Source organism: Pseudomonas sp. 1L-B-1-E-C1 (assembly GCF_057291835.1).
Window position 1 is genome coordinate 1 of sequence record NZ_JBXAWN010000018.1, and the last position, 56,426, is coordinate 56,426.

Sequence of the window (56,426 nt, forward strand, 5' to 3'; positions counted from 1 at the left end):
ACCACCTCGGCACCCCACAGGAACTCACCGACTACAGCGGCGAAATCGTCTGGTCCGCGCAATACGACGCCTACGGCAAAGTCGCCGCCGTCACCCTCGCCGGCGAAGACTACCTCGACCAACCGCTGCGTTTTCAGGGGCAGTACTTCGATGTTGAAAGCGGCCTGCACTACAACCGCCATCGGTACTACGACCCGAGATTGGGGCGGTATCTGACCCCGGATCCGGTGAAGCTGGCGGGCGGGTTGAATCAGTACCAGTACGTGCCGAATCCGACGGGGTGGGTGGATCCGTTGGGGTTGAGTAATTGTCCGGACGACAAATGCAACAAACCAGTATTCCAACCGATCGATCCCACGAAAGGAATACAGGGAGGTGAAGATCATCCATCTCAGTCACTACCACAACAAGCCTACTTATATCGGGGGGCAGCGACAGATCCGTCTGAAGTTTTCGAGAATGGATTCAAAAGTAAGGGAGATAGCAACGATCTATTCCTGCATTCGATCGATAGTGACTTTCCTCCTAGTAATTTCATCAGCACCTCTTTATCTCGTGATATGGGTAAAACATTCGCTACCAGCTATTTTACGAGGCCGGGATTTCTCTACACCCTCAAGATGATTCCTGGTCGAGACCTCAAAAAAGAGTTGGGTGCAGCATATAATTTTAGTCAAGAGCAGGAAATTGCTATTCCCGGTGAAATTAAGCGAGAGGATATTCTTGGCGCTACGCTGATAATCGATGATGGTAGAGAGTTTGGCTATTCTATTCCTAATCCGTACAGGAGGGTTGGTAAGTGAAGAAACTGTATTCGGTTGTCGTCGTAGAGGATGGCGAAAAGCGGAAGGTCAATCTGGTCTGTGATGACGAAGAGATATCTATTGCGATTGCGGATATTTGTGGTCAGGACAAAACCTATGTAGAGCGTGATTTTTATAAGTGTTTTGCGTTGTTAAGAAAAGATAATCCTCAGCTGGATTTTTACTGTAAGGGAGCGAAGTTGAATGTTCATCCGTCAAGCATGTCGTCTCAGATGTCTATGGGTCTTAAAGCTTACGAGTTGGAGGTTGGTAGGGAACCGACTATAAAAGATCTGGTATTTATATTTGACTATGAGGAACAAGGTCTAACAAGAAATCCAGACGAGCAACGATTGTTCTATCTGGCTTGGATGGGAGCGTGAGCGCGTAGAGGAGGTTGTATTGATGTGCTCACATGGGTATAGGTTTGTATAGGTGAATAATGCGCCTGCACATCTTGGGGAGAGTCTCTATCGGCTTTCTTGTATTGGTTATTTAATATTTAATTAAGGGTAAGTGATGCGCGCAAAGAATAAGGATGAGATGTTGACGGTATCTCCAGATTCCCATGGTGAATCTCCTGCAAAAGGAAATAGTTTTAGGGGTGTTTACAGTTCTCGATTTTTAACGCACCGAGCACAGTTGAACGCTTATAACGAATCGCTGACAAGGGAGGTTAGGAATATGTCGCGATTTACAGGCGAAGATGCTATGGGGAACTTGGTTGTTCGTATGCCGGCAGAAAACGTTGGAGAAGGATACGAGCCTAACCCATCGAATCCTTCAGAGCCCCGATTCATCTCAAAGATGAGCGGGTTCGAAATGAAATTTGACTTTGAGACTTTGCAGCCTTTCGCTTTGTATCCGGTGGAGACCGTCTGATGTTAATGCATCCCTATCTCGATGCTCCATACAATCCGCAATTGAAGCATTTTCTTGGAGGGTTCGATATATATGATCGCGAGGAGACCTTGGGTGCTGAGTTGGAGAAGTATGACCCTGAGTGTCCTATAGACAGAGCCGAGTTAATTCGCAGGTTTATAGTGAAAAGATTTTCTGGTTTGACTCCTCGGCACAAGCTTGTCTTGGTTTCTGTATTGAGACGGTCTCTTGATGGCGAAACAAGTAAGCTTTCGGACGCTTTTAAACATGATCCTTTCTCGCATTCGTTGCTCCCCCTCGGATGGAATGAAATGAAAGATCCGCGGGGTTTTTTCGAACATGTGTACTCTATCCTGACCGAAGTTTGGGCTAACGAGTTATCTCTTGCCAGACGATAAAAGTGCTGAGCGTTTGCCGATGATTCTCGGTAAAGCTCAGAATGGCCTTATAGACACTTTCTCCAGTAAACCCGCCAACGTGATCCGCATCGTTCGCTGATCAACGTTGGCCGATTAGCTGTGTCGGCTGAAGGATAGGAGCGGTGCCAGTTTCCAACAAATAAACACTAAACCCCACAACATCCTTCGCATGATGCTTAGCCTGCGAAGCCATCTCCGCAAGCTGGCTGGCATCAAGCGTTGCGCAAGCCTCAGGCCGCAAATGCACCACCCCAATCGATAACGACAACAACGCAAACTCCTGCCGCACCCCTTGTCGGTTCGGAGCAACAAAACAACCGGCTTCCAGATGCTCGGGACGGTAGAAGCGGCGGCATTGGCTTTGGAAGTCGTCGAGCAGTTGGTTGAGGCGTTTGCGCCAGTCTTCGGGGCCGAGGACGAGGAGGAAGTCGTCGCCGCCGATGTGGCCGACGAAGTCGCGGGTGGGGTCGACGCGTTCGTTGAGGCATTGTGCGAGGCAGAGCAGGACTTCGTCGCCGCGGCCGTAGCCGTAGATGTCGTTGAAGGGTTTGAAGCTGTCGATGTCGACGTAGCAGATGATCGACTCGCGGGCCTGTTGCAGCAGGCGCGTGAGGCATTGCTGGATCGGTACGTTGCCCGGCAACAGGGTGAGTGGATTAGCGTAGCGCGCCTGTTGAATTTTCAGTTCGGTGATCAGTTTGAGCACGTCGATGACCCGGCCGAGGCCGAGGTAGCCGCCGTTGAGGGTGATGATGAAGTCTTCTTCGATGCGCTGGCGGGCGCGGCTGGTGATCAGGCGGCTGACTTGCTGCAGTGACTGGCTCATTTCGACGGCGAGGAAGTCGTCGTTCATCAGGCGGCTGATCGGTTTGCGGGCGAAGAGCTCGGTGGCAAACGGTTTGAGCAGAGCGTCCGACAGGGAGTGGCGATGGACAATGCCGCAGGGCTGGCCTTGTTCGTCGAGCACCGCGAGTGAATTGAGGTTCGCCTGGCGGCGGAAGGCTTCGAGCACCGAGGCGGTTGGCGTATCACGCTGCACGGCGGGCTGGTCGTTGAGCAAAGCGCTGAGGTCGCTGCCTTCGTCGTTCAGCGCGACGGCGTTGCTGTCGTGTTTGGGCATCATGGCGCGGGCGTCGCGGGATGGATGTTCCTGAGGGCGGCCGAGCAAATAACCCTGCACCAGATCGACGCCCATTTCCGTGAGTACCGCGAGTTCTTCCGCTAACTCGATACCCTCGGCAATAACCAGTGCACGCGAAGCCTTGGCGATTTGCAGAATCGACCCGACAAACTCTCTTTTCAATGCATCCTGATGAATGCCATCGATGAAGTGCCGGTCGATCTTTACGTAGTCCGGACGCAGTTCCGACCATAGACGAAGGCTCGAGTACCCAGCCCCCAAATCGTCCAGCGCGATGGAAAAGCCCATCGCGCGGTAATGATGCAGGGCAGTTTGCAGCAACTGGAAATCATCGATTGGCGTCTGCTCGGTGAGTTCGATGACTACCTGGCTCGGCGGGATACCGAAGTCCTGCAGCAGTTGCAACGTGCGCCCCGGTTGGTGCGCTGCTTCGAGCAAGGATTCCGGCGAGACGTTGAGGAACAGCTTGCCCGGCAACTGCTGTTCGTTGAAGCGGCGACAGGCGCTTTGTCGGCAGGCGATTTCCAGTTCGCTCAATCGACCGGCCTGACGCGCTACGGCGAACAGGGCAATTGGCGAGTGCAGAGGGCTGTTGGACGGGCCACGGGTGAGGGCTTCGTAGCCGAGAATGCGGCGTTCGGAGAGGCAGATAATCGGCTGGAACAGACTGTGTAAACCGCTTTGAGTCAGAATCGAGCTCAAGGCGCTCAGCTGTTCGGTCGTGGTCATGGCAGTCTCTGGCGATAAAAAAAGGACCGGGAGCGCTTGCTCCCGGTCCTTTATTGCACGACAGAATGATGACTGTTTGATGACGATCCGGGGATCGTCAGCACTAAATTGCCATCACTTACTTCTTGGCCACCTGATTGCTCAGCTTCAGGTAATCCAGCAGTACGCGCCCGGTTTCGCTCAGGTAGGCATCGTCTTCCGGTTTGACCTTGTCCGGCTCGGCAGCGGCCAGTGCGTCCTCGTCTTCTTTCTTCAGCTCTTTGAGCGGTTCTTCGCCTTTGGCCTTGCGACGGATGTTCTCCATCGCCAGCTGCTTGGCGTCGATGTCGGCGTGCTGGGCACGACGATCGGCTTCGTTGAGGCTGACGGTTTTTTCTTCCATCAGTTTCTGCGCCAGGGCCAGCTTGTCGCGGATGAACACGAACTCGGCATCCTTGTTGGTGCGCGCGTCATGCTCGGACTTCAGCTGGGCGAGGAACGGCTTGAACGGATCGGCCGCCGGTTTGATCGCCGCGCGGATGGTGTCCCACGGCATGGCTTCCGGCAGGGCGCTTTCGCCGATTTCCTTGGTGTCGATCAGCGACGGATAATCGATGTCCGGCAGCACGCCCTGATGCTGGGTGCTCTGCCCGGAGACGCGGTAGAACTTGGCCAGGGTCAGTTTCAGTTCGCCATGGTTCAGCGGCTGAATGGTCTGCACGGTGCCTTTGCCGAAGGTCTGGCCACCGATGATCAGCGCGCGGTGATAGTCCTGCATGGCGCCGGCGAAGATCTCCGAAGCCGAGGCGGACAGGCGGTTGACCAGCAGCGCCATCGGGCCTTTATAGAACGCGCCAGGGTTTTCGTCTTCAAGCACGTCGACCCGGCCGTCGGCATTACGCACCAGTACGGTCGGACCTTTATCGATGAACAGGCTGGTCAGCTCGGTGGCTTCCTGCAGGGAACCGCCGCCGTTGTTGCGCAGGTCGATGACCACGCCGTCGACTTTGTCTTTCTGCAACTCGGTGAGCAGCTTCTTGACGTCGCGAGTGGTGCTCTTGTAATCCGGGTCGCCGGCACGGAACGCCTTGAAGTCGAGGTAGAAAGCCGGGATCTCGATCACGCCAAGTTTGTAGTCCTTGCCGTCCTGTTTCAGGCTGAGGATCGACTTTTTCACGGCCTGGTCTTCGAGCTTCACCGCTTCACGGGTGATCGGCACGATCTTGGTGGTCTGGTCGTTCGGCGCATTGCTCGCCGGGATGACTTCCAGACGCACCACAGTGCCTTTCGGACCGCGAATCAGTTTGACCACTTCGTCCAGACGCCAGCCGACCACGTCGACCATTTCCTTGTTGCCCTGGGCAACGCCGATGATCTTGTCCGCCGGAGCGACCTGTTTGGTCTTGTCCGCCGGGCCTGCCGGTACCAGACGTACGACTTTCACTTGATCGTTGTCGCTCTGCAACACGGCACCGATGCCCTCAAGGGACAGGCTCATGTTGATGTCGAAGTTTTCCGCGTTATCCGGCGACAGATAATTGGTGTGCGGGTCGTAGGACATGGCGAAGGTGTTGATGTACGCCTGGAAGATGTCTTCGGCACGGGTCTGGTCCAGGCGCGCCAACTGATTCTTGTAGCGCTTGGTCAGGGTTTCCTGGATCTGCTTCGGCTCTTTGCCGGCGATCTTCTGGCGCAGCACTTCGTCCTTGACGCGTTTGCGCCACAGGTCGTCGAGTTCTGCGGTGGACTTGAGCCATGGCGCGTCCTTGCGATCGATCAGCAAGGTCTCCTTGGTGTTGAAGTCCATCTTGTCGACGCCCTTGTTCAGCTCGGCAAGGGCGAAGTCCAGACGCGCTTTGACGCGGTCCAGGTAGCGCTTGTAGATGGTGAACCCGGCGTTGAGGTCGCCGCTTTTGAGGAAGTCGTCGAACTGGGTCTTCCACTTGTCGAATTCGGCGATGTCGCTGGCCATGAAATAGCTGCGGGACGGGTCGAGCAGCTTGATGTAGCTGTCGTAGATGATCACCGAGCGCGCATCGTCGAGCGGCGGCTTGCTGTAGTGGTGACGCTTGAGCAACTCGACGACGTTCAGGCTGGCGATGACTTCATCGCGATCAGGCTGCAACTTGTCCCAGCTGTTGGCTGCGAATGTGGTGCCCGACACCGGCAACAGACCGATACCGATGAAAAGAGCGAGGGCGGTGCTGGGGAGCAGATGCTTCATGCTGATTCGACGCGGGGACAATTGATAACGCATATTAGGCCGTCTTTGAAGTCGCCGGTTCTTTGAGAGCCGGTCGCATAATGCAAAAAGCCCGGCGCTACAGCTTCGGGCTCAGTCCAGACTCACTATGGAGGCAGTGTGAAGGCATTGCAAGGCGTTGAAGGTCAAGTGGCATGGGTTGAAGAGCCGAGTCCTACATGTGATGTAGGACAAGTCCGCATCCGTGTGGCGGCAGCTGGCCTCAATCGCGCCGATTTATTACAGAAGGCAGGGCTTTATCCGCCGCCGCCGGGTGCCAGCCAAGTGCTCGGTCTTGAGTGCTCCGGTGTGGTCAGCGAGGTCGGTGCGGGCTCGTCCTGGCAGGTCGGCGATCGGGTCTGCGCCTTGCTGGCCGGGGGCGGCATGGCCGAAGAAGTGGTCGTCGACGGACGGCATGTGCTGCCGGTGCCCGAGGGCGTTTCGCTGATCGAAGCGGCAGCGTTGCCCGAGGTGTACGCCACCGTCTGGCTGAATGTGTTTCAACTTGCAGCGTTGAAACCCGGTGAGAAAATTCTCCTGCACGCCGGCGCAAGTGGAATCGGTTCAGCGGCCATTCAGCTGTGCAAGGCGTTCGGTAACCCGTGCTGGGTCAGCGTCGGTTCCGCCGAGCGTCTGGCTTACTGCGAAGCGCTGGGTGCCCAGGGCGGCGTGGTGCGCACCGATGACATCGAGAGCCTGCGCGACTTTGGGCCGTTCGATGTGATTCTCGACCCGGTGGGCGGCAATTATTCAGCGCTGAACCTCAAACTGATGGCGCTGGACGGGCGTTGGGTGCTGATCGGTTTGATGGGCGGACGCGAGGCGACGCTGGATCTGGCGCAGGTGTTGGCCAAGCGTGTGCAGTTGCTGGGTTCGACGTTGCGCAGCCGTGACGATCAGTTCAAGGCTGATCTGTTCAGCGATCTGGGCCAGCATGTCTGGCCGCTGTTTGTCGAGGGGCGCTTGCGTCCGCAGTTGGCCAGAGCTTTTGCGGTGAAGGATGCCGAAGCGGCGTTCGCCGAGCTGGCAAGCAACACGGTGGCGGGCAAGTTGGTGTTGGTGATTGATCAGGGTTTGAGCTGATAGAAGCAAGGTCAAAAGATCGCAGCCTTCGGCAGCTCCTACAGGGTGAATGCATTCCAAATGTAGGAGCTGCCGAAGGCTGCGATCTTTTGCTTTTATTTCCAGAGATGGATCGGCCAGCCGGCTTTTTCGGCGTGATCGAGCAGCACCGGATCCGGGTTGACCACATGCGGGAAGTCCACCTTCAGCAGCAATGGCAGATCATTGCGTGAGTCGGAATAAAAACTCGCGCCTTCGAGGTTTTCTTCTTCGGCATCGAGCCATTCCAGCAAACGGGTGATCTTGCCTTCGCGGTACGTCAGGGTGCCGACGGTGTTGCCGCTGTACACGCCATGGGTGACTTCCAGTTCGATGGCCAATATTTCGTCGATGCCCAGGCGATCAGCGATCGGACCAACCAGATGTGTGCCCGACGCCGAGATCACCAGAATCCGGTCGCCGGCCTTGCGGTGGGCGGCGATGGTTTTGGTCGCGTCGCTGAAGATGATCGGTTCGATGAAGTCTTCAACCCACGGCCCGACCAAGTGTTCGATTTCCTCCGGCGTACGCCCGATCATCGGTTCGAGGCTGAAGTCCATGTACTCTTCCATGCGCAATTTGCCATGGCTGTACGCGTCCATCAGCTCGTTGTTGCGGCGCATGAACGACTCGGGATCGACCCAGCCGAGGCGCCCCATCTGCTCGCACCAGAGGGTGGCGCAGTCGCCGTGGATCAACGTATCGTCCAGATCAAAAATTGCCAGGGCCATCAGTGCAGTTCTCTCTTCAACGTCAGCAAAGTCATCAGGCTACCTCACACAAGGCCGTCGGATCGATGGAAAGTGCCAGGCGTTGTCCGTCGGGATGCAGATCGGCGGCCGAGCGGTTGAGCACATCGACCACCAGTTCCACGCCGCGCGCTTCGACACGATAGCGAATGACGTTGCCGAGCAGGCTGTGGCTGCGGATCTGCGCGTCCAGTTCGCCGTTGAGGCTCAGTTCGATGGCTTCCGGGCGGATGGCGATGCGGTGGTTGATCGGCCGTTGCAACAGCTTTGACGCAGCCTCGGCATCGAGGAGGTTGTAGTTGCCGATGAAGCCGGCGGCGAACACATCGACCGGTGCGGTGTAGAGGGTTTCGGCGTCGCCGCTCTGTACGATCTTTCCCTGATTCATCAGAAAAATGCGATCGGACATGGTCAGCGCTTCTTCCTGATCGTGGGTAACGAAGATCGTGGTCAGGCCGAGTTCGCGCTGAATCTGACGGATCTGTTCGCGCAGGTGTTTGCGAATCCGTGCGTCGAGCGCCGACAGCGGCTCATCCAGCAGCAACAGACGCGGGCGGGTCACCAGCGAGCGGGCGAGGGCAACACGTTGGCATTGGCCACCGGACAGTTGATGCGGATAGCGGCTGGCGAAGTCGTGCAGTTCAACCAGTTTCAACACTTCAGCGACGCGCTTGTGACTGTCATCGGCATTGACCTTTTGCATGCGCAAGCCGAAGGCAACGTTCTGTTCGACAGTCATGTTGGGGAACAGCGCATAACTCTGAAAGACCATGCCGATGCCGCGTTTCTGCGGACTCAACGGCACGATGTCGACACCGTCGAGGAGGATCTGGCCGCCATCCACCGGCGTCAGTCCGGCGATGCAGCGCAACAAAGTCGACTTGCCGCATCCGGACGGACCGAGCAGGGTGACGAACTCGCCTTTGTTGATTTCGCAATCGATGTCGCTGAATACCGTGGTGCCGGCATAACTTTTCTGCAGGTGTTGGACGCTGACGTAGCTCATTCGCTTTTGTCCTTGTTCAAGATGTTGGCGATCCAGGTCAGGACCAGCACGAAGAAGAAATACGAGATGACCAGCGCACTGGTGAAGTGACCACTGCTGTTGCGCATGTTGTTCAGATACACCTGCAGGGTTTCGTAGCGCGTGCCGACCAGAATATTGGCGAATACGAACTCGCCGAAGAGGAACGAGAACGACAGCAGCAACGCCACCATCAGACCCTTGCGCAAATTCGGCAGCACCACCAGGAACGCCGCTTGAAAGGTGCTGGCGCCGAGCAGTTGCGCGGCGTCCATCAGGTCGCGCAGGTTGATCGCTTGCAGGTTGTTGGTGATCGCCCGGTACATGAAGGGCAGCGCCACGGTGAAGTAGCAGCCGATCAGAATCCACGGCGTGCCGACCATCGCCATCGGCCCGGAACCGTAGAGCTGCAACAGCCCCACCGAGGACACCACCGGCGGTACCGCGAAGGGCAGCAGGATGAGGATGTTCATCAGCGCATCGAGTTTCGGAAAGTAGTAATGCACGACGAACAGCAACGGCAGGATCAGCACCACCGACAGCACCAGCGCGCCGACACAGACAATCAGCGACTGACCGAATGCGTGGAGAAAGCGCGGATCGCTCCATAGCTGGATGTACCACTTGAAGGTGAAGCCGCTGGGCAGAATCGTTGCCGACCAACTGCTGGCGATCGAGTAGACCAGCGTGCCCGCCAGCGGCAACAACAGGATGGCGAACAGCAGGTAGACCACGACGCGGTGGTAGAGGCCGGCCGGGCCGGATTCAGCGCGAGACATGGTAGCTCCTCTTCAACAGCAGTTGATGCACGACGGTGACGATGGTCATCAGCGCCACGAGCACCACGGCCAGGGCGCTGGCCAGGTTCGGATCGAGGGAAATGTCGCCGGAGACCATCGCTGCAATACGAATCGGCAGGACGTTGAAGTTGCCGGTGGTCAGCGCATAAACCGTGGCGTAGGCGCCAAGGGCGTTGGCCAGCAGGATGACGAAAGTACCGAGCAACGCCGGGGTCAGCACCGGCAGACCGATGTGTCGCCAGAACTGCCAGCCGTTGGCGCCGAGCAACGCAGCGGACTCGCGCCAGTCTTCGCGCAAGGCGTCGAAGGCGGGGTAGAGCAGCAGCACGCCGAGGGGAATCTGGAAGTAGGTGTAGAGGATGATCAGGCCGGTTTTCGAGTACAGATTGAAATCCTGAATGATCCCCGACTGCTTGAGCATGATGGTGATGCTGCCGTTGAAACCGAGCAGGATGATGAACGCGAACGCCAGCGGCACGCCGGCGAAGTTGCTGGTCATGTTGGCGAAGGCGTTCACAAAGTTGCGCAGCTTCGAATCGACTCGGCGCAGGGAATACGCACCTAGCACAGCAATGATGATGCCGAATACGCTCGACCAGAAACTGATCTCAAGGCTGTACTGGATCGCCTGCCGATAGAACTTCGAACTGAAAACCTTGCTGAAGTTGGCCAGTCCCCAGCCGGCCTCTTCCGATTGCAGGCTGTTGATCATCACCCAGACCAGCGGCGCGATTTCGAAGACGATAAAGAACAGCGCGAAGGGCACCAGACACAGCGCCGCGAGCCATTTGCCGCGAGTCATGGAGTTCACTTGAGCAGCTCCCGGCACAGGGGTTTGTCGTGGGGTACGCCGAGCAGTTCGCAGACCGTGCCGCAGAGCTCGGTCTGCTTCGGTGTGGCGTCAGGGTTCAGGCTGAACGCATCGCCGAGGACAAACAGCGGCACCTGGCGTTCTTCCGGCAGCAGGCCGTTGTGCGAGCGATCGTTATTCATGCCGTGGTCGGCGGTCACCAATACCTGATAACCAGCGTCGAGCCAGCTCTGCAGATAGTCGGCGAGGATGATGTCGGCGGAGCGCGCGCTGTTGCGGTATTGCGAGCTGTCGAGGCCGTGCCTGTGGCCGGCATCGTCGATATTCATAGGGTGGATCAAAAGGAAATTCGGCGCGTGGCGCAGGCGTAGATTCTCGGCGTCGGCGAAAAGGTGCGAATCCGGATAATGATCGTTCCAGTAGAAATGTCCGTGCTGGATCGGCAACGCCGGATCGTCGGTGTGGCGGTCGCGCGCAGCCACGAACGGTGAGCGGTTATACAACTCGCTGACCCAGTGATACGCCGCAGCGGCAGTTTTCAGTCCGGCATCGCGGGCGTAGTGATAAATGCTGCGCTGGCTGGACAGGCGCGAGACATTGTTGTGGACGATGCCGCTGTCGATCGGCGGCACACCGGTGAGAATGCATTCGTAAAGCGGTCGGGACAGGGCGGGCAGCTCGCACTCCAGTCGATAGAGCGCCGCGCGTCCTGCGCCAACATAAGCCTGCAGATGCCCCATGGCGTGACATGCAACCTCGTAATTGAGGCCGTCGAGCACGACAAGGATGACGTTGTGCTTCATAGGGGCAAGAACTCCGCGAAATTCAAATATTCCGAATTCAACTCAATCCCTTGTGGGAGCGAGCTTGCTCGCGAAGGCGTCATGTCAGCCAACATCGATGTTGAATGAATAACCGCTTTCGCGAGCAAGCTCGCTCCCACAGGGACCTTTGTCGGATCAAACAGTGGGTCAAACCATCACTTCATCTCTACGATGACTTCCTCGTTCCATTTCTGCGGCAGGGCCTTGGAGGTCTTTTCCCACGCATCGGCGTCCTTGATCGGCGTGACCTTTTTGTACTGCTCGTTCGGCAGCAGTTTGGCTTTCACGTCTTCCGGCAGTTGCAGGTGTTCGGCGCGGATCGGCCGGGCGTTGCCGCGGGCGAGGTTGGTCTGGCCGGCGTCGCTGAAGATGTATTCGCGCGTCAGCTTGGCGGCGTTGGGGTTTTTTGCGTACTTGTTGATGATCGTGGTGTAGCCGGAAATCACCGAACCGTCGGACGGGATCAGCACCACGTAGTCATCCGGGTTGGCCATTTTGGCCTTGTAGCTCAAACCGTTGAAGTCCCACACCACGCCGACTTCGATCTCGCCTTTTTCCATGGTGGCGATGGTCGGGTTGGCCATCGACAGGCGGCCCTGTTTGGCGATGTCTGCGAACAGCAGCAAGGCTGGCTGGATGTTTTTCTCGTCGCCACCGTTGGCCAGTGCTGCGGCGAGCACGCCGTTGGCGGCCTGGGCGGCGGTGCTCACATCACCGATGGAGACCTTGTACTTGCCGGTTTTGAGGTCGGCCCATTTGGTCGGCACCTCGGAGCCGTGCAGCAGCTTCTTGTTGACGATGAAAGCGATGGTGCCGGTGTAGGCCAGCGCCCAGTTGCCGTCCTTGTCTTTGGCCCAGTCCGGAACCTGATCCCAGGTGCTTGGCTTGTACGGTTGCACCACGCCTTGCTTGACCGCGATCGGACCGAAGGCGGCACCGACGTCGCCGATGTCAGCGGTGGCGTTGTCTTTTTCGGCGGCGAACTTGGCGATTTCCTGGGCCGAGCTCATGTCGGTATCGATGTGTTTCAGGCCGTATTTCTTGGCCAGGTCTTCCCAGGTGCCTTTCCAGTTGGCCCAGTCATCGGGCATGCCGACGCTGTTGACGGCGCCTTCCGCCTTCGCAGCGGCTTCGAGGGTTTTCAGATCGGTGTCAGCCGCCATCGCGGCGGTGCACATTGCAATGGTCGAGCCTAACAGTGTTGCCAGGAAAAGCTGTTTCATTCCGAAGCTCCTTGGTCGTGTTCAACGCTGCGATTGCGGTTTGTGTTGGTCTAGGTCAGCAATACCTGAGCCAATTTAGGTGAGCCGGATGACACTTTGATGTCGCTGGCCCTGCGGCAGGTGTTTCATCTGCCCGTGATCGGCAGGTGCCAGATAAGCGTAGACCACCCTAAAAAGCCCGGTGAGCAAGGGACTTGGCCGATGTATTGCAAGCCGTGAACGCGACCGCTCGGCAGTTTTGTCATCTGGCGGTCATCTGCACTGCCTAGGCTTGCAACATACAAAAGCGCTTTGATCGGCGCTCGGATTTGCCCCGAAACAGTGCTGGTCTAGTCCAGATAGGTAACGTTGATGCGCGATGAGGCAACGAAAGCGGTGACAGCGATTGGCCAGGTGTTGCAAGAGCAGCTCGATCACGGGCTGCTGGCGGCCGGCAGCAAGTTGCCGGCCGAACGCAAGCTCAGCGAGTTGTTCGGGACCACGCGAATCACTGTGCGCGAGGCGTTGTTGCAGTTGGAGGCGCAGGGGCAGATTTATCGCGAAGAGCGCCGTGGCTGGTTCGTGTCGCCGCCACGCCTGGCGTACAACCTGATGCAGCGCAGTCATTTTCACGCGATGGTCAGTGCGCAGGGGCGCGATCCTTCGACCGAGGTGATTTCGGCGCGCTTGCAGCCGGCTTCGGCGGCGGTGTGTGCGTGGTTGCAGTTGCCGGCATTGTCGAGCGTGATTCAGATTTGCCGGTCGCGGCGGATTGATGGGCGGTTGGTGTTGTATGTCGAGCACTATTTGAATCCGCGGTTTTTTCCGGGGATTCTGCAGTTTGATCTGAATCAGTCGATTACCGAGTTGTATGCGCGGCACTACGATTTGCACTATGGGCGGGTGCGCTTTGAGATTGTGCCTACGTCTCTATCTGTTGATGCGGCGGCGGCTTTAAGAGTGTCGGTGGGGAGTCCGGGGTTGCGCATTGCGCGGGTCAATTATGATCAGCATGGGCGGTTGATTGATTGTGATCTGGAGTTTTGGCGGCATGATGCGATTCACGTTGGGGTTGATGTGGTTTGACCTTTTTTGATCTTGGCGGCCTTGGGGCCGACCAGGTTGGTGGGGTTTTGGGTGATATCCGTTGCTGCGGTAACGGCCTCTTATGGTTCCGCCCTTACGGCGGGTCACCTTTTTCAAACGCCAAAAAGGTAACCGAAAAGGCTGCGCCCTGACGTTCTGCCCGCTCGCTGGGGCTCGGGGTTCCTTCGCTGCGGGATCGATCCTGGCGCAGCGGCTCCGGTTTGCTTCGCTGCACCTCCTTCCGCTGTGTCTGGCTGCGCCAGACGGTCGCTGCGCTCCCACGCCCGGATCAATCCCTCCGCTCAGCCTGCCGACGGGCTCCAGGATCAAAAGCGGAACTCGAGCTAACGCTCATCGTGGGTAGGAGCTGCCGAAGGCTGCGATCTTTTGATTTTGCTTTGTGTGGGAGCGAGCCTGCTCGCGATGGCGGCCTGACAGGCGACCTGATTCTTGAGGATGAACTCGATCCAAGTGTAGGAGTGAGCCTGCTCGCGATGGCGGCCTGACAGCCGACCTGATTCCTGAGGATGAACTCGATCCAATTGTAGGAGCGAGCTTGCTCGCGAAGGCGCCGTGGCAGCCGACCAGTCTCTGTCGGATGTACTCAATCCCTGTGGGAGCGAGCTTGCTCGCGCAGGCGCCCCCACAGTCACCCCTATCTACTTGCCCACCCCCGCATTCCCATACAGATAATCCGTCGCCAACGAAGCCAATGTCCTGACCCCAACCACCAGCGCCGATTCATCCACAAAGAACCCCGGACTGTGATTCGGCGCAGCCTTGCTCATATCCTGATCCCGCGGCGTCACCCCGAGAAACACGAACAGTCCGGGCGCCTCTTTGGCAAAAAACGAGAAATCTTCCGCTCCACCCACCAGCGGACCCTGCACTACATCATCCTTGGCGGCCCACTTCAGAGTCGGCAGCATCTTCTCCGTCAGTGCCGGGTGATTAATGGTCGGGTCGTACTTTTCGATGATGGTGACGTCGGCTTTCGCGCCGCCGCTTTCGGCGATTTTCTCGATGGTCTGGCGTACGTCGCTGTGCAGTTTCTGGCGGATGCCGTAGTCGTAGGAGCGGATGGTGCCGGTCATGTCGAGTGATTCGGGGATGATGTTGTAGCGGGTGCCGCCGTTGATGGTGCCGATGCTGACCACCGACGGGTAAGAGGAAATGTCGGTGCGGCGGCTGACCACGGTTTGCAGGCCGACGATGGTTTGCGCGCCGACGGTGATCGGGTCGATGCCGTCCCAGGGGCGGCCGGCGTGGGTTTGTTTGCCGTGGATCTTGATGCGCAGGTCGTCGGAGCTGGCCAGGGTCGGGCCGGGGCGGTAGGCGATCTGGCCGGCGGGGACGCCGGCCCAGACGTGCAGGCCGAACACTGCGTCGGGTTTCGGCGATTTCATCACGCCTTCTTCGACCATCATTTTTGCGCCCCAAGTGTTTTTGCCGTCGGGGATGAAATCGCTCGGGCCTTCTTCGGCGGGCTGGAAGTAGAACACCACGGTGCCGGGCAAAGTGTCGCGCATGCCCGTCAGAATTTTCGCCGCGCTGAGCAGGATCGCGGTGTGGGCGTCGTGGCCGCAGGCATGCATGACGTCGACTTCCTTGTCGAGATAAGTGCCTTTGGCTTTCGAGGCGAACGGCAGGTCGGCGACCTCCTTGACCGGCAGCGCGTCCATGTCGGCGCGCAGGGCCACGGTCGGGCCGGGCAGAGCGCCCTTGAGGACAGCCACGACGCCGGTGCGGGCGACGCCCGTTTTGACTTCCAGGCCCATGGCTTGCAGCTGTTTGGCGACCAGCTCGGCGGTGCGTTTTTCAGTGTTGCCGAGTTCTGGATGGGCATGAAGGTCGCGGCGGGTTTCCAGCAGCTGCGGTTCGAGCTTTTGCGCCTGCTCGGCAATCTGTGTGCGGGCGCTGTCCATCGTCGCGGCGCCGGCCTGGCTGGCGACCAGGGTGAGCAAAAGGCTCTGGGCAATGCGCGTCAGTTGCATGGGCTTCTCCTTGATTATTGTTGTTGGATTCCTTGCCTGTGACAAAGGCTCTGCACGCAAGTGCGATCGGTGCAGGAAAGCGCCACGCGGTCCGACAGATTTACCTCTGAGCCTGAAGTTTTCAACGAAAACTCCTACCGCTTTATCAGTTCCGTCCGGCGTGACAGATAAAACCCGGGCGATAACTATGTACCGCACCGCGCAACATTCATTTCCATAAATTTCTCCAAGTGCCGGTCAAGTTATTGGCTATTCGACATTAACGGTGACCGGTCAGCGCGACAAACCCAATGTCCATGGAGGATTTATAAATGCAGCGTAATGGATTAACGCTTCCGCCGATTGTTGTGCGTCCGGATAAACAAGATGAATACTTACATTATTTAGGTGCGGGAGACGGCTCGGGACCAGGTATTAACGTTGCGCCCTTGGGTGAAATACTCGATATGGAAAGTATCTACAAAGATACTTCCAGAAACATTGCTCAGGTCATCGAAGTTGAACTGGCAGAAGTGCGGGCAGCAAACGATCAAAGTGTCTTGCCTCCTTTGGATGCGCTGGCGCGGGAGATGCGTTTCAGGGAGTCGCTGATCGCCAGAAAATTCGGCGCGCTTCTGGTGGGCAAGGACGTGGCCATCCAGCGTTTCGGCCACGACCAGGTTGAAACCTTTTTCAACGGGGGGCGCTTACCGCAAGTCAATCGGCGAGGCGGCAACGTCAGCGTAAGGCAGGCATACAGCGCCTTGTTCAATGCCAAGTTGCTGGTCGAAGGCATTGGCGTGTTGAACAGCCAGTCGGCCACGGTCAAGGGCATGATCGCTGTGGTGCAAGCGCAAGAAGCCGAGCGGATCGCTCAAGAGCAGGCACGGTTGGCGGCGGAACACGCCCGGCAGGTTGCACAGGAACAGGCTCGTGTTGCTCAAGAGCAGGCGCGGCGGCTGGCGGAAGAACTGGCGCGGCAGGCCGCCGCCAATGAACTCAGGCGGCTTGAAGAAGAACAGGCCCGCTTGGCGGCTGAAGCACTGGAGCGCAAGCGTGCCGAGGAACAGGCGGCGCTTGAGGCTGAAGCCGAAGCACGCAGGGTGGCTGAGGAAAAGCGCCGGCAGCAAACCCCCGGTGGGCACGGTAGCCCATTGCGCTTTCACGGCAATATCAGCCACGCCCAACTGGTATTTGCGACCTCCGGTGGGGCGGTTGCGATTGCCGACAGCCTGATGGCGGGTCTTGCCGCTTCGATTCGCTCGGCGGTCGCCGGTTTATCGGGGCTGGCTGCTGGCACAGCGTCCGGCCTGATGGTGGGGGTGAGTGCGTTCGTCTACTCGCCGGTATTGGGCAATGGTGAGCTGCCTGAACGCTTTCTGCTCAGCCTTCCGTTGGCAGATCTGCTGCCCGGTCCGTTGCCTGATCTGAACACGCTGGCGAACGAAAGAGCACGACTGAATCTGCCGGTGCGTTTGAGCACCCGGCCACTGACGGGATCACTCGCCGAACTGCTTGTCGTTCCGGTAGCGGGGACAAAACTGCCTTCCGGCGTTCGCGTGATCGCAGCTGGCTACAACGCTGGGGACAACACTTACAGCGCGACGCTCACCGACGTTCCACCTACAACCGCGGTCTGGACGCCTGCGGTAACGCCGGCAGACAGTTCAACGCTGTTCCCCATCGGGAATCCGGCTCCGCCTCGATACATCGGCGGCAATCTGGTGCCGATCGAAGGGCGGATCGACGCTTATCCGGGTCGGGGCAACATTCGTTTCGACGACTTCATTCTGGTCTTCCCCCCGGAAGTGGGTCTGCCCCCGCAGTACGTCATGTTCCGGGATCGACGCAATGATCCAGGGGTGGCCAGTGGTCATGGAGAGCCCGTTGCGGGTGGATGGCTAGGGGCGGCTTCGCAGGGTGATGGAGCGCCAATCCCATCGCAAATTGCTGATCAGTTAAGGGGTCGTCAGTTCAACAGTTTCAGAGCATTCAGAGAAACGTTCTGGAAAGCCGTTTTCAATGACGGAAAGTTGGCTGACTTTTTTAATGCGACAAGTTTGAACGAAATGAAAAAGGGCAAAGCACCGATAGTCAGAATGAGCGATTCAGCAGGAGCAAGAGTGAAATACGAACTGCATCATAAGGTCGGCTTGGCAGAGGGAGGGGATTTATATAATGCTGACAACATAAATATTGTTACCCCGAAGGCGCATGTTGAAATTCATAAAGGGCTTTGATATGAGATCGATACAGGATATGAGAGAAGAAGATTTTCTTGAGTTTGTCAGGAAAATATATGATTCCGGGTTTGCCACAGAGAAGCAGCACATTGCTGCGATTCTTGAGTTCTCCCGGCTAGTTGAACATCCTTCTGGTTATGATTTGATTTACTACCCAGAGGAAGGTAAGGATGGGCCTGAAAATGTTGTCCTGGAGGTAAAAAAATGGCGGTCCGCTAACGATAAGCCCGGTTTCAAAGACAATTGAAAAATAAGCCCTCTATTGGTTTTATCTTCCAATAGGGGGCCATCTCTCTTCAGCTTTCCTTTTTGATTTCCAATCCAGGCGTAATCACCTGCACACTCATCCGCGGTGTCGCCAGATCCAGCCCCGCCTCATCCAGTTGCCTTTTCAGCGACAAATTGAACGCCCGAGAAACCTCCCACTGTTTGATCGGCGCAGTCTTGAACCGTGCGCGCAGGATCGCGCTGCCGGATTCGAAACTCTCGACACCCTGAATTTCCAGCGGCGACCAGATGTTGCGGCGTTGCAGCGGATCGCTGCGCATCTTCTGGCCGACGTCGCGCATCAGTTTGATCGCATCGTCGATTTCCATGTTGTACGGCACGGCGACGCGGAAGATCGCGTAGCCGAATTCCCGGGAGTAGTTCTTGATGCTTTTGATTTCGCTGAACGGGATGGTGTGGACGATGCCGTCGATGTCGCGCAGGCGGACGGTGCGGATGGTCAGGCCTTCGACGGTGCCGAGGTGGCCGCCGACGTCGACGTAGTCATCAATGGCCAGCGAGTCTTCGATGATGATGAACAGGCCGGTGATCAGGTCGGCGACCAGCGACTGCGCGCCGAAACCGATGGCCAGGCCGATCACACCGGCACCGGCCAGCAGTGGCGTGACGTTCATGCCCATGTTCGCCAACGCGACGATCAGCGCGATGATGAAAATCGCCACGAACAGCACGTTGCGGATCAGCGGCATCATCGTCTGTGCGCGGGCGTTGGCCAGGCCTTTGCGCGAGCGGGTGAGGGCGTGGTGCACGGCGGTGTCGGCGAGGATCCAGATCAGCCAGGAGAAAATCAGCGTGCCGATCAGGCTGAACAGTCTGACGCTGATGTCATGGCCATCACCTTCGGCGAAGGCGATCAGCGAATGGCCCCAGACACGCAGGCCCAGCTCGATGAAGATCAGCCACACCAGCAAATGCGCGAGGGTATAGAAGAAATTCTTCAGGCGCTCCGAGTACAGCGCGTGGCGTTTCGGCCCGCGTTGCGGCTTCAACGAGTGACGACGCACGAGGCCGTTGATGACCATGCACAACACCAGCAGAACCGTGCAGATCAGCGATTGCCGCAGCGCGGTGCTGGTGTCGCCGGCGGAGACGAACGTGGCGAACAGCGAGATGCCGACCAGCACCAGCGCCGGCACGTACCAGAAGGTGCCGAGGATCTCGATGGTGTCGCTGAGGGCGCGGCGGGTCAGGCGGCGCGACAGCGGCTGGTTGCGGATCAAGTGCGCGATCGGCCGGCGGAAACGCAGAATGAATAAACCAGTCGATAGCGCCGCGAGCACATTGGCGGTGGTCGCGGCGGTGTGGGCCAGATGCACGCCCAGGCTCTCGACCAGACGTGGATCGCTCAGCGCTTCACCGAACGCAGCAAAGCTGCCGATCAGCCACAGTGGCCGGAACGCCTGATGACGAAGAATGTACAGCGCGCGATGGCGGTGCGGGCCGTCGAGCAACGAGAAGGCAATCACGCAGATCGCCGAGAAACAGGTGCCGACCACCAAGGCATAGGCCAGCACCATCGCCAGGCTTTTGCCCAGCGATGACGGCAGCACATAGCTCATGTAAACCGTCATCACCAGGGCGATCAGCCACGGCCCGAGCTTGCGCAGGGCGAAGCGCAGCATGTCGAGAGCCTTGGGGTGTTGCGGCAGTTCTTCGGTAAGGCCAAAGCGCATGCGCACGCGATGGCCGAGCCAGATCAGCGCGGCGGCGAGCAGGCTCCAGACCATCAGGATCACAGCGAAGCCGAAAATAATGGGCAACCATTCGTTAGCCGGCAGCAGTTTGCTGGTGAGTTCATCCTTGGCCAGATCAAACTCGTTGGACCAACGGGTGATCGGGCTGTCGGCGCCGGAAAACTGTTTTTCGAAGTTGGCGAGGGTGCCGCCGATCAGGCCCAGCACGCCTTCTTCCGGGGTGGCTTGGGCTTTCTTTGTGGCGTCGCGCAGCTTCTTCAGATCGGTGAGCAATTGCGCACGTTGTTTGTCGTTTTCCAGCGACTTGATCACTTCGTCCAGCGACTGGCCGAGGGGTTCCTGGGCTTCAGCTTGCGGCTTGGAAGTGTTGAGCAGGCCGGGCAGACCGACCGCTTGCGCGGGCGCCAGCGGCAGCAGCGTCATGATCAAGACAAGCAACAGACCGGGTACAGCAAAAAGACGAGCGAACACCAGAAGACAACCTCGCGATAGGCGGATGCGCTGGAGTGTACGAGGCCCTCCGGCGCAATGCGAGCCGCGCGCGGTCATTCGTTGAGTTTGGCGAGGATCTTGTAGACCACCGTGGCGAGGATCATCAGCATGCCGATCCACATGGCAAACACCCCGGCATTCTTGTCACGGAAGTTGAAGCCGATGGCCAGCAGGATCATTCCGCTGAGGATAGGGATGAGCATGGCGTGGAAGGAAGACATCGAGATCATGGAGACTGCCTTGTCTGGTGGGATCCGTTGAGTCTAGACGGGTTCGCACCTGTAGGAGCTGCCGAAGGCTGCGATCTTTTGATTTTGCTTTGAAGATCAAAAGATCGCAGCCTTCGGCAGCTCCTACATTGGATCGCGCTGACTAAGGCAACTCACGACTGGCATAAAACGCGCTGAGCACTTTGACCAGATGCGCCAGGTCATGGCTGCCGCACAGCTCGCGGATCGAGTGCATGGCGAAGGTCGGCAAACCAATGTCGACGGTGCGAACCCCCAGGTGGCTGGCGGTGATCGGGCCGATGGTCGAGCCGCAGCCCATGTCGCTGCGCACCACGAAGCTTTGCACTGGGACTTCTTCTGCCATGCACAGATGGCGGAAGAAGCCGGCGGTTTCGCTGTTGGTGGCGTAGCGCTGGTTGCTGTTGACCTTGATCACCGGGCCGGCGTTGAGTTTCGGGCCGTGGTTGGCGTCGTGTTTTTCCGCGTAGTTGGGATGCACGCCGTGGGCGTTGTCGGCCGACACCAACAGGGATTTCTGGATGGTGCGGACGAACTCGTCACCTTCCGGCAGCAGGCGGCGCAAAGTCTGTTCGAGCATCGGGCCGTCGGCACCGCACGCCGAGCAGGAGCCGACTTCTTCGTGGTCGTTGCACACCAGCACGCAGGTTTCGTCGGTTTCGGCGCTGAGCAACGCTTGCAGGCCGGCGTAGCAAGACAGCAGGTTATCGAGACGCGCACCGGCAATGAAATCACCGTTCAGACCGATGACCGCTGCGCTTTGCGTGTCGTAGAAACTCAGCTCGTAATCGAGCACGACGTCGGCATTCAGGCCGTGTTCGCGGGCCAGTTGATCGGTGAGCACGGCGCGGAAATCGACGCGTTCGTCACCGGCGAACTGGGCGAGAATCGGCGGCAGTTCGGTCTGCGCGTTGATCGCCCAGCCCAGGTTGGCTTCACGGTTGAGGTGAATGGCCAGGTTGGGAATGATCGCGATCGGTGCCTTGAAGTCGATCAACTGGCTTTCGACCTTGCCGTCACGGCGGAAAGTGACGCGGCCGGCCAGCGACAGATCGCGATCGAACCACGGCGCCAGCAATGCGCCGCCGTAGACTTCGACGCCCAGTTGCCAGAAACCCTGACGCTGCAGTTCCGGTTGCGGCTTGACCCGCAGACACGGGCTGTCGGTGTGAGCGCCGACCAGACGAATGCCGCCATGCAGTGGCGAGTTGCGGCCCATTTTGATCGCGACGATCGAGGAGTCGTTGCGGGTGACGTAATAGCGGCCGTTGGCCTCGGTGGACCATGGCTCGCGCTCGTCGAGGCGCACATAGCCGGCGGCCTCCAGACGCTGAACGAGGCTGGCGGTGGCGTGGAACGGGGTAGGGGAGGCCTTGAGAAAGTCGATCAGGCCCTGGTTCAACTCTGCGCGCATAAGAAACTCCAGACAGCAATGGGCGGGAGTTTAACGTATTGGCCGGGGAATTGAATCTGCACTGGACCTCTGTAGGAGCTGCCGAAGGCTGCGATCTTTTGATCTTGCTGTTTATAAAATCAAAAGATCGCAGCCTTCGGCAGCTCCTACAGGGTCGGCGGGGCCCTGTCAGAACGGCGCCGGGCACTCGAAGCGCAGGCGTTCGCCGGTTTGCGGATGGGTGAAGCTGAGCATGCTCGCGTGCAAGCACAGGCGTGGCCATGCCGCCAGCGCCTGCTCGTGGGCGTAGAGCCCGTCGCCGAGCAGCGGATGACCGATCGACAGCATGTGCACGCGCAACTGATGCGAACGTCCGGTGATCGGTGTCAGCTCGACACGGCACCAGTCGCCGCAACGTTCCAGAACCTTCCAGAACGTCAGCGCATGTTTGCCGAATTCATGATCGACCACATGCCGTGGCTTGGTCGGTGGGTCGTAGCGCAGGGGCAGGTCGATGCTGCCGCTGTCGAGTTCCGGCTGACCCCAGGCCAGAGCGGTGTAGGCCTTTTCGGTTTCACGGTCGTGAAACTGCCGCGACAGCTCGCGATGGGTGTCGGCATCACGGGCCAGCAGAATGATGCCGGAGGTTTCCCAGTCCAGGCGATGGACGATGCGCGCTTCCGGGTAGCCGTTTTCCTGCAAACGGGTAATCAGGCAATCCTTGTTGTCGTCGGCGCGACCGGGCACCGAGAGCAGCAACGTCGGTTTGTCGACCACCAGTACGGCGGCGTCCTGATGGATGATGCGGATGTTGGACAGCGGCATTAAAACAGCCTCGTAACAAATGCCAACGGCGGTTCAGGACCATTCCACTGGGGAATGGCCCTGAACCGCCGTCGTACCTGCCGGATCGACTCAGCGATCGGGCAGAGTAATGTTGAGTTCCAGAATCGAGCAACTGCCCTGGCTTTCCAGCGCAACGTGTACGTCGTCGTTGCCGATGTTGACGTACTTGCGGATCACGTCGACCAGTTCCTTTTGCAAGGCTGGCAGGTAATCCGGCGTGCTGCGCTGGCCGCGCTCATGCGCCACGATGATCTGTAGACGCTCTTTCGCTACCGAGGCGGTACTTGGCTTTTTGTTGGCACGAAAGAAGTCAAAAAGGTTCATTACCTACCTCCAAACAGGCGCTCGAAGAATCCCTTCTTCTCGACATCGAGGAATCGGTGGGCTTTTTCTTTGCCCAGCAGGCGGTCGACGGTATCGCTGTAAGCCTGACCGGCATCGCTCTGGTCATCGAGAATCACCGGCACGCCCTGGTTGGAAGCCTTGAGCACTGCCTGGGATTCCGGGATGACGCCGAGCAGGGTTACCGAGAGGATTTCCTTGACGTCTTCAACGCCGAGCATCTCGCCCTTTTCAACGCGCTCCGGGTGGTAGCGGGTGATCAGCAGGTGTTCCTTGATCGGGTCTTCGCCACGTTCGGCGCGGCGCGATTTGCTGGCCAGCAGGCCGAGCATGCGGTCCGAGTCACGTACCGAGGAGACTTCCGGGTTGGTCACGACTATCGCTTCATCGGCGAAGTACATGGCCAGGTGCGCACCTTTCTCGATGCCCGCCGGGGAATCGCAGACGACGAACTCGAATTGTTCCTTGAGCTCCATCAGGACTTTTTCCACGCCTTCGACGGTCAGCGCGTCTTTGTCGCGGGTCTGGCTGGCCGCCAGTACGTAGAGGTTTTCCAGGCGCTTGTCTTTGATCAGCGCCTGTTGCAGGTTGGCTTCGCCGTTGACCACGTTGACGAAGTCATACACCACGCGGCGTTCGCAACCCATGATCAGGTCGAGGTTACGCAAGCCCACGTCGAAGTCGACGATCACTGTTTTGTGGCCGCGCAGAGCGAGACCGGTACCGATAGCGGCGCTGGTGGTGGTCTTACCCACACCACCCTTGCCGGATGTAACCACGAGAATCTTGGCCAAGGTGTTTCACCCCTAAGGAAGAAGGACTGTTCAGCCCCTGAAAAACATCTCTTGAAAACTACTGCAGTCGGACAGCCTTGGCTGGAATTTGGCTTTGGGCCTTTTTCCTACTTCGTTTGAGCCGTTTTCGCTACGTTTTAGAGATGCTTGGAAAATGCGGCAGTATCCGTTAAAGCCGAATGATGTTCAACACGTCGCCCGACAGGCTGACCTGGACGCCCGAGCCCCACATCGGATCGCGACGCAAATCCTCGGAGACCTTGTAATGACCGGCGATGGAGATCAGTTCAGCGCTCAATTGCTGACAGAAAATCCGTGCCTTGGTGTCACCTTTGACGCCGGCGAGTGCGCGGCCGCGCATCGGGCCGTATACATGGATGTTGCCATCGGCGAGAAGTTCCGCCCCCGGACTGACCGAGGACACCACCACCAGATCGCCACCCTGGGCATAGATCTGTTGGCCACCACGTACTGGCGTGGTGATTACGCGGGTCGGTTTGACGGTCGGCTCAGGCGGTTTTTCCGGCTTCTTTTTGACCTCGACTTCCGGCGTTTCCAATGGGCGCTCGCGGGCACCGGAGGGCGGCAGCACGGGAATGTCGATGGCGATGGCGGCGGCGATGTCTTCGATGCGGCTGGCACGAATCGCCAGGGTGCGCAGGCCGTGCTGACGGCAGACGCGCATCAGCCCCGGCAGGTCAACCGCGCCCTGGTTCGGCGGCAGTTTGTCGAGTGCCAGAACCAGCGGTGCATTGCTGAAAAAGTTCGGCGCCTGGGCGACTTTGGCGGCCAATTGCCGATCGAGGCTTTCGAGGTCGTTACGGGCCAGTTCCAGCACGGTGATGGCCAGCATGCTGCCCTTGAGCTGGAATACGGGATCTTGGTCTAACGGGTCGGTTTGGCTCATGTCGGCATACAACGGCTTGTCACTAAAAGTGCCGAGACTTATAACGAGAACGCCCGCGAGCCGCAAGCCGCGTCGAACGATGTAGAATGCGCGGCCACTGTATTTACGGAAGCTTTAATGGATCGCCCGCGTTTTCGAAAAGCATATCTTGCTCCGCGCTTCTGGCCGCTCTGGTGCGGCCTGGGGCTTTTGTGGCTGATCGTGCAGTTGCCGTATCCGGCGCTGCTGACCATCGGTCGAGTTTTGGGCGCGTTGATGTATCGCGTCGCCAGTGACCGGCGGACCATCGCCCGGCGCAATCTGGAATTGTGCTTTCCGGAAAAATCCGCCGCCGAACGCAAACGCCTGCTCAAGGAAAACTTCGCCTCCACCGGGATCGCCTTTTTCGAAATGGCGATGAGCTGGTGGTGGTCCCGAGAGCGACTGGCGAAACTGGCTCATGTCGAAGGCCTGGAGCATTTGCAGAAGGCCCAGCGCGAAGGCAAAGGCGTGATTCTCATGGCTGCGCATTTCACCACCCTGGAAATCGGCGCGGCCCTGCTTGGCCAGCAGCACACCATCGACGGCATGTACCGCGAGCACAAAAATCCGTTGTTCGACTTCGTCCAGCGCCGTGGCCGCGAGCGGCACAACCTCGATTCGCTGGCCGTGGAGCGCGACGACGTACGCGGCATGCTCAAGCTGCTGCGCTCGGGCCGGGCGATCTGGTACGCACCGGATCAGGACTACGGCGCCAAGCAAAGCATCTTCGTGCCGCTGTTCGGCATCCAGGCCGCCACCGTCACCGCGACGACCAAGTTTGCTCGCCTGGGCAAAGCACTGGTGGTGCCGTTCACTCAAGAACGTCTGGCTGACGGTAGTGGTTATCGCCTGGTGATTCATCCGCCACTGGAGGATTTTCCCGGCGAGAGCGAAGAGGCCGATTGCATCAGGATCAATCAATGGGTCGAAAGCGCATTGCGCGCGTGCCCCGAGCAATATCTGTGGGCGCATCGACGCTTCAAGAGCCGCCCGCCGGGCGAGCCGAAGCTTTATCCCAAGCGTCGTTGATTCACCCGTACTGACAAGCACTCTGGAGTGTTGCGATGAGTCCTGCTGAACCGGTCACAGGTTTGATTCTTTCCGGCGGCGGGGCTCGGGCGGCGTATCAGGTCGGGGTGCTGGCGGCGATTGCCGAGTTGCTTCCAGAGGGCGCGGACAATCCGTTTCCGGTGATCGTCGGCACCTCGGCCGGGGCGATCAATGCGGTCAGCCTGGCCAGTGGCGCCACGGACTTTCGCGCTGCCATCGAACGCCTGACCCAGTTCTGGCAAGGCTTTCGCAGCCACCGCGTATTGCGCAGCGACTGGCCTGGAGTGATCCATCAAGCCAGCCGTTTCGTCAGCCACAGCCTGCTCGGCCTCGGTCGGCAAATGCCAGTGGCGCTGCTCAACAGTTCGCCGCTGCGCGAACTGCTCGAGGAAAAACTGCACCTGCCCGGCATCGCCGAATCCATCGCACGCAAGCAATTACAGGCGGTGGCGGTGACCGCGTTCGGCTACGAGTCGGGGCAAGCCGTGACGTTCTATCAGGGTGGCGGGACCATCGACGCCTGGCTGCGGCATCGCCGCATTGGCGTGCCGACGCAACTGTCGGTCGATCACCTGTTGGCCAGTTCGGCGATTCCGCTGTTGTTCGCGCCGGTGAAAATCGCTGAGGAATATTTCGGCGATGGCGCGGTGCGCCAGTCGGCGCCGATCAGTCCCGCGCTGCATCTGGGTGCCAGTCGCGTGCTGGTGGTGGGCGTCAGCGGCAACCCGCGCGGCGTCGATCCGCAGCAGCCGCTGGAGCGCGCCTACAGCGGCCAGCAACCGACGCTGGCGCAGATCGGCGGGCACATGCTCAACAGCACGTTCATTGACAGCCTCGAGAGCGACATCGAATTGTTGCAACGGCTCAATCAGTTCAGTCATTTGCTCCCGGACGGTACGCCGACCCGGGCTTTGGGTGTGGCGCCGGTGGAGGTGCTGGTGATTGCGCCGAGTCAGCCGATCGATGAAATCGCCGCACGCCATCGCCAGGAGTTACCGGCGGCGTTGCGCCTGTTTTTGCGCGGGCCGGGGGCGACGAAAACGAGCGGGGCGGGGGTGCTCAGTTATCTGCTGTTCGAGGCGGGCTATTGCAGCGAGTTGATTGAGTTGGGGCGGCGGGATGCGCTGGCCAAGCGCGAGGAGCTGTGCCGGTTTTTGCGGATATCCGAAGCGGTGGTTCCCGCCTGAAATCTGCGTTGAGCCCATTCGCGAGCAAGCTCGCTCCCACATTGGAACTCGGTCAAATGTGGGAGCGAGCTTGCTCGCGAAGGCGTCCATACGGACACCGCCGGGTCAGAAGTGGAACTTCACCAGGAAGCTCGTGGTGCTCTGGTCGGTCTTGAAGTACTGGCTGTCCTTGATCCCGTACTTGTCCGACCAATAGTCGTATTCGACACCGACATACAACTGCTTCTCGCCGAAATTCAGCGCCTTGCCCAAGTCGTATTTGACCTGCGGGTTGAAGTGCAGGTTGGCGTGGTAGTCGCCCTTGGAGTTGGAGTCGTTGTCGACCACCCAGTCCATGAAGCCATCGATCAGGATGTCCGACTTGCCGACCGGGATGGTGTAGGACCACACCGGGGTGATCTGCCAGACATTGTCACCGGCGCGTGCGCCCTGGGTGTGACGCTGATAGAAGTTCAGCTGGAAGTAGTCGAAGCCCGGGATCGCCAGGTCGAAACCCGGACCGATCAGGTAGGCCTCGGTATCGCCTTCACCGAACTCGTAGGTCATCGCCAGCAGGACGTCTTTGATCGGGCCGAACTCGATCTTCTGGTCGAGCACCTTGCCCAGCGAGATGCGTGGGCTGAACTCACCGTAGTAGGTATTCGGACCGTTGCTGAAGTCCTTGCCACCGTTGTAGAAGATCTTGTCGAAGAAGAAGAAATTATCCCCGTACGTCCACGCATCGGCGTGTTCGAAAGTCACGGTCTGCTGAATGCGCGGGTTGACCTGGAAGTCCTTGCCATACAGGTAGGTCAGGCTGTTGTTCTGCCACTGCAGCAGGCCTTCGGCCATCGCCTGGCCGCCGGCGAACATCGATCCGGCCAGCATCAGGCTGGTGCACATGCGTTTCATTCGGTTGCTCCCAAAGTAGGTGTTGCACATTATTTTTTTAAGTTCGGCGCTCTGGTGTGGCGCCTTTTTTTCGTTGCTGAAAAAGTCATCCGATCGGTCAGCTTCATTGCTGTTAGCAAGAGCTGCGCCAAGGCTTTTCGAAAAACAAAAAAACGCCGTTCGGCTGCTGAAAAACAGTCGATCGAGCGTGTTTTCGGGGGCCTCAGAACTGACCGTGGCCGGGATAAGTTGGCTTTTCGGTCAGAAATTGAATCCGGGCTTTTTTTTAGACCGGATTCGGAAGGCCGCGGAGAATACTGACTCCTTGGCCAACGCTCAAGTGCCCCGCAACAGAGCACCGACGACAGGCATGGCGCACGGTTGCGGGCCATCTCAGAAGTGCACCTTAAGCAGCAGGCTGGCAGTGTTCTGGTTGGTATCGAACGAGTGGCTGTTCTCGATGCCGTACTTGTTCTTCCAGTAGCTGTACTCGGTGCCGACGTACAGCTGTTTCTGGCTCCAGCCCAGGGCTTTGCCGAGGTCATATTTGATCTGCGGGTTGATGTGCAGGTTGGCGTGGTAGGTGCCGCGCGAGTTCTCGTCGTTGTCGACGACCCAGTCGAGGTAGCCGTCGATCAGCACATCGGAATTGCCCAGCGGGAAGCTCCAGGACCACGCGGGGGTAATCTGCCAGACGCCATCGCCGGGGCGCGCGCCTTCGGTGTGGCGGCGGAAAATGTTCAGCGTGACGTAGTTGAAACCGGGCACTTTCAGATCGAAGCCGGGGCCGATCAGGTAGGCCTCGCTTTCGCCTTCGCCGTACTCGTAGGTCATCGCCAGCAGCACGTCCTTGATCGGGCCGAACTCGAGCTTGCGGTCGAGGATCTTGCCGAAGGACAGGCGCGGGGTGAACTCGCCGTAGAAGGTGTGCGGGCCTTTGTTCGCATCTTCCTTGCCGTTGTAGAAGATCTTGTCGACGAACAGAAAGTTGTCGCCGTACTTCCACTTGTCGGCGTGCTCGAAAGTGACTGTCTGCTGGTACGACGGGTTGATCGCGAAGTTCTTGCCGTACAGGTAACTGAGGCTGTTGCTCTGCCACAGCAGCAGGTCGCCGGCCATTGCCTGACTGGCAGCCAGCAGGCCGCTACCCAACACAACGCTGGTTTGCGTGCGGATCATCTGTTGCTCCCTCTTGTTTTTATTGTTTGAGGCAGGATCACGGGTGCTCCTGTGGGAGCGAGCTTGCTCGCGAAAGCGGTGTGTCATTCAACAGTGATGGTGACTGACCAGGCCTCTTCGCGAGCAAGCTCGCTCCCACATGAGATTTCGTGTGTGGCTGTCAGTGCGCATGGCAATCGTTGATCGCCGCACGCTCCTTGCCGCCGAGGATGTTGAACAGCAGGTTCAGGGTCAGCGCGCTGAGGGTGGCCATGGCGATGCCGCTGTGGGTAATCGGGCTCATCCACATCGGCAGATGGGCGAAGAATTCCGGACGCACCACCGGGATCAAGCCCATGCCGATGCTCACCGCGACCAGCAGCTGATTGCGCCGGTCACCGATGTCGGCCTCTTGCAGGATCTTGATGCCAGTGGCAGCGACCATGCCGAACATCGCAATCGCTGCGCCGCCGAGCACCGCTGGTGGAATCGACGCCACCAGAAACGCCGCTTTCGGCAGCAGGCTGAGGACGATTAGCAGACCGCCGGCGACGATGGTCACCGAACGGCAGCGCACGCCGGTCATCTGCACCAGGCCGATGTTCTGCGCGAACGAGGAGTGGGTGAAGGTGTTGAAGAAACCGGCGAAGAACGACGCGCCGGCGTCGCACAGCAAGCCGCGACGGAGCATGCGCGGACAGACTTCCTGGCCGGTGATCTTGCCCAGCGCGAGGAACATCCCGGTGGACTCGACGAAGATGATCACCACTACCAGGCACATCGACAGAATCGGTGCCAGCTCGAACTTGGGCATGCCGAAATGCAGCGGGGTGACGAACTGAGTCCACGGCGCGCTGGCCATGCCACTGAGGTCGACCATGCCGATCACGCCGCACAATACGTAGCCCAGGCACATGCCGATCAGCACGGAAATGTTCACCCAGAATCCGCGCATGAAGCGGTGAACCAAGAGGATAGTGGCCAGCACCAGTGCGGCGATGGCCAGATAAATCGGCGAACCGAATTGTGCGGCGTCGACACCGCCACCGGCCCAGTTCACGGCCACGGGGAACAGCGATAAACCGATCGAGGTAATGACCGTGCCGGTCACCAGCGGCGGGAAGAAACGCACGACCTTGGACATGAACGGCGCGATCAGCATGCCGAAGAAACCGGCGGCGATCGTCGCACCGAAGATGCCTTGCAGACCGATACCGGGCATGCCGGCCATGGCGACCATGCTGCCGACCGCGGCGAAACTGGCGCCCATCATCACTGGCATGCGAATGCCCATCGGGCCGATGCCGAGCGACTGCACGATGGTGGCGATGCCGGCGACCAGCAGATCGGCGTTGATCAGGAAGGCGATTTCTTCACGACTCAGGCCAGCGGCCTGTCCAATGATCAGCGGCACCGCGATGGCACCGCCGTACATCAGCAGAACATGTTGCAGACCGACCAGGATCAGTTGCAAAAGGGGCAAACGCTGAATGGCGGGTGCGTCGGGGATGCGCGCTTTGGACAGCTCGGACATGCAACACCTCGGATCTTTTTTATTCTTGTGATTAACAGCTGCCGGGTTGCTTGCAGCTGTTTCTTTGCATCAGGGGAGCCTGTGGGAGCGAGCTTGCTCGCGAAGGCGCCGTTTCACTCAACATCAATGTGTCTGACCCACCGCTTTCGCGAGCAAGTTCGCTCCCACAGGAATTGAAGGTGTCCTTGTGGGAGCGAGCCTGCTCGCGAAGCTTTGTTGCTTAGTTGGTCTGTGCTCCCTGGGCAATCCATGCACCGATCAGGTCACGTTCCTGCTGGGTCATGTGGGTGATGTTGCCCAGTGGCATGATCTGTGTGGTGATGGCTTGCGCCTGAATGCGCGCGGCGTTCTGGCGGATCTGCTCGGGGGTGTCGAACATCACACCGGCCGGGGCAGCGCTGAACAGCGGGCTGGTTGGCTTGGACGAATGGCACACCGTGCAACGCTCTTGAATCACGTTGTGCACTTTGTCGAAACCGGGGCCGGCATTCGAGGCTTGCGCCGGGGCTGTTGCAGGAGCTGCGGGTGCCTCAGGTTGCGCAGCTTCGGCCGGTTTCGCGCCACCGCCCAGTGCCGTTTCCGGCAGCGGTTGGTATTCGATTTTGGCTGGCGCCTTGGCCACTTCAGGTGCCGTCGACATCGGCGTCGGGCCGGTGACGTAGGCCAGACTGATCATGCCCACCGCTGCCACCGGAAGGGTCCAGGCAAACTTGTGGCTGTCGTGACGGGTGTTGAAGTAGTGACGCACCAACACTGCCAACACCGCGATCCCGGCCAGGATCAACCAGTTGTACTGGCTGCCGTAAGTGCTCGGGAAGTGATTGCTGATCATGATGAACAGCACCGGCAGGGTGAAGTAGTTGTTGTGCCGCGAACGCAGCAGACCTTTGGCCGGCAGTGCCGGATCCGGCGTGCGGTTCTCGGCGATCGCCGCGACCAGTGCCCGTTGCGCCGGCATGATGATGCGGAACACGTTGCCGACCATGATGGTGCCGATGATCGCGCCGACGTGCAGGTACGCACCGCGACCGCTGAACACTTTGCTGAAGCCATAGGCCGCGGCAATGATCAGCACGAACAGGATGAAGCCGAGCAGGGCGGGCTTCTTGCCCAGGGCCGAATCGCAGAGGAAGTCGTAGACGAACCAGCCAACGATCAGCGAGCCGATACCGATGGCCACGCCTTCAGGACCGCTGAGGCCGCTGCCGGGTGCGACGAGGTAGAGCACCGGGTTGGAGTAGAACACCACGCAGAGCAGCGCGATCCCCGACATCCAGGTGAAGTAGGCCTCCCACTTGAACCAGTGCAGGTTGTCCGGCATGGACGGCGGGGCCAGTTTGTATTTTTCCAGGTGGTAGATGCCGCCGCCGTGGATCGCCCACAGATCACCGGCCAGACCGGTTTTCGGATTGACGCGGTTGAGGTTGTTCTCCAGCCAGACGAAGTAGAACGACGCGCCGATCCAGGCCACGCCAGTGATCATGTGAACCCAGCGCACGCTCAGGTTCAGCCATTCCAACAGATGTGCTTCCACAGTCTTTACCTCTCGCCTGTCACTCTTGTTGTCGAGTGATCAGACCTTCTCTTATTGGTGGGGGGCGAGGATCAGACGCTCATCCTCTTTGAAAAAATGCTCATCGCAGTTATTGCCTGTGCCACTGCGATCAACCACCAGGAAGTCATCCCGCTTTTCGATCGTCAGCACCGGGTGGTGCCAGACGCCGCGATGGTAATTGATGCCCTGCCTGCCGTTGGTGACGAAGGCGCGGACCAAGCCTGATACAGGTTCATCGCCAACTGGCGCGACCACGATCAGAAAGGGGTTGCCGAGCAGCGGAATGAAAGCCTGGCTGCCCAGCGGATGGCGTTCCAGCATGCAAACGGTCAGCGGCATGTCCTGCGCGTCGGCGCGGAAGATGCTGATGATTGCGTTGTCCTCAGGCGTAGCGGTTTCGACCGTCGCCAGTTTGTGGAAGCGCATGGTCGAACCGTTGTTGATCATGAAGTGATCGCTGCCGTCGGTTTCGATCACGTCACCGAAAGGGGCGAAGGCTTCTTTGGTCAGCGGTTCAATCGTCAGTGTGCGCATGCTGTTCTTCTTATCCAGAATTCTGTGTTGTTCAACTTGCCAGTGCGTCTTGCGCAATCCCTGTAGGGGCTGGCGAAGCCTGCGATCTTTTGATTTTGTTTTTAAGATCAAAAGATCGCAGCCTGCGGCAGCTCCTACAGACTCAGCATTACTTCGCGACCTTGCCCAAAACGCGCAGGCGACTCACACCACCATCCGGGAACACGTTCAGGCGGATGTGGGTGATCGGGCCGAGCGCCTTGATCTGCTCGACGAAGGTGTGTTCGGCGTGCATTTCCAGCTTCTGGCTTGGCAGCAGTTCGCGCCAGAACAGCGACTGGGTTTCGATCTGGCTGTCGGTGCCGCCCTTGACGAACGCGCCCTGGATCGAGCAGGTGTCCGGGTAGTTGCCTTTGAAGTGTAGGGTGTCGACGACGATCTTCTCGATCTCGCCCGGATGACCCAGGGCGACGATCACCCAGTCATTGCCCGGGGTGCGACGACGCGCAGTTTCCCAGCCGTCGCCCATGTTGATGCCACGACCCGGGTTGAGGATGTTGCTCATGCGGCCGAAGTGTTCGTCGGAGCAGGCGAGGGCGCGGCCACCATTGAGGGCTGCGGCGAGATCGACTTGCTCGTTGTCACCCACGGCCGACCAGTCGCGGAACGGAATGCCGTACACACGCAGACGCGCGACGCCGCCGTCCGGGTAGATGTTGAAGCGCAGGTGGCTGAAGGCCTGGTCGTTGCTGATTTCGTGGTAGTGGTGGCTGTTGCCCTGCAGCTCGACGGCCGACAGCACTTCGGTCCACTGAGTGTTCTCATCCGGCTCGCCCGACGCCAGGAAGCAGGCTTCCAGCGAGGCCGATGGCGGGTAGTTGCCGGTGAAGAATGAAGTGTCGATGTCCACGCCTTTGATCGAGCCCGGTACGCCCAGACGGATCACCGCGCTGTCGTAACCTTCGAAGCGCTTGCGGCGCGACTCCCAGCCGTCCATCCACTTGCCGTTGTCATCGAACACGCCCTCCTTCCATACGGCCGGGGTCGGCTGAAACAGACGATTGGCGTCTGCGAACCAGTCATCGGTGACCGAAATGATCTTGGTGCCCAGACGGGCGTCGGCCAGGTTGACGTATTTTTCGAAAGGTACGGCGTAAGCTTTCATTCTTCTTGTCTGCCTTTGAATTAGTGGCTGGGGATGCTTGCAGGGCCCTGGGAAACACAAGCGTTCTAGAGGTTTCTCGGGCCAGGCTCGCTAAAGAGTCAGTAAACGGAACAGGGCAATCTTGTTGATCTCCGCCAGCGCGCATTTGAACTCGGCTTCCACCGAATTGTTGATGCGCGTTTCGAACGCCGCGAGGATCTGATGCCGGTTGCTGCCTTTTACCGCCATGATGAAGGGAAACTTGAACTTGGCTTTGTAGGCGTCGTTCAGCTCGGTGAAGCGCTGGAACTCTTCGGCCGTGCATTGGTGAATCCCCGCGCCCGACTGTTCTTCAGTACTGGCCGCGGTAAGCTGGCCCTGGACGGCGGCTTTGCCGGCCAGGTCCGGGTGAGCGTTGATCAGCGCCAGTTGGCTGGCATGATCGGCGCTCAACAGGATGTCGCTCATGCGCTGGTGCAGGGTTTCGATCTCGTCGATCGAAGCATCGGCACCGAGGTCGTAGGCCTTTTCGGCCACCCATGGCGAGTGTTCATAGATGTCGGCGAAAGCGTTGACGAAAGCGTCGCGGCTCAGGGTCGACGGTTGCAGGGTTTGAAAGCGGCTCATTTTGCAGTCCCTTGGTACGGGTGGGTTTCTTGCCAGTGGCGCGCGATGTCGACGCGACGGCTGAACCACACCTGTTCATGACTTTTGGCGTATTCGATAAAGCGCTTGAGCGAAGCGAGGCGACCGGGGCGGCCGATCAGGCGGCAGTGCAGACCGATCGAGAGCATTTTCGGCGCTTCGGCACCTTCGGCGTAGAGCACGTCGAACGCGTCTTTGAGGTATTCGAAAAAATCGTCACCCTTGTTGAAGCCCTGCACTTGCGTGAAGCGCATGTCGTTGGTGTCGAGGGTGTACGGGATCACCAGATGTGGCTTGCCGGTCGGGTTGTTCGGTTCCCAGTAGGGCAGGTCATCGTCGTAGGTATCGCAGTCGTAGAGGAAACCGCCTTCTTCCATGACCAGGCGACGGGTATTCGGCCCGGTGCGACCGGTGTACCAGCCCAACGGACGTTCACCGGTCAGTTCGGTGAGGATGCGGATCGCTTCGAGCATGTGCTCGCGCTCCTGCGCTTCGTCCATGTACTGGTAGTCGATCCAGCGGTAACCGTGGCTGCAGATTTCGTGGCCGGCCTCGACCATCGCACGGATCACGTCCGGGTGACGCTGGGCGGCCATGGCCACGGCGAAGATGGTCAGCGGAATATCGAATTCCTTGAACAGTTTCAGAATCCGCCAGACGCCGGCACGGCTGCCATACTCGTAAAGCGATTCCATGCTCATGTTGCGCGCGCCTTGCAGCGGCTGAGCAGCGACCATTTCAGACAGAAAGGCTTCGGACTCCTTGTCGCCGTGCAGAATATTACGCTCGCCACCTTCCTCGTAATTGAGCACGAAGGACAGGGCGATCCGGGCATTGCCCGGCCAGTGTGGGTGAGGAGGGTTACTGCCGTAACCGATCAGGTCGCGTGGGTAGTCAGCGCTCACTGCAGTCTTCCTTCTTGTACGTTGACAGATTGGTGTGGCGGCCTGGCAGGCTGGCGTCACAGCGATGGGCTGATTGTATACAACTTTATTTACATTTTGTAAGCCTGAATTTTCGCATTTTTCACCGGCCGTCATCTTTTGCTGCTAATGGTTCAAGCCTGCAAGAAACCTGCCTGACCAGTCAGCTAATGAATAGAAGGTTCAATGATCAGGCGCTTTGCCTGCGAACTGGCGATAAACACCCGGATGGCGGGGGTGAAGCGAAAAATGTCGTTTTTATTGTGTACAATTTTTTTAAAAAGTGTCTTAATCAGTCGCTCGCCGCAGTGTTTCGTGCTCCGAAACGGTGCGGTCTCCTTTTTTAACTGACTTCGGGAGGCGCGAAGTCTGACTGCTTGTTGCGGCCAGGCGCGCAGAATCAATGGGACGTTTGACAACACACGTTTTGGACGCTGCACACGGTTGCCCGGGCAGCTCGATCAAGGTCGAGCTGTACCGCGTTGAAGGATCGCACCTGGAATTGGTCGCCAGTGCGATTACCAACAGCGATGGCCGGGTCGATGCACCGTTGCTGCAGGGTGACGATTACCGCAGCGGCGTTTATCAGGTGCAGTTCCATGCCGGCGATTACTACCGCGCACGTGGCGTGCAACTGCCCGAGCCGGCGTTTCTCGATGTGGTGGTGCTGCGTTTCGGCATCTGCGCCGAGCAGGAGCACTACCACGTGCCCCTGCTGATTTCGCCTTACAGCTATTCCACGTACCGGGGCAGCTGACCCCCAAGCAGCTGCCCTCACCGGGAAGCGACTGCGCATATAGCTTCTTTGGTCTTTCGCCCGCTCACACTGCGGGCTTTTTTATTGCCTCAAGATGCCCTCAAGTCCGTCAATCAGAGCATCCGGCCATCGCTTAGCGCTCGCGGATGATGAATACCGAGTCAGGCTTGCCGGCCACCTTCAACACTCCGCCGATCAGCCACACCACTTTGTTTTGCGCGGCGGCCTCAGTGAGAGCCTTGAAGGCGTCCTGACCGATCCGGGCAGGCGTGCTCGGTTCGGTCAGTTCATTACCGGGCACATGAGTCAGGCCCGCCTGATCGATCGTCCCCAGTTTGAGAAAGAAAATCTGCTCCTGACGGGCTCTTTTGAACACCAGTGTTGGCATGCGATGTTCATACGTCAGCGGGAAAATCTCGTAGCCGCTGGTTACCAGCAAGGAGCCGAGCAGGCGCCTCAGGTTGAGGTCTGAGGGATAGGTTTTGTAGTGGTTCCAGGCAAAGGGAAAACGCTGCGGATCGAAGGTCAGTCGTTGCAACTCGCCGTCTCCCTGGGAAGGCATCGGGATCAGCCTTTTACCGCCGAGGTCGATGTCGGGCGCCACGGCCAGCATGCTTATCGGATCGGCCAGTGCCGGCGCCGTGGAGAGTGGTCTTTGCTGCCACTGATGCAGCGTGGCCTGGATATTCACCAACCCGGTGCCGGTAATGGTCGGCGAATGATCCGCCAGCTCAAACAACCGTCTGGCGACAGCACGTGCAGTGGCAGCAGAAAAATCCGGGAAAGCGCGAGCAACAGACTGGGTTATCGGCTCTTCAAAAAAACGTTTCCCCGGATGTATTTCGCCAGGATCGCTGCCAAGTCGGAATGTTGCCACCGGCTGCAGCCCGGGAGCGTTGACCAGCATGTTTTCGAAGGCCTCAAAGTGTGTCGGCACAAACTCCGGGTGACGCAGGAAATACACTTTGGGCGCGGGGTTTGAGCCCACCGGCACGATGGAATAATGCAACCAGCCAAGCTGCACCGACTCGATCCCTGCAGGCTTGTTCAAGTAGCCCCATGAGAGCCAGAAGTACGGGGTCTGCTGATCGTGAACGGTTGCCGTTGCCGAGACGGCCGGTTCCAGCCGTGGCCGTTTGCTCGGGCCGGCGATCGGCTCGTCGGCCTGGCCGACTGGCTCCTGGCTCGACGAGGGGGTTTCGTTGGGCTTTGTGTTCGAAGTTTTTTGTCGCCAGAACACGGTTCCTTCGATCTGCTCAAAAAAAATGTCAGGCGCCTCCTGGCTCGATGCAAAGGCCTGCTGATATTCGCCGGCCTTGTTTTTGCGCACCATCACAGTGCCCGCTACCGTGGTGACAAAGGTCTGCTTGAACTTGTTGTAGCGAATGCCATCAGTCGCCAGCTCGGGTCTGGTCAGCCTGTTGGCATCCTCTGGTTTCAGGTAGGTGGGACGGGCCGAGTCAGTCGAAGCGGGCCGGATCGGTTGCCTGTCAGGGCGCTGGATGCGCCAGCTCGGCTGTCCTTCGTTGCGAACCAGAGCAAGGCCGTGGACTCCGGGAGCAAAGGTCAGCGGCAAATGGTAGTTGCCGCGCTGATCCTGTTCGACCAAAAACTGTCCTTCGCCAGCGACTTGTGCGTACGTTCGCTGATCCGGACCGGTGAACAGTCCGTCGTTGTCCGGCGCGGGAACCAGCTCGTGAAATCGCTCTTGCGGCCAAGCGGTCGCGCTGCGAGTCGCGCTGAAATTCTCCACTGCTGGCGGCATCTCGTGAATGCTCACTGCGGGCGTGCTATCGCGCGCTGCCGGGATATCCGGGCCACGGCTGAGTGGTGTCGGCTCAATACCCCGTAACAGGGCGTCGGGCATGTGCAGCCCGACGCTGATGCTGCGCGTTGGTGAACCTGGACCTGAGGTGTCGTGCATGTCGGTTTTTGTCGTGACAGACACTTTTTTGGGTGGTTTGGCCATTCTGAAATACTCATAAAGTGAAAACGCAGGCGCGTGCAGGCGCTTGGCTGAACGCAACGTTCGCAAGAGGAATCGGTATAAATTCTGGTCGTTACGCGGACGGAGTGATCTGCGGCATAGGCAAGAAGATGCCGGATTGGTGACTGCAGCGATTCGTCATTCGCAGCTCGGAGGCTTCAATGCGTGAGTTGTCGGCACGCAGCACCCAACCGTAGGCGGCGAAGTTGTAACTCAGCGCAGCTGTCTCATCGACAATCCATTCAGCGTTCCTGACCTTGACCACATCATTGGCCATTGAAGCGAGTGCTGCGGGCACCGGTTTCGAAGCATCGGGCGCTTCAAAGAATCGTGCATCCAGGCCATCCGCATAGACCTGGTCAAACACCAGATCGACCGTATGCACGATTCCGTTCGCAGTGATGACGCGGATCTGATCGATCAAGTCCTCGCTTTCATACACCGGTAGATGAACAGTGCAGGTGCCGATGGATAAACGGTTGTCGGCGAGTCTGATATCGACCGTGCCGAGTTGCGTCGCGTCGAGTTCCCACGTTGATGAATGCGCGAGCCGCACGCTTGCCTCGGCGAGTGCGCCCGGTGTCGAGAGTTTGATGGTCGTGTCGGCAGCCAGATGAATCAGATACGTCGAGCCTTCACCTATGAGGCTTTCCATCCCGGTCTGCATGGTCAGGGCGGTAAGTGTGGCACAGCACTGTCGATTGCCCATTTCGTAGGCCTGGTTTTCCGGCAACGCATAACTGTAACGCCGAGAGCGAACGGCGAGGGGCAGGGTCATCGGAGTGATCCATTCCCTTGGCACGGAGTAATCGGAAAAGCCCGGGAGGGCAGCGGTTTCATCCGTGAGGCCGGCATTCAAGGCAACTCCGTCCCTGAAGATCAGTACATAACGAAAAAACGGCCGGACCGCCATGGTGCGCAGGATTTTAGTCAGATTGTCGTGACCATCTTCATTACGGGCGGCGGCGAAATAATTCAACTTGATACGTTTCTCGCCGAAGTGATAAACGAGATGGCAACCTGCTGTCAGCCGATAGGATTCAGGTTTGACTGCAAAAAAATGCGCCTCGGCTTTTGTCAGTTCATCACTGTCGTAGTCCAGATAGATTTTGCTGACTATTCCAGACCGAAGTACCGAGTAGAAAGTGGTCATGTTGCTGGAGCGCGGCAGGTAGTAACTCGCTTCCTGCTGATGTCTGATCCAGCATTCATCTGCGTAAACGATGATGGGTCTTTGCGGCTGGCCGAGTTTGATAAAGATTTCGGAAAAAGCCTCTGTGTGCTCCTCGGTGATTGTCTCTGGCAGATCAAGTTGGAATTGGTAGCCGTCGCTGGTGATGAACGTCAGGTTCTTATTGATCAGGCTTCGAATATCGGCGTTTTGTTCGTAAACATCATGAATGCTCAATATGTTCTTGGGAATGTCATGAAATTCGAATCCGGACGTCACGATCAAGTCGTTGCCCTTGACTTGCCATGATTCAATCAGCTCTTTCTTCCAGTTGAGTACGATGTAACTGGGCTGTTTGCCATCTTCGAATATCGAGAAGTGCCCCTCTACGTGAGCAATGAAGTACTGATCGGCACCCGCCTCGCCGGATGCCTGAGCATCCTTGTGCGACAGGTAGATCTGGTCATCCCCGGCGCCTGCTTCGATTACGTCGCTACCGCGCCCCTTGATAATGTTGGCTTGTGCTGTGCCGGTCACGACGCTTGCGGCGTGTTCGACGGTTTCGACGTTTTCAATGCTGTCTATCAGGCTGTGCAGGACATGTTTCTTGCCCTGTTCGGCAGACTGGTCGTTCGAAATGATCTGGAGCGTACCGGCCAGCAAGTCGACGTCATAGCCGCTTTTATCCGTGCGGTAATTGGAGTAATGGCCGCCGAGTACCAGTGTGTCGTTGCCTTCGCCGCCTCGCAGTGTCGAATACTCCGTGGCGTCCGTGCCTTGTTTGAGGAAGTCCGCCGCATTGTCGAACACGAATTGATCGTCTTTCTCACCCCCGGTCAGGTCTTTTTTTCCTGACTTGTAATGAAAGACATTCGGTTTTTTTTCGACCCCCCTGATCGAGTCGCGGCCTTCGGAAAGCAGCCATAGAACGCTCTTGTTGTCTGCCGCAATCCCCAATTGCGCACCGGGCGTGTCTTTTGTTACGCCTTCGCGCGCATCGATGGTGTCGTCAATGCCGACTGTTTCAGGGACATGTATCGATTCCCAGGCATCCTGTTTGGTCCACCAGTTTCGCTTCCAGACCCGGGTTGGCCTCAGGCGGACTTCGAACTGGCCATTGACGATGGCTTCGGTGCTGTCCTTGAGAGGGCCATCGAGCAGTCGCCTTGCAGTCGTTTTCAATTGGGCGGAGTGCTGCAGCAAGGTCTTGGCCTTGGCATAGCGGTCCTGGATGTCCTGATCGATATCCTTCATACAGAACGCAAACCATCCGGTGCGCCACCGCTCATCGAGGGTGAGCTCGATATAGTCGTCGATGTCGTCAACGATGCGCACCGCGCCGTAAACCTGCGAGCCGATGGCAAGAATCGCACCGGCAGCCAGTCCGACCGGGCCGGCGAATGAGAATCCGGCCATCGCCGCAGCGCCGAGGATCACGGTCATGGCCGCGCTGGTAATACTCAGACCGGCGCTGACGTAGTGATCCATCGCTTCCTTGCCCGTCGCGTTCTCGGCGGCATTCATGGACCGTACCGCGGTGTAGATATCGAAGGGCAACGTCAGCGCGCCACCGACCAGCCCCCCCGAGCGCCCCAGTCTGAGCGCCATTCGTGTCCTGGCAAAGTCCCGGTAGGCATGTTGCCCGGCCGTGAGCATCTGAGTGGCAATCTTGCTGACGGCAACATCGACAGCGATCGAGCCGAGTTCCGAAGCGATGCCCGTACTGTTTAGCGCAATTTCCTCGCGGTTATCGGTCTTGATCGCATCGACTACTCCCCGCAGGCCCATGAACAGGCCGAAACCCTGGATACCTACGCTCGAACCGAGCGTTGCGTAGCTTTTGGTCAATGTCTTCCAGCGTGGATGGTGTTTGGGCAGATGCACATGCTGCAGGTCGAGTGCCTGCGTTGCATTCGCAAGTTTCACCAGCTTGCGGCCGTAATGGCCCGGGTCGCTCTCATTGGCACTGCGCGCGTTGAACAGGGCAGGCGCGGTCACCGGGCGCTGACTGGCCATTTCAAAAAGCAGCGTCGGCAACAGGTAACTGTCTTTACCGGTGGCGGTTTTAATCGCGTGTTCGACTTTCTCGAGATCAAATTGCAGTGCGTTGATAAAGGAGCGTTTGAGCACTCGGCTGAAGGTGTTTCGACCATTCAACGGCTGGTTGTCGACGGTTGCTCCCAACCTGTCCAGCGCCACTCGGGTTATCGAAATGTCGCCAATTCGCAAAGGGCCGAATACTTCGTCGGCAAACTTGAGCTGGCCCGAAGTCTGTGTTGTTTCGGGAAGGTCGATAGTTGAGGCTGTGCGCTCGTTGGTCTCGAAGCGCATATCTGTGACGACGACCGTATCGGTAACTTTCTGGTTGTTGGGATTTATTGCAGGATCAGTTTGTACTGAAGCTTCGCGTATCAAAGTGGCCATTGGAACTTCCTTGTCCAGGCAGATTGTATTTTGAATCGAAGCGGATCTTACGGCGCTCTTTCGAACGCTGTACACGAAGTGGTTGTTGCCGTGTATTGCATGTCAATGATTACACGGTGGCGCGCCGGGCTTAATTTGTAAAAACAGCACCATCCCGACGTGATTCCGTTCAGGCGGGATGGTTTACCGAATAATACTTAATGACTACTGAGCAGCGATGCAGCGCCAGCACCACCAAACAATCCGGCACTGATCCGGTTGAACCAGCTCTGTCCCTTCCCACTGCGCAAATATCGCGCGGCACCATGGGCGCCCAGGCCGTAGGCCAGTTTGCAGCACAGATCGAGCACCACCCAGGTCGCGATCATGATCAGCAACTGCGGCAGAAAGGGCTGCTGCGCGCTGAGAAATTGCGGGAGAAACGCGGCGAAGAACAGGATGTCTTTCGGATTGCTGGCGCCCAGCACGAAGGCGCGCCCAAAAAGTGTGCGAAAGCGTGGCACCGGTGCGGCTTGAGGCACTTCGGCGCCCACCGAAGGCTGACGCGATTGCTGCCAGCTCTGCCAGGCGAGATAGAACAGGTACAGCGCACCGACGATTTTCAATGCGCTGAACAGCTGTTCGGAGGCCAGCAACAGAGCGCCAAGCCCCAGTGCCGATGCGCTGAGCAGGCAGATTGAGGCAATCACCCCACCGAGGAATGCCGGGTACGACCGGCGTAAACCGTAATTCAGACTGTTGCTGATCATCAGCAACGACAGCGGTCCCGGGATCAGGATCACCACCAGTGCAGCACCGCTGAACAGCAGCCAGGTTTCCAGACTCATCGCTTTGCTCCTTTGTTGTTATCGAGATGCACAAAAGCCCCACCCGCAAGGGTGAGGCTGGTTGGAAGTCTGAACCGCGCAGCGCTTACAGGAAGATGAACTTGGCGATGAAGATCGCGCAGAGCACCCACAGGCTCACGGAGATTTCCTTGTACTTGCCGGTGCCGGCCTTCAACGCCACATAGGTGATGAAGCCCAGCGCGATGCCGTCGGCGACCGAGAAGGTCAGCGGCATCATGATCGCCGTGACAATCGCCGGGATGGCGTCGGTCGCTTCGTCCCATTCGATGTGGGCCATGCCGCCCATCATCAGCATTGCCACATAGATCAGTGCACCAGCGGTGGCGTAAGCGGGAATCATGCCAGCCAGCGGTGCGAAGAACATTGCGGCTATAAATAGCACACCCACGGTGACGGCGGTAAGACCAGTCCGACCACCAGCGGCCACGCCGGCGGCACTCTCCACGTAGCTTGTCACAGGCGGAACGCCGACCACGGCACCGAATACGCTGGATGCGCTATCGGCCTTCATGGCTCGGGAAAGGTTCTCGATGCGACCGTCAGCGGCGACGAGGTTGGCGCGCTGAGCCACGCCCATGAGCGTGCCGGCGGTGTCGAACATGTGCACGAAGAGAAAGGCGAGCACCACGCTGATCATGCTGACGTTGAACACGCCGGCGACGTTCATCGCCATCCAGGTCGGCGCCAGGCTTGGCGGCGCGGACATGATGCCCTCGTAGTGCACCAGGCCCAGACCCCAACCGGCGAGGGTTACGGTGATGATGCTGATCAGGATTGCACCGAACACGCGGTGGTAGCTGAGGATCGCGATCATCAGAAAGCAGATCGCGGCGAGCAGCGGGCCGGGTTCGCGCAGGGAACCGAGTTTGATCAGCGTGGCCGGGCTGTCGACAACGATACCGGCAGTCTTCAGACCGATCAGGCCAAGGAACAACCCGACGCCGGCGCCCATCGCAAAGCGCAGGCTGACCGGAATGCTGTTGAGCAGCCATTCGCGTATCCGCGAAAAGGTCAGGAACATGAACAGCACACCCGAGATAAATACCGCGCCGAGAGCGGTTTCCCAGTTGTAACCCATGGTGCCGACCACGGTGTAGGTGAAGAACGCATTGAGGCCCATGCCCGGCGCGAGGCCGACCGGCCAGTTGGCGTAGAGGCCCATCAAAAGACAGCCCAGCGCGGCGGCGATACAGGTGGCGACAAAGGCCGCACCGTGATCGATGCCCGCATCGGCCATGATGTTCGGGTTGACGAAGATGATGTAAGCCATGGTGATGAAGGTTGTCAGACCGGCAATCAGCTCGGTCTTCACCGTGGTGCCATGCAAGCTGAGTTTGAACAGACGCTCCAGCAGGCCATTGCGTAATGGCGGCGTGAGCTCGAGCGGCGGGGCTTCGGATTTGCGGCTTTCCACAGCGAGTACTCCTCAAGAGTTTTATTGTTATTTCCAGGGCCGGACCCATGAGGGGTGGCAGCGGCCCTTTGAGGCATACGCGAATTTGTTGACCGTGTAGTCAGGAACTCGCACGCAGTGGATTATGCTTTTGTGTACAAATAAAGCAAATATTGTTTTTTGTTTTGTTTTCGAAAATTCCATCGATAGCGATATATCGCCTGTTCGGACGCCTTCGCGAGCAAGCTCGCTCCCACATTTAAAGTGCGTTCCCCTGTGGGAGCGAGCTTGCTCGCGAAGCGCCAGTTGATTCAGTCAAGACTGGTCAGACTGCCCCCCAAGGCCAGATTCACCGCCAGCCAGCCGCTCACCGCCGCTTCGCCAGCATCGGCAAACACCCGCTCCAGCAACTTCACCTGTTCCCGGCGCAGCGTCTGTTCGAACCTGGAACCTTCCGCAGTCAGCTCCAACAGCCGCTTACGCTTGTCGGTCTGCGAAGCGACGCTGTCGACCAGATGCATCTCCTGCAACTGGCGCAGCGGCATGTTCAACGCCTGTTTGCTCACGCCGAGTAAAGCCAGCAACTCCTTCACGCTCAGGTTCGGATAGCGCGCGATGAAAAATACGATTCGCTGATGCACCCTCGAGAGGCCGCGGCGCTCGAGCATTTCATCAGCCTTGGCCGTGAACGCCTGGTAGCCGAAGAAAAAAGCTTCCATGGCCTGTTGCTGACTGGCGGGATTTTTAAGGTCAAGCATGTTGACGTACTCGCTCAAGCTGTCGTAGTTTCAGTCAACCAGTTTGACTCATTTTTCGCATGCCTCGCTACGGTGACCTCCATGGCTTTTTCCGAACGTGCCTCACGCCTGAAAAGTTCTTTGATCCGAGAAATCCTTGCGGCGGCCCAGCGGCCGGAAGTGATGTCGTTCGCTGGCGGTTTGCCGGCTGAGGCGATGTTGCCAAAAGTGGAGTGGGCCGAGATGCCGATCTCGCTGGGCCAGTACGGCATGAGCGAAGGCGAGCCGGCCTTGCGCGAGGCGTTGGCGGCAGAGGCGAGGGCGCTAGGCCTTGAATGCCAGGCGAGTCAGGTGCTGGTGGTCAGCGGCTCGCAGCAAACCCTGGATCTGGCAGCCAAGCTTTACATCGACGAAGGCACGGAGATTCTGCTGGAGGCGCCGACCTATCTGGCCGCGTTGCAGATCTTCCAGCTGTTTGGCGCCGATTGCCTGACCGTGGCGCAGGAAGCCGACGGCCCGAACCTGGCGCAGCTGCGCAGTCGTCTGGAACAGCATCGCCCGGCGTTTATCTACCTGATCCCGACTTTCCAGAATCCATCCGCCGTGCGCTACAGCCAGACCAAACGTGCCGCGGTTGCCGCATTGCTCGACGAATTCGGCGTGACCCTGATCGAAGACGAGCCGTATCGCGAGCTGACCTTCGATGGCGGCACTGCCAGGCCGATTGCTGCGCGCCTGACAAAGGCCAGCTGGATCTACACCGGCACCGTGTCGAAAACCTTGCTCCCGGGTCTGCGGGTCGGTTATCTGATTGCCAGTCCGGATCTGTTTCCGCACCTGCTCAAACTCAAGCAATCAGCGGATCTGCACACCAATCGCATCGGTCAATGGCAAGCGTTGCAATGGATCGGCTCAGAGAAGTATCAGCAGCATTTAAGCCAATTGCGTGATTTCTATCGACAGCGGCGCGATGCGTTTCAGTTGGCGCTGGAAAACCATTTCGCCGATCTGGCTCACTGGAACATGCCCCAGGGCGGGTTGTTTTTCTGGCTGACGCTGAAGCAACCGCTGGATACGCGCACTTTGCTCAATGAGGCCTTGGCCAATGATGTCGCGTTCATGCCGGGTGAGCCGTTTTTTCCCGAACCGGACAAGCATCATGGGCATTTGCGCCTGAATTTCAGTCACATCGATCCGGCGCGGCTGGATGAGGGGTTGAGGCGGTTGGCGGCGGTGGTGCGGCGGGCGCAGCTGGAGAGGGCGGCGTGAATCTAAATAAAACGGCTCAAGGACCGGTTTTTTGTCTGAGATTATGGGGGCCTGTAATGGCCTCATCGCGAGCAGGCTCACTCCTACAGTTGGAAAGCGTCCCCCTGTAGGAGTGAGCCTGCTCGCGATAGCGCTTACGGCATTCCCCGGAAATGTCAGACAGCAGCAAACCGCTTATCCAGATAATCAATGATCACCTTGGATTCATACATCCAGGTGGTCTGCCCATTCTCTTCGATACGCAGGCAAGGCACTTTGATTTTGCCGCCCTGTTCGAGCAACGTCTGGCGATCCTGCGCGTTGTTCTTCGCGTCTTTCAACGCTACCGGCACGTTCAAGCGATGCAGGGCGCGGCGGGTTTTCACGCAGAACGGGCAGGCGTGGAACTGATACAGCGTAAGATCTTTCGCGGCCGCGTCGACTTCAGCCTGAACAGCGGCGGGGCGTTTCTGCTTGCCCGGGCGGGTAATGAAATCGGCGAAAATAACCAGTTGGCCGAGGCCTACACGAAGCGCTTTGACGAACACGTTGAAAGCCTCACGGTGCAAATGAAGAAAGGCGCGCAGCTTACCCGATTTTTCACGGGCGAAAAAAAACCGGCGATCAACGCCGGCTCTTTTCTGTTGCGAATTACTTGATGAGGCTGAGGAATTCGCTACGGGTTGCCGCGTTTTCGCGGAATTCACCCAGCATCACCGAGGTGATCATCGACGAATTCTGCTTTTCGACGCCGCGCATCATCATGCACATGTGCTTGGCCTCGATCACTACGGCGACGCCCAGCGCGCCGGTGACTTGCATCACCGCATCGGCGATCTGACGGCTGAGGTTTTCCTGGATCTGCAGGCGGCGGGCGTACATGTCGACGATCCGCGCGACCTTCGACAGGCCCAGTACTTTGCCGCTCGGGATATACGCGACGTGCGCCTTGCCGATGAACGGCAGCAAGTGGTGTTCGCACAACGAATACAGCTCGATGTCCTTGACCAGCACCATTTCGCTGTTGTCGGAGCTGAACAGGGCACCGTTGGTGACCTCTTCGAGCGTCTGCGCGTAACCGCGGCAGAGGTACTGCATGGCTTTGGCGGCACGCTTTGGCGTATCGAGCAGGCCCTCGCGGGACACGTCCTCGCCCAATTGGCCGAGAATCGCGGTGTAGTTCTGTTCCAGTGTCACAGGGGCTGATTCCATAAGGGTTTCAGAGGGGTACTGTTTCTGCCTGTACCCATTTTGTACCAATCAAGCAGTTTTCGAGCTTTCCGAGTTCGCCCCAGTCAGTGCTGGAGTTTATCCATCGGGCGCATGTCGATAGCAACATCTGAGCGCTATGACCGAGCTGAGTGGCAATAAACGCAGGCTTTCATACCCGCCATGAGGCACATGGTAGCGTATGTGTGTCGGCAGTTGTATTGCCGGCGGGCGTGAATGGCCAATTCGGTCAGGGAGCCTGCAAGTCACACTGCGGGTGTATCCGGGTTGGCCGACGAAGGTTTGTCATTGACTGTCATCACCGCGCTGACATCCACCTCTACCGAGACTTCATCGCCTTCACCCATTTCTCTGTAACGCTTGCGCAATTCTCGCAGCTCCCTGGCCCCGAGTTTGTCGAGCGACAAAGTGGCATTCTGCGCATCCTTGGAGGCTCGGATCAGCTCATCGAGTTTGAGGTGAAGAATGTCGTTGTCCCGGTTCTGAGTGTTCTGGATCAGGAACACCATCAGGAAGGTAATGATCGTGGTCGAAGTATTGATGATCAGCTGCCACGTGTCGTTGTAGTGAAAATACGGTCCGGTCGAAGCCCAGGCAACGATAAGCAAAATGGCGGTCAGAAAAGTCTTGGAGCTTCCTGCCCAATTCGATAGCCCTTGGCAAAATTTGGAGAATGTCATAACGGTAAATCCATGATGGGTGTACGCGATTGACCACGCCCGATCATTGAAATTCTTTTTTACAACTCTTGCCCCGTGGCGGGCACGCTCTGCAACCAGGTGTGGCGGCCTTATTCGTCGCGACCTTCCATCATGGTGCGTTTCAGCATCACATAAACCGCGCCGGCGCCGCCGTGGCGGGCCTGGCAGGAGCAGAAACCGAGGACTTGGGCGTGCTGGCGCAGCCAGGTGTTGACGTGACTTTTGATCATCGGGCGCTTGCCATCCAGGCGCACCGCCTTGCCGTGGGTCACGCGCACGCAACGGATTTCGAATCGGGTCGCTTCGGCGAGAAATGCCCAAAGCGTCTCGCGGGCTTTTTCCACGCTCATGCCATGCAGGTCGAGGCTGCCTTCGAACGGGATCTGCCCGACCTTGAGCTTGCGCATCTGGCTTTCCTGCACGCCATCGCGGGACCACATCAGCTCGTCTTCCGGGCCGACGTCGATCACGAACTGGTCGGACAAGCCGTCGATGATCGTGGTGTCGCTGCGTACGGTAGCGGATTGACGCAGCTTGGCGATTTGCGCGCGGTCAGCCTTGGGTTTGCCGGTGTCGGCGCGGTCGTGCTTGATCGGCTTGACGCCCTGGATCGCACTTTTGAACAGAGAAAAATCGTCGTCTTGCATGTCAGCCTCCGCGAAGGGCGGCCAGTTTACCCAAGTCGACACAAAACGGCCCGGCAAAAAGCCAGGCCGTCGGTCAGTCGTGTTTTTTCATCAGATGCGGGGACATGTTCAGTTCCCGCGATTGCCGTGCGCGACGGCGGCAGCGGCGCCACAGGGCAACGCCGAAGTACAGGAACAGCAGACCGACCGCCAGCATGATTGCCGAGCCCAGCGGTGATGCGTTCAGGTCACCCAGCGCCGGTGGGCGCCCGAGCAGGCTGGCCGCGCCGGCCATCGCCAGCAGCACGCCGAACGTCGCCAGAATGGCCGAGATCGCCGCGCCAAATCGAAAACGCCAGTTGCTTTGGCCTTTGGGCCGCAAACGGCGTGCGTCAAATCCATCGGATAACTTCATTCCGACCTTCCTCAATGGTATCGGCCCTTCGACCGGGAGTTGACCGGGTTGTTCCTGAGGCTATGGCATTTGCGGCAAATCAGCGGATATAGCGGATGAGCGGCGCCAATGCACCGCTCAGAGGGGCGGGATCAGATCAGGTCCTGAGTCTTGGCCAGAGTGGCAAAGTTGTCGGCCATGATCGCCATTTCCGCTTCCTGTACGCGTTCAGCACTGAGCACGCCGCCCTTGAACGGCAGATCGCGGGTCGCGCAGGCGTCTTCGACCAGGGTGCAGCGGAAACCCAGATTCTTCGCCGCGCGCACCGTGGTGCTGACGCTGGAATGGCTCATGAAACCGCATACGATAAGGTCCAGTGAGCCGAGGTTCTGCAGGCGCTCGAGCAGTTCAGTGCCATGAAACGCACTCGGCAGCAGTTTACCGATGATGGTTTCATCGCCTTGCGGTTCCAGGCCGGGGATGAATTCGCCGCGTTCGCCCTGTGGGTCGAACAGGCCGCCGACGGTGCCGAGATGACGCACGTGCACGATCGGCCGACCGGCGGCACGGGCTGCGGCAACCACTTGTTTGATGTTCGCGACGGCCGCGTCCATGCCGCTCAGGGCCAGCGGGCCACTGAGATATTCTTTCTGGGCATCGATGATGACCACGGTGGCATGGCTCAGTGTGGCCGCTGCGTAACCGCGGCCGCTGAGTTGAAACATCGTTTTTGGAACGGACATTCTGGGGCTCCTCGGGGTGGGGCTTTTGCGACATTGTCCTCTGGCTGAGCGGTTCTGTGAATCGCTACCATCGTAGGCGCCGTCGTTCTTGGCCTGCAGCCTTGTCAAGTTACACGTTCCGTTCAATGCCTGATGCAAAAAAAAGAAAACTCCTACCGGAGCCGCGTGGTTTTTCCTGCGTCGTCGTCGCGCGTTTTGGCTGGTAGAATCGCCAGTCGTTTTTTCTGGAGTTCTACGCCGTGATCACTTCCCGACTTCGTACCCTGCGCGACCACATCCGTTGGGCCGTCAGCCGCTTCCATGGGGAGGATCTGTTTTTCGGCCATGGCACCGACAACGCCTGGGACGAGGCGCGCCAGTTGGTGCTGGGCGCTTTGCACCTGCCTTGGGAAATCGCCGACAGCTATCTTGATTGCGCGCTGGAAGATGACGAACTGGTCAATCTGCAGCGCTTGCTCAAGCGCCGCATCGAAGATCGCGTTCCCACCGCCTATCTGCTCGGCGAGGCGTGGTTCTGCGGCATGTCGTTCATCGTCGACCCGCGCGTGCTGATCCCGCGTTCGCCGATTGGTGAACTGATCGAGAACCGCTTTGCGCCGTGGATCGGCAACGAGCCGGCGCGAATTCTCGACCTGTGCACGGGTTCCGGCTGCATCGGCATTGCCTGTGCTTACGAATTCCAGAATGCCGAAGTGGTGCTCGCGGACCTGTCGTTCGAAGCGCTGGAAGTGGCCAACCAGAACATCGAGCGCCATGGCGTCGATGAGCGCGTCTACACCGTGCAGGGTGATGGCTTCGATGGTTTGCCGGGTCAGCGTTTCGATCTGATCGTGTCGAACCCGCCCTACGTCGACGCGGAAGATTTCGCCGACATGCCGGACGAATATCAGCACGAGCCGGAGCTTGGCCTGGCCTGCGGTGATGATGGTCTGAATCTGGTCCGGCGCATGCTCGCCGAAGCGGCGGATCACTTGACCGAGAAAGGTTTGTTGATTGTCGAGGTGGGCAACAGCCAGGTGCACGTCGAGGCGTTGTACCCGGAAGTCGATTTCGCCTGGCTGGAATTCCAGCGCGGCGGGCATGGCGTATTCATGCTGACAGCGGAGCAGTGCCGCGCGCATCAGGCACTTTTCGCAGCTCGCGTCTGACCTTTCAAAAGCAAAAGATCGCAGCCTTCGGCAGCTCCTACACTGGAATGATGGACATCCTGTAGGAGCTGCCGAAGGCTGCGATCTTTTGATCTACCGGTGGGTAGCAATCCAGATCAACAACCCCGCCTGAAACACCGCAAACGCCACCAGACAGGTAATCGTGAAACGCAACCCGGCGTCTTCACGTTTGAACTTGCTGACTTTCTCTTCCTGCTTCTTCAGCTTCACTTCCTGTTCGGCCAGATTCTGCTCGGCCTGCTGCAGCATCTGCGCGGCTTCAAGGATCTCGACGATCTGCAGTTTTTCGCTGTTCCAGTCACCAAGCAAGTCACCGACCTGCACAGCCTTGATGCTGCCTTTCAAATGCTGGGCGTCGGCGTAAGCCACATCGAAACCGTGCACGCGCAGAAAATGATCACGACGCAAACGCGTGTCTTCGTTGAGCGCGTCCTTGTTGTTCAGGTCCATGCCGTCGACGGTGTAACCGGGCCAGCGCTTTTTCGCCCAGTTGATGCCTTGCGCGGCCATGAAACGGCCGATGCCGCGGTTCAGCGGTTCGATCTGCAAGCCGCTGTCGGGACCGAAGCTCACCCGTTTGGTCGCGTGGTCGACCCACACATCAAGATGATTCTGCTCTTTGCGCACGCGCTGGTTGGGCAGCTTGATCGCCATGCGCATCAGGCTGCGCTCTTTGCTGTTGCGCTCGGCGTAACCGAATTCGACGAAGCGCAACGGCCGGCCACCGGTATTGCGGTCGGTCTGCAGCGGCGCGAGGCGGAGCATCTTGTGGTGCTCGGCCTGCACATCCGCCCACGGCAGCTCGACCGCTGGCGGAGCGTCTTTTTCGGCGGTAGTGTCGGGTGAAGTCTGGGTGTCAGTCATAACGGCGAGATCCTGTCCAAGCCCTGCTTGCCGCCAGACGTTGCGCTGGCGACAAAGGCTTATCGGCCGTTTTCTGCCGGACTGGAGGGCAAACAGCAGTTAACTCGCGCGAATTCCGTCAATAAATTCGATGACGGCGGCGCCCAGTTCGGCGGCCAGTGGCAAATTCGGGTCCTTGTAGGAGGCCAATTGCCGCTTCATATCGTTGTGCACGATGCGCAGCACGTGGTTCATGCCTTCGATGACCGCCAGCCGAGCATCCGGTTTCGCCGTCTTGAGCAGCTTCGCGTCTTCGGTGCCGACCTGAATGTCGTTGCTGCCCTGGACGATCAACGCCGGCATTTTCAGCTGGGCAAAAGCTTGCGCCGGATCCTGGCGGAACAGCGAAATCAGGTACGGCTGAACGCTCGGGCGGAAGATTACCTGCAACGGTTGCGGCACATTGTCATCGGGGCGTCCGGCCTTGAGGCTGTCGAGCAGTTCGTTGCTGCGCAGCATCAGCGGCGGCGGCAGGCTGCGGGCCAATTGTTCGCGGATTACCTGATCGACCGGCCGTGCGCTGCCGGACAGCGAGATCACCGCCGCTGCGTCCAGCTTCGGCGCGGCGAGGCTGGCAATCAGCGCGCCTTCGCTGTGGCCGAGCAGAATCAGTTTGCCGAAGCGCGGATCAGCCTTGAGCTTCTGCCCCCACGCCACTGCGTCCGCCGCATAGCCTTCCACCGACAGATTACGTTCATCCGGAGCCGCCGCCAGGCTCGCCGCAACGCCGCGCTTGTCGTAGCGCACGCTGGCGATGTTGTGTTTGGCCAGCACCCAGGCCAGACGCTTGAGGCTGTCATTGCGCCCGCCGTCCGGGTTGTTTCCGTCGCGATCTGTAGGACCCGAGCCAGAAATGATCAGAACAATCGGCACCGGGCTGTCGGACTTGGGCAGCAACAACGAACCGAAAAGTTCGCCGCTGCCGGTGTCCAGAGTGACCGGGCGTTGTAGGACTGTCGCTTGGGCAAAGCCGGTAAAGAGGGTAAGACTCAAGATCAGAACTCGCAGCATCATCACGCCATCATTGGTCAAGGTGCCGGTTGGACTCGCCGGCACCACTAAGGTTCGAGGATGAACTACTCGGTTAGCCTGCGTATACTGGCGCGCATCAAGAATTCGGGTTTGATTTCACGGAGCGTCCTGCATGTCCGGCAATACCTACGGCAAGTTGTTCACTGTCACCACCGCTGGCGAAAGCCATGGTCCGGCGTTGGTCGCCATTGTCGACGGCTGCCCGCCGGGCCTGGAGATTTCCCTGGAAGATCTGCAGCGCGACCTCGATCGCCGCAAGCCGGGCACCAGCCGCCACACCACCCAGCGTCAGGAAGCCGATGAAGTCGAAATCCTTTCCGGCGTGTTCGAGGGCCGCACCACCGGCTGCTCGATCGGCCTGCTGATCCGCAACACCGATCAGAAGTCCAAGGACTACTCGGCGATCAAGGATCTGTTCCGCCCGGCCCACGCCGACTACACCTACCACCACAAATATGGCGAGCGCGATTATCGCGGCGGCGGCCGCAGTTCGGCGCGGGAAACCGCGATGCGCGTGGCGGCCGGGGCGATCGCCAAGAAGTATCTGGCCAGTCAGGGCATCGTCATTCGCGGTTACATGAGCCAGCTCGGCCCGATCGAGATTCCGTTCAAGACCTGGGACTCGGTAGAGGAGAACGCCTTCTTCAGTCCCGATCCAGACAAGGTGCCGGAGCTGGAAGCCTATATGGACCAGTTGCGCCGCGATCAGGACTCGGTCGGGGCGAAGATCACCGTGGTCGCCGAAGGGGTGATGCCGGGTCTCGGCGAGCCGATTTTCGACCGCCTCGACGCCGAACTGGCCCACGCGCTGATGAGCATCAACGCGGTCAAGGGCGTGGAGATTGGCGCCGGTTTCGCCTGTGTCGCCCAACGCGGCACCGAACACCGCGATGAACTGACGCCGGAGGGTTTCCTCAGCAACAACGCTGGCGGCATCCTCGGCGGTATCTCGTCCGGTCAGCCGATCGTTGCGCATCTGGCGTTGAAACCGACCTCGAGCATCACCACGCCGGGGCGTTCGATCGACGTGAACGGCAACCCGGTCGACGTGATCACCAAGGGCCGCCACGATCCATGCGTTGGCATCCGTGCGACACCGATTGCCGAGGCGATGATGGCCATCGTGCTGATGGATCACCTGTTGCGCCACCGCGGGCAGAACGCCGATGTGCGCGTGAGCACGCCGGTGCTGGGCCAGCTCTGATGGCTGCGCTCAAAGCCGTCGCGGCATAACCGGCGTGGCGGCGCTCCCTTACTGGCGGCTGTCCAGTTTCTATCTGTTCTATTTCGCCTTGCTCGGTTCGACCGCGCCGTTTCTGGCGCTGTACTTCGATCACCTCGGCTTCAGCGCCGCACGCATCGGCGAGCTGGTGGCGATTCCGATGCTGATGCGCTGCGTGGCGCCGAACATCTGGGGCTGGCTCGGCGATTACACCGGCAGACGCCTGGCCATCGTGCGCTTTGGCGCGGTCTGCACGTTGCTGACCTTTTCGCTGATCTTCGTCAGCCAGACCTATGCCTGGCTGGCGATGGTCATGGCCCTGCATGCGTTTTTCTGGCACGCGGTGCTGCCGCAGTTCGAAGTCATTACCCTCGCGCATCTGCAGGGTCAGACCTCGCGCTACAGTCAGATTCGCCTGTGGGGCTCGATCGGCTTCATCATCACCGTGGTGGCCTTGGGGCGGCTGTTCGAATGGCTGAGCCTGGACATTTACCCGGCGGCACTGGTGCTGATCATGGCCGGCATCGTCCTCAGCAGTCTGTGGGTGCCGAATGCGCAACCGGCGCAAGGCAATCGGCCGACGGGCGAGGGCTTCCTCAAGCAACTGCGCCATTCTGGCGTGCTGGCATTTTATGCTTGTGTGGCGCTGATGCAGGTCAGCCACGGGCCGTATTACACCTTTCTGACGTTGCATCTTGAACGGCTCGGTTACAGCCGTGGCGTCATCGGCATGCTCTGGGCTGTTGGCGTGGTGGCTGAAGTGCTGATGTTCATGGCCATGAGTCGCATTCTGGCGCGGTTTTCCCTGCGCCGGGTGCTGCTGGCGAGTTTCCTGCTGGCGGCGTTGCGCTGGCTGCTGCTCGGTTCGTTCGCTGAATTTCTCTGGGTGCTGCTGTTCGCCCAAGTGCTGCATGCAGCGACTTTCGGCAGTTTTCACGCGGCTGCCATCGCTTTCGTGCAACGTAGTTTCGGCGCCCGTCAGCAAGGACAGGGCCAGGCGCTGTATGCAGCTCTGGCCGGCACTGGCGGGGCGTTAGGCGCGCTGTATTCCGGTTACAGCTGGAATGCCCTCGGCCCGACATTGACCTTTAGTATTGCCAGTCTCGCAGCGCTTGCCGCTGCCGTTATCATTGCCACACGTATGCAAGAGGACAGGCCATGAGCCTTAGCCGTGAACAGCTCGCCCGACAAATCGTCGATGCCGGGCGCTTTCTTTATGGTCGTGGCTGGTCGCCGGCCACCAGCAGCAACTATTCGACGCGCCTGTCGCCAAGCGAAGCGCTGTTGACCGTATCGGGCAAGCACAAAGGCCAGTTGGGGCTGGATGACGTGCTCGCCACCGATCTGTCCGGCAATAGCCTGGAGCCGGGCAAGAAACCTTCCGCCGAAACCTTGTTGCACACCCAGCTCTACAGTTGGCGTGCGGAGATCGGCGCGGTGCTGCACACCCATTCGGTGAATGCCACGGTGCTCTCGCGCCTGACCCCGGAAGACTTCATCGAGTTCGAAGACTACGAACTGCAAAAGGCCTTCAGCGGCATTTCCACCCACGAATCGCGGGTGCGCGTGCCGATTTTCGACAACGATCAGGACATTGCGCGGCTCGCCGCCAAGGTGCAGCCTTGGCTCGACGCCCATCCCGACTGCGTCGGTTATCTGATTCGCGGCCATGGCCTGTACACCTGGGGCGCGCAGATGAGCGACGCGCTGCGGCAGATCGAGGCCTTTGAATTCCTGTTTGAATGCGAGTTGAAAACCCGCAGCGTCATGAACCGCCAAGGCTGAGTTCACCAGAAACAGCCCGTTTGCCTGATGACATGCGGCGCCCGACCGGTCTTGAAGAGCCGGACGGCGCCGCCGCTACCGAGGAATTACCCATGAGCAGCCTGTCCGTTTATCACGTTTCCAGCCCTGAGATTCCCAACAAGGTGCTGACCCATTTCGAAGACATCGCTTCGACGCTGGCCGAGCAGGGCGTGCGTTTCGACCGCTGGCAGGCCGCCGCGAAGATCCAGCCCGGCGCCAGTCAGGAAGAAGTCATCAGCGCTTATAAAGAGCAGATCGACAAGCTGATGACCGAGCGCGGTTACATCACGGTAGATGTGATCAGCCTCAACAGTGATCACCCGCAAAAAGCCGAACTGCGCGCCAAGTTCCTCGAAGAACACCGCCATGGCGAAGACGAAGTGCGATTTTTCGTCGCCGGTCGTGGCTTGTTTACCCTGCACA

General features: G+C 58.9%; 52 protein-coding genes and 1 pseudogene (1 of these 53 running past the window's edge). 15 read left to right on the plus strand and 38 right to left on the minus strand.

The window, feature by feature from the left end; genetic code table 11:
- Together AC0Z4S_RS25065 and AC0Z4S_RS25070 are read left to right on the plus strand one after the other, a co-directional pair.
- A partial coding sequence (locus tag AC0Z4S_RS25065) for an RHS repeat domain-containing protein (RefSeq protein WP_485624966.1) occupies positions 1 to 803 on the plus strand: 803 nt, incomplete at its 5' end.
- Complete coding sequence (locus AC0Z4S_RS25070) at positions 800 to 1,186, plus strand: hypothetical protein (protein WP_485624967.1); 387 nt, start codon at positions 800 to 802, stop codon at positions 1,184 to 1,186. The genes AC0Z4S_RS25065 and AC0Z4S_RS25070, both read left to right, overlap by 4 nt.
- 997 nt (positions 1,187 to 2,183) lie before the next feature.
- Here the strand turns inward: AC0Z4S_RS25070 and AC0Z4S_RS25075 are convergent.
- Together AC0Z4S_RS25075 and AC0Z4S_RS25080 are read right to left on the minus strand one after the other, a co-directional pair.
- The gene (locus AC0Z4S_RS25075; RefSeq protein ID WP_485624968.1) at positions 2,184 to 3,974 is read right to left on the minus strand and encodes a bifunctional diguanylate cyclase/phosphodiesterase; all 1,791 of its coding nucleotides are present in this window, start codon (positions 3,972 to 3,974) and stop codon (positions 2,184 to 2,186) included.
- A 118-nt stretch (positions 3,975 to 4,092) separates the two neighbouring features.
- A complete protein-coding gene (locus AC0Z4S_RS25080) occupies positions 4,093 to 6,177 on the minus strand; it encodes a carboxy terminal-processing peptidase (protein ID WP_161806099.1) in 2,085 nt (694 codons plus the stop codon).
- 138 nt (positions 6,178 to 6,315) lie between these two features.
- On the opposite strand from AC0Z4S_RS25080, the gene AC0Z4S_RS25085 reads away from it, so the two are divergent.
- Positions 6,316 to 7,278, plus strand: a complete 963-nt coding sequence (locus tag AC0Z4S_RS25085) for a zinc-binding dehydrogenase (protein WP_485624969.1) — start codon at positions 6,316 to 6,318, stop codon at positions 7,276 to 7,278.
- A 95-nt stretch (positions 7,279 to 7,373) separates the two neighbouring features.
- On the opposite strand, the gene AC0Z4S_RS25090 is transcribed toward AC0Z4S_RS25085, so the two are convergent.
- The 6 genes from AC0Z4S_RS25090 to AC0Z4S_RS25115 form a co-directional block, all read right to left on the minus strand.
- A complete protein-coding gene (locus AC0Z4S_RS25090; RefSeq protein WP_485624970.1) occupies positions 7,374 to 8,027 on the minus strand; it encodes an HAD family hydrolase in 654 nt (217 codons plus the stop codon).
- Between the two features lie 34 nt (positions 8,028 to 8,061).
- Entirely contained in the window at positions 8,062 to 9,051 is a 990-nt protein-coding gene (locus AC0Z4S_RS25095) for an ABC transporter ATP-binding protein (RefSeq protein WP_485624971.1), read from the minus strand.
- Positions 9,048 to 9,848: an ABC transporter permease gene (locus AC0Z4S_RS25100; protein WP_252874120.1), complete on the minus strand. Its 801-nt coding sequence runs from the start codon at positions 9,846 to 9,848 to the stop codon at positions 9,048 to 9,050. Before AC0Z4S_RS25100 ends, AC0Z4S_RS25095 begins: the two co-directional genes overlap by 4 nt.
- On the minus strand, positions 9,835 to 10,671 hold the full coding sequence (locus tag AC0Z4S_RS25105; protein WP_253505167.1) for an ABC transporter permease: 837 nt from the start codon (positions 10,669 to 10,671) through the stop codon (positions 9,835 to 9,837). Before AC0Z4S_RS25105 ends, AC0Z4S_RS25100 begins: the two co-directional genes overlap by 14 nt.
- Before the next feature lie 5 nt (positions 10,672 to 10,676).
- Complete coding sequence (locus AC0Z4S_RS25110; RefSeq protein ID WP_485624972.1) at positions 10,677 to 11,483, minus strand: alkaline phosphatase family protein; 807 nt, start codon at positions 11,481 to 11,483, stop codon at positions 10,677 to 10,679.
- A gap of 176 nt (positions 11,484 to 11,659) precedes the next feature.
- The gene (locus AC0Z4S_RS25115; protein ID WP_253500567.1) at positions 11,660 to 12,727 is read right to left on the minus strand and encodes an ABC transporter substrate-binding protein; all 1,068 of its coding nucleotides are present in this window, start codon (positions 12,725 to 12,727) and stop codon (positions 11,660 to 11,662) included.
- Positions 12,728 to 13,078: 351 nt separating this feature from the next.
- Between AC0Z4S_RS25115 and AC0Z4S_RS25120 the strand changes: the two genes are divergently transcribed.
- Positions 13,079 to 13,792, plus strand: a complete 714-nt coding sequence (locus tag AC0Z4S_RS25120) for a UTRA domain-containing protein (RefSeq protein ID WP_471880193.1) — start codon at positions 13,079 to 13,081, stop codon at positions 13,790 to 13,792.
- Positions 13,793 to 14,451: 659 nt separating this feature from the next.
- On the opposite strand, the gene AC0Z4S_RS25125 is transcribed toward AC0Z4S_RS25120, so the two are convergent.
- A complete protein-coding gene (locus AC0Z4S_RS25125) occupies positions 14,452 to 15,786 on the minus strand; it encodes an amidohydrolase (protein WP_485624973.1) in 1,335 nt (444 codons plus the stop codon).
- A 311-nt stretch (positions 15,787 to 16,097) separates the two neighbouring features.
- On the opposite strand from AC0Z4S_RS25125, the gene AC0Z4S_RS25130 reads away from it, so the two are divergent.
- Together AC0Z4S_RS25130 and AC0Z4S_RS25135 are read left to right on the plus strand one after the other, a co-directional pair.
- Complete coding sequence (locus AC0Z4S_RS25130; RefSeq protein ID WP_485624974.1) at positions 16,098 to 18,005, plus strand: S-type pyocin domain-containing protein; 1,908 nt, start codon at positions 16,098 to 16,100, stop codon at positions 18,003 to 18,005.
- A gap of 19 nt (positions 18,006 to 18,024) precedes the next feature.
- A complete protein-coding gene (locus AC0Z4S_RS25135; protein ID WP_485624975.1) occupies positions 18,025 to 18,255 on the plus strand; it encodes a bacteriocin immunity protein in 231 nt (76 codons plus the stop codon).
- A 49-nt stretch (positions 18,256 to 18,304) separates the two neighbouring features.
- Here AC0Z4S_RS25135 and AC0Z4S_RS25140 read toward each other — a convergent pair whose 3' ends face one another.
- From AC0Z4S_RS25140 to minC, 7 genes are all read right to left on the minus strand, one after another.
- Positions 18,305 to 20,461, minus strand: a complete 2,157-nt coding sequence (locus AC0Z4S_RS25140; RefSeq protein ID WP_485624976.1) for a mechanosensitive ion channel family protein — start codon at positions 20,459 to 20,461, stop codon at positions 18,305 to 18,307.
- 74 nt (positions 20,462 to 20,535) lie between these two features.
- Positions 20,536 to 20,712 carry a hypothetical protein gene (locus AC0Z4S_RS25145; protein WP_016773747.1) on the minus strand — a complete coding sequence of 59 codons (177 nt, stop codon included), beginning with the start codon at positions 20,710 to 20,712 and terminating at the stop codon, positions 20,536 to 20,538.
- A 142-nt stretch (positions 20,713 to 20,854) separates the two neighbouring features.
- Positions 20,855 to 22,144: a M18 family aminopeptidase gene (locus tag AC0Z4S_RS25150; protein WP_485624977.1), complete on the minus strand. Its 1,290-nt coding sequence runs from the start codon at positions 22,142 to 22,144 to the stop codon at positions 20,855 to 20,857.
- Between the two features lie 168 nt (positions 22,145 to 22,312).
- On the minus strand, positions 22,313 to 22,948 hold the full coding sequence (locus AC0Z4S_RS25155) for an RluA family pseudouridine synthase (protein ID WP_039763788.1): 636 nt from the start codon (positions 22,946 to 22,948) through the stop codon (positions 22,313 to 22,315).
- Between the two features lie 90 nt (positions 22,949 to 23,038).
- Positions 23,039 to 23,293, minus strand: coding sequence for a cell division topological specificity factor MinE (minE, locus tag AC0Z4S_RS25160; RefSeq protein ID WP_003223146.1), 255 nt, complete (start codon positions 23,291 to 23,293; stop codon positions 23,039 to 23,041).
- Positions 23,293 to 24,105, minus strand: a complete 813-nt coding sequence (gene minD / locus AC0Z4S_RS25165) for a septum site-determining protein MinD (protein ID WP_007913953.1) — start codon at positions 24,103 to 24,105, stop codon at positions 23,293 to 23,295. Before minD ends, minE begins: the two co-directional genes overlap by 1 nt.
- A 169-nt stretch (positions 24,106 to 24,274) precedes the next feature.
- Complete coding sequence (minC, locus tag AC0Z4S_RS25170; protein WP_038861964.1) at positions 24,275 to 25,012, minus strand: septum site-determining protein MinC; 738 nt, start codon at positions 25,010 to 25,012, stop codon at positions 24,275 to 24,277.
- Positions 25,013 to 25,129: 117 nt separating this feature from the next.
- Between minC and AC0Z4S_RS25175 the strand changes: the two genes are divergently transcribed.
- Both AC0Z4S_RS25175 and AC0Z4S_RS25180 read left to right on the plus strand, forming a co-directional pair.
- Positions 25,130 to 26,062 (plus strand): lipid A biosynthesis lauroyl acyltransferase, encoded by a 933-nt coding sequence (locus tag AC0Z4S_RS25175; RefSeq protein ID WP_041479319.1) that lies wholly within the window; start codon positions 25,130 to 25,132, stop codon positions 26,060 to 26,062.
- A gap of 35 nt (positions 26,063 to 26,097) precedes the next feature.
- On the plus strand, positions 26,098 to 27,270 hold the full coding sequence (locus tag AC0Z4S_RS25180) for a patatin-like phospholipase family protein (RefSeq protein WP_485624978.1): 1,173 nt from the start codon (positions 26,098 to 26,100) through the stop codon (positions 27,268 to 27,270).
- Between the two features lie 105 nt (positions 27,271 to 27,375).
- Here AC0Z4S_RS25180 and AC0Z4S_RS25185 read toward each other — a convergent pair whose 3' ends face one another.
- The 8 genes from AC0Z4S_RS25185 to puuE form a co-directional block, all read right to left on the minus strand.
- Positions 27,376 to 28,161, minus strand: a complete 786-nt coding sequence (locus tag AC0Z4S_RS25185) for an outer membrane protein OmpK (protein WP_485624979.1) — start codon at positions 28,159 to 28,161, stop codon at positions 27,376 to 27,378.
- Between the two features lie 372 nt (positions 28,162 to 28,533).
- Positions 28,534 to 29,319: an outer membrane protein OmpK gene (locus tag AC0Z4S_RS25190; protein ID WP_485624980.1), complete on the minus strand. Its 786-nt coding sequence runs from the start codon at positions 29,317 to 29,319 to the stop codon at positions 28,534 to 28,536.
- Positions 29,320 to 29,479: 160 nt separating this feature from the next.
- Complete coding sequence (locus AC0Z4S_RS25195) at positions 29,480 to 30,832, minus strand: nucleobase:cation symporter-2 family protein (protein WP_485624981.1); 1,353 nt, start codon at positions 30,830 to 30,832, stop codon at positions 29,480 to 29,482.
- A gap of 220 nt (positions 30,833 to 31,052) precedes the next feature.
- A complete protein-coding gene (locus AC0Z4S_RS25200) occupies positions 31,053 to 32,366 on the minus strand; it encodes a urate hydroxylase PuuD (RefSeq protein ID WP_485624982.1) in 1,314 nt (437 codons plus the stop codon).
- 51 nt (positions 32,367 to 32,417) lie between these two features.
- Positions 32,418 to 32,921, minus strand: a complete 504-nt coding sequence (locus AC0Z4S_RS25205) for an ureidoglycolate lyase (protein WP_016773758.1) — start codon at positions 32,919 to 32,921, stop codon at positions 32,418 to 32,420.
- A 148-nt stretch (positions 32,922 to 33,069) separates the two neighbouring features.
- Positions 33,070 to 34,065 (minus strand): allantoicase, encoded by a 996-nt coding sequence (alc, locus tag AC0Z4S_RS25210; protein WP_042608506.1) that lies wholly within the window; start codon positions 34,063 to 34,065, stop codon positions 33,070 to 33,072.
- 90 nt (positions 34,066 to 34,155) lie between these two features.
- Entirely contained in the window at positions 34,156 to 34,671 is a 516-nt protein-coding gene (uraD, locus tag AC0Z4S_RS25215) for a 2-oxo-4-hydroxy-4-carboxy-5-ureidoimidazoline decarboxylase (RefSeq protein WP_485624983.1), read from the minus strand.
- On the minus strand, positions 34,668 to 35,594 hold the full coding sequence (gene puuE, locus AC0Z4S_RS25220) for an allantoinase PuuE (RefSeq protein ID WP_024012213.1): 927 nt from the start codon (positions 35,592 to 35,594) through the stop codon (positions 34,668 to 34,670). Before puuE ends, uraD begins: the two co-directional genes overlap by 4 nt.
- 421 nt (positions 35,595 to 36,015) lie before the next feature.
- Here puuE and uraH point away from each other — a divergent pair, with 421 nt between their 5' ends.
- Positions 36,016 to 36,369, plus strand: coding sequence for a hydroxyisourate hydrolase (uraH, locus tag AC0Z4S_RS25225; RefSeq protein ID WP_485624984.1), 354 nt, complete (start codon positions 36,016 to 36,018; stop codon positions 36,367 to 36,369).
- 133 nt (positions 36,370 to 36,502) lie between these two features.
- On the opposite strand, the gene AC0Z4S_RS25230 is transcribed toward uraH, so the two are convergent.
- From AC0Z4S_RS25230 to AC0Z4S_RS25250, 5 genes are all read right to left on the minus strand, one after another.
- On the minus strand, positions 36,503 to 38,338 hold the full coding sequence (locus AC0Z4S_RS25230) for a hypothetical protein (RefSeq protein WP_485624985.1): 1,836 nt from the start codon (positions 38,336 to 38,338) through the stop codon (positions 36,503 to 36,505).
- Positions 38,339 to 38,429: 91 nt separating this feature from the next.
- Positions 38,430 to 41,951, minus strand: a complete 3,522-nt coding sequence (locus AC0Z4S_RS25235; RefSeq protein WP_485624986.1) for a calcium-binding protein — start codon at positions 41,949 to 41,951, stop codon at positions 38,430 to 38,432.
- Between the two features lie 197 nt (positions 41,952 to 42,148).
- The gene (locus AC0Z4S_RS25240) at positions 42,149 to 42,778 is read right to left on the minus strand and encodes a LysE family translocator (RefSeq protein WP_485624987.1); all 630 of its coding nucleotides are present in this window, start codon (positions 42,776 to 42,778) and stop codon (positions 42,149 to 42,151) included.
- An 85-nt stretch (positions 42,779 to 42,863) separates the two neighbouring features.
- Positions 42,864 to 44,213 (minus strand): NCS2 family permease, encoded by a 1,350-nt coding sequence (locus tag AC0Z4S_RS25245; protein ID WP_122699022.1) that lies wholly within the window; start codon positions 44,211 to 44,213, stop codon positions 42,864 to 42,866.
- 290 nt (positions 44,214 to 44,503) lie between these two features.
- On the minus strand, positions 44,504 to 44,950 hold the full coding sequence (locus AC0Z4S_RS25250) for a MarR family winged helix-turn-helix transcriptional regulator (RefSeq protein ID WP_485624988.1): 447 nt from the start codon (positions 44,948 to 44,950) through the stop codon (positions 44,504 to 44,506).
- Between the two features lie 81 nt (positions 44,951 to 45,031).
- On the opposite strand from AC0Z4S_RS25250, the gene AC0Z4S_RS25255 reads away from it, so the two are divergent.
- The gene (locus AC0Z4S_RS25255) at positions 45,032 to 46,198 is read left to right on the plus strand and encodes an aminotransferase-like domain-containing protein (RefSeq protein ID WP_485624989.1); all 1,167 of its coding nucleotides are present in this window, start codon (positions 45,032 to 45,034) and stop codon (positions 46,196 to 46,198) included.
- 155 nt (positions 46,199 to 46,353) lie between these two features.
- Here the strand turns inward: AC0Z4S_RS25255 and AC0Z4S_RS25260 are convergent, their stop codons facing one another.
- The 7 genes and pseudogenes from AC0Z4S_RS25260 to AC0Z4S_RS25290 all read right to left on the minus strand — a co-directional run bounded on the left by AC0Z4S_RS25260 (position 46,354) and on the right by AC0Z4S_RS25290 (position 49,871).
- The gene (locus AC0Z4S_RS25260; protein WP_485624990.1) at positions 46,354 to 46,725 is read right to left on the minus strand and encodes a glutathione S-transferase N-terminal domain-containing protein; all 372 of its coding nucleotides are present in this window, start codon (positions 46,723 to 46,725) and stop codon (positions 46,354 to 46,356) included.
- Between the two features lie 103 nt (positions 46,726 to 46,828).
- On the minus strand, positions 46,829 to 47,374 hold the full coding sequence (gene folE, locus AC0Z4S_RS25265) for a GTP cyclohydrolase I FolE (RefSeq protein ID WP_064364569.1): 546 nt from the start codon (positions 47,372 to 47,374) through the stop codon (positions 46,829 to 46,831).
- Positions 47,375 to 47,396: 22 nt separating this feature from the next.
- Positions 47,397 to 47,643: pseudogene (locus tag AC0Z4S_RS25270) on the minus strand (site-specific integrase); the annotation flags it as partial.
- A gap of 9 nt (positions 47,644 to 47,652) precedes the next feature.
- Complete coding sequence (locus AC0Z4S_RS25275; protein ID WP_253500585.1) at positions 47,653 to 48,087, minus strand: low affinity iron permease family protein; 435 nt, start codon at positions 48,085 to 48,087, stop codon at positions 47,653 to 47,655.
- 110 nt (positions 48,088 to 48,197) lie between these two features.
- Positions 48,198 to 48,755, minus strand: coding sequence for a Smr/MutS family protein (locus AC0Z4S_RS25280; RefSeq protein WP_042608498.1), 558 nt, complete (start codon positions 48,753 to 48,755; stop codon positions 48,198 to 48,200).
- Positions 48,756 to 48,828: 73 nt separating this feature from the next.
- Positions 48,829 to 49,149, minus strand: a complete 321-nt coding sequence (locus tag AC0Z4S_RS25285) for a hypothetical protein (RefSeq protein WP_016773771.1) — start codon at positions 49,147 to 49,149, stop codon at positions 48,829 to 48,831.
- A gap of 131 nt (positions 49,150 to 49,280) precedes the next feature.
- Positions 49,281 to 49,871: a cysteine hydrolase family protein gene (locus AC0Z4S_RS25290; RefSeq protein ID WP_016773772.1), complete on the minus strand. Its 591-nt coding sequence runs from the start codon at positions 49,869 to 49,871 to the stop codon at positions 49,281 to 49,283.
- A gap of 239 nt (positions 49,872 to 50,110) precedes the next feature.
- Between AC0Z4S_RS25290 and prmB the strand changes: the two genes are divergently transcribed.
- Complete coding sequence (prmB, locus tag AC0Z4S_RS25295) at positions 50,111 to 51,019, plus strand: 50S ribosomal protein L3 N(5)-glutamine methyltransferase (protein ID WP_485624991.1); 909 nt, start codon at positions 50,111 to 50,113, stop codon at positions 51,017 to 51,019.
- Between the two features lie 93 nt (positions 51,020 to 51,112).
- Here prmB and AC0Z4S_RS25300 read toward each other — a convergent pair whose 3' ends face one another.
- Together AC0Z4S_RS25300 and AC0Z4S_RS25305 are read right to left on the minus strand one after the other, a co-directional pair.
- Positions 51,113 to 51,904: a hypothetical protein gene (locus AC0Z4S_RS25300; RefSeq protein ID WP_042608495.1), complete on the minus strand. Its 792-nt coding sequence runs from the start codon at positions 51,902 to 51,904 to the stop codon at positions 51,113 to 51,115.
- A 99-nt stretch (positions 51,905 to 52,003) separates the two neighbouring features.
- The gene (locus tag AC0Z4S_RS25305) at positions 52,004 to 52,957 is read right to left on the minus strand and encodes an alpha/beta hydrolase (protein WP_485624992.1); all 954 of its coding nucleotides are present in this window, start codon (positions 52,955 to 52,957) and stop codon (positions 52,004 to 52,006) included.
- A gap of 130 nt (positions 52,958 to 53,087) precedes the next feature.
- On the opposite strand from AC0Z4S_RS25305, the gene aroC reads away from it, so the two are divergent.
- The 4 genes from aroC to AC0Z4S_RS25325 all read left to right on the plus strand — a co-directional run.
- On the plus strand, positions 53,088 to 54,179 hold the full coding sequence (aroC, locus tag AC0Z4S_RS25310; RefSeq protein WP_024012223.1) for a chorismate synthase: 1,092 nt from the start codon (positions 53,088 to 53,090) through the stop codon (positions 54,177 to 54,179).
- Positions 54,180 to 54,213: 34 nt separating this feature from the next.
- Positions 54,214 to 55,359, plus strand: a complete 1,146-nt coding sequence (locus AC0Z4S_RS25315; protein WP_485624993.1) for an MFS transporter — start codon at positions 54,214 to 54,216, stop codon at positions 55,357 to 55,359.
- Positions 55,356 to 55,982 (plus strand): methylthioribulose 1-phosphate dehydratase, encoded by a 627-nt coding sequence (locus tag AC0Z4S_RS25320; RefSeq protein ID WP_485624994.1) that lies wholly within the window; start codon positions 55,356 to 55,358, stop codon positions 55,980 to 55,982. Before AC0Z4S_RS25315 ends, AC0Z4S_RS25320 begins: the two co-directional genes overlap by 4 nt.
- Positions 55,983 to 56,074: 92 nt before the next feature.
- A protein-coding gene (locus AC0Z4S_RS25325) for a 1,2-dihydroxy-3-keto-5-methylthiopentene dioxygenase (protein ID WP_038861971.1) crosses the window boundary here: on the plus strand, positions 56,075 to 56,426 show its 5' portion. 194 nt of this gene lie beyond the right edge of the window; only the first 352 of its 546 coding nucleotides appear in the window; the start codon lies at positions 56,075 to 56,077; the stop codon falls past the right edge of the window.

What these genes read in the sequence shown, in the direction of transcription:
- AC0Z4S_RS25130 (WP_485624974.1), top strand. Translation starts at nt 16,098, where the DNA reads ATGCAGCGTAATGGATTAACGCTTCCGCCGATTGTTGTGCGTCCGGAT.
- AC0Z4S_RS25205 (WP_016773758.1), bottom strand. Translation starts at nt 32,921, where the DNA reads ATGCGCACACTGACGATTGAACCGCTGACCAAAGAAGCCTTCGCCCCT.
- AC0Z4S_RS25250 (WP_485624988.1), bottom strand. Translation starts at nt 44,950, where the DNA reads ATGCTTGACCTTAAAAATCCCGCCAGTCAGCAACAGGCCATGGAAGCT.
- AC0Z4S_RS25305 (WP_485624992.1), bottom strand. Translation starts at nt 52,957, where the DNA reads ATGATGCTGCGAGTTCTGATCTTGAGTCTTACCCTCTTTACCGGCTTT.
- uraH (WP_485624984.1), top strand. Translation starts at nt 36,016, where the DNA reads ATGGGACGTTTGACAACACACGTTTTGGACGCTGCACACGGTTGCCCG.
- uraD (WP_485624983.1), bottom strand. Translation starts at nt 34,671, where the DNA reads ATGAGCCGCTTTCAAACCCTGCAACCGTCGACCCTGAGCCGCGACGCT.
- AC0Z4S_RS25155 (WP_039763788.1), bottom strand. Translation starts at nt 22,948, where the DNA reads ATGCCGCTGTCCAACATCCGCATCATCCATCAGGACGCCGCCGTACTG.
- AC0Z4S_RS25280 (WP_042608498.1), bottom strand. Translation starts at nt 48,755, where the DNA reads ATGCAAGACGACGATTTTTCTCTGTTCAAAAGTGCGATCCAGGGCGTC.
- AC0Z4S_RS25105 (WP_253505167.1), bottom strand. Translation starts at nt 10,671, where the DNA reads ATGACTCGCGGCAAATGGCTCGCGGCGCTGTGTCTGGTGCCCTTCGCG.
- AC0Z4S_RS25180 (WP_485624978.1), top strand. Translation starts at nt 26,098, where the DNA reads ATGAGTCCTGCTGAACCGGTCACAGGTTTGATTCTTTCCGGCGGCGGG.
- AC0Z4S_RS25240 (WP_485624987.1), bottom strand. Translation starts at nt 42,778, where the DNA reads ATGAGTCTGGAAACCTGGCTGCTGTTCAGCGGTGCTGCACTGGTGGTG.
- alc (WP_042608506.1), bottom strand. Translation starts at nt 34,065, where the DNA reads ATGAAAGCTTACGCCGTACCTTTCGAAAAATACGTCAACCTGGCCGAC.
- AC0Z4S_RS25255 (WP_485624989.1), top strand. Translation starts at nt 45,032, where the DNA reads ATGGCTTTTTCCGAACGTGCCTCACGCCTGAAAAGTTCTTTGATCCGA.
- AC0Z4S_RS25230 (WP_485624985.1), bottom strand. Translation starts at nt 38,338, where the DNA reads ATGGCCAAACCACCCAAAAAAGTGTCTGTCACGACAAAAACCGACATG.
- AC0Z4S_RS25125 (WP_485624973.1), bottom strand. Translation starts at nt 15,786, where the DNA reads ATGCAACTGACGCGCATTGCCCAGAGCCTTTTGCTCACCCTGGTCGCC.
- AC0Z4S_RS25150 (WP_485624977.1), bottom strand. Translation starts at nt 22,144, where the DNA reads ATGCGCGCAGAGTTGAACCAGGGCCTGATCGACTTTCTCAAGGCCTCC.
- AC0Z4S_RS25100 (WP_252874120.1), bottom strand. Translation starts at nt 9,848, where the DNA reads ATGTCTCGCGCTGAATCCGGCCCGGCCGGCCTCTACCACCGCGTCGTG.
- AC0Z4S_RS25115 (WP_253500567.1), bottom strand. Translation starts at nt 12,727, where the DNA reads ATGAAACAGCTTTTCCTGGCAACACTGTTAGGCTCGACCATTGCAATG.
- AC0Z4S_RS25300 (WP_042608495.1), bottom strand. Translation starts at nt 51,904, where the DNA reads ATGACTGACACCCAGACTTCACCCGACACTACCGCCGAAAAAGACGCT.
- AC0Z4S_RS25175 (WP_041479319.1), top strand. Translation starts at nt 25,130, where the DNA reads ATGGATCGCCCGCGTTTTCGAAAAGCATATCTTGCTCCGCGCTTCTGG.
- AC0Z4S_RS25275 (WP_253500585.1), bottom strand. Translation starts at nt 48,087, where the DNA reads ATGACATTCTCCAAATTTTGCCAAGGGCTATCGAATTGGGCAGGAAGC.
- AC0Z4S_RS25090 (WP_485624970.1), bottom strand. Translation starts at nt 8,027, where the DNA reads ATGGCCCTGGCAATTTTTGATCTGGACGATACGTTGATCCACGGCGAC.
- AC0Z4S_RS25080 (WP_161806099.1), bottom strand. Translation starts at nt 6,177, where the DNA reads ATGAAGCATCTGCTCCCCAGCACCGCCCTCGCTCTTTTCATCGGTATC.
- AC0Z4S_RS25110 (WP_485624972.1), bottom strand. Translation starts at nt 11,483, where the DNA reads ATGAAGCACAACGTCATCCTTGTCGTGCTCGACGGCCTCAATTACGAG.
- minC (WP_038861964.1), bottom strand. Translation starts at nt 25,012, where the DNA reads ATGAGCCAAACCGACCCGTTAGACCAAGATCCCGTATTCCAGCTCAAG.
- aroC (WP_024012223.1), top strand. Translation starts at nt 53,088, where the DNA reads ATGTCCGGCAATACCTACGGCAAGTTGTTCACTGTCACCACCGCTGGC.
- AC0Z4S_RS25195 (WP_485624981.1), bottom strand. Translation starts at nt 30,832, where the DNA reads ATGTCCGAGCTGTCCAAAGCGCGCATCCCCGACGCACCCGCCATTCAG.
- AC0Z4S_RS25185 (WP_485624979.1), bottom strand. Translation starts at nt 28,161, where the DNA reads ATGAAACGCATGTGCACCAGCCTGATGCTGGCCGGATCGATGTTCGCC.
- minE (WP_003223146.1), bottom strand. Translation starts at nt 23,293, where the DNA reads ATGAACCTTTTTGACTTCTTTCGTGCCAACAAAAAGCCAAGTACCGCC.
- AC0Z4S_RS25320 (WP_485624994.1), top strand. Translation starts at nt 55,356, where the DNA reads ATGAGCCTTAGCCGTGAACAGCTCGCCCGACAAATCGTCGATGCCGGG.
- AC0Z4S_RS25235 (WP_485624986.1), bottom strand. Translation starts at nt 41,951, where the DNA reads ATGGCCACTTTGATACGCGAAGCTTCAGTACAAACTGATCCTGCAATA.
- AC0Z4S_RS25075 (WP_485624968.1), bottom strand. Translation starts at nt 3,974, where the DNA reads ATGACCACGACCGAACAGCTGAGCGCCTTGAGCTCGATTCTGACTCAA.
- AC0Z4S_RS25290 (WP_016773772.1), bottom strand. Translation starts at nt 49,871, where the DNA reads ATGTCCGTTCCAAAAACGATGTTTCAACTCAGCGGCCGCGGTTACGCA.
- AC0Z4S_RS25285 (WP_016773771.1), bottom strand. Translation starts at nt 49,149, where the DNA reads ATGAAGTTATCCGATGGATTTGACGCACGCCGTTTGCGGCCCAAAGGC.
- AC0Z4S_RS25190 (WP_485624980.1), bottom strand. Translation starts at nt 29,319, where the DNA reads ATGATCCGCACGCAAACCAGCGTTGTGTTGGGTAGCGGCCTGCTGGCT.
- AC0Z4S_RS25145 (WP_016773747.1), bottom strand. Translation starts at nt 20,712, where the DNA reads ATGATCTCGATGTCTTCCTTCCACGCCATGCTCATCCCTATCCTCAGC.
- AC0Z4S_RS25120 (WP_471880193.1), top strand. Translation starts at nt 13,079, where the DNA reads ATGCGCGATGAGGCAACGAAAGCGGTGACAGCGATTGGCCAGGTGTTG.
- AC0Z4S_RS25135 (WP_485624975.1), top strand. Translation starts at nt 18,025, where the DNA reads ATGAGAGAAGAAGATTTTCTTGAGTTTGTCAGGAAAATATATGATTCC.
- AC0Z4S_RS25095 (WP_485624971.1), bottom strand. Translation starts at nt 9,051, where the DNA reads ATGAGCTACGTCAGCGTCCAACACCTGCAGAAAAGTTATGCCGGCACC.